General features: G+C 66.7%; 45 protein-coding genes (1 of these 45 only partly in view). 28 read left to right on the forward strand and 17 right to left on the reverse strand.

The features are described from left to right. Positions 1-261: the 3' portion of an RNA polymerase-binding protein DksA gene (dksA, locus tag DZC52_RS14820; RefSeq protein WP_116651928.1), read on the forward strand. Its footprint begins 165 nt before the window's first position; only the last 261 of its 426 coding nucleotides appear in the window; its start codon lies off the left edge, out of view; the stop codon is at positions 259-261. Positions 262-404: 143 nt separating this feature from the next. Here dksA and DZC52_RS14825 read toward each other — a convergent pair whose 3' ends face one another. Together DZC52_RS14825 and cysS are read right to left on the reverse strand one after the other, a co-directional pair. Next, positions 405-824: a SufE family protein gene (locus DZC52_RS14825; protein ID WP_116651929.1), complete on the reverse strand. Its 420-nt coding sequence runs from the start codon at positions 822-824 to the stop codon at positions 405-407. After that, complete coding sequence (gene cysS, locus DZC52_RS14830) at positions 821-2,194, reverse strand: cysteine--tRNA ligase (RefSeq protein WP_116651930.1); 1,374 nt, start codon at positions 2,192-2,194, stop codon at positions 821-823. The genes DZC52_RS14825 and cysS overlap by 4 nt, the downstream gene beginning before the upstream one ends. A gap of 71 nt (positions 2,195-2,265) precedes the next feature. On the opposite strand from cysS, the gene pepQ reads away from it, so the two are divergent. Further along, positions 2,266-3,591, forward strand: coding sequence for a Xaa-Pro dipeptidase (pepQ, locus tag DZC52_RS14835; protein ID WP_116651931.1), 1,326 nt, complete (start codon positions 2,266-2,268; stop codon positions 3,589-3,591). A gap of 34 nt (positions 3,592-3,625) precedes the next feature. Here the strand turns inward: pepQ and DZC52_RS14840 are convergent, their stop codons facing one another. Beyond that, positions 3,626-4,063 carry a nucleoside deaminase gene (locus DZC52_RS14840; RefSeq protein WP_116651932.1) on the reverse strand — a complete coding sequence of 146 codons (438 nt, stop codon included), beginning with the start codon at positions 4,061-4,063 and terminating at the stop codon, positions 3,626-3,628. A 190-nt stretch (positions 4,064-4,253) separates the two neighbouring features. On the opposite strand from DZC52_RS14840, the gene DZC52_RS14845 reads away from it, so the two are divergent. The 10 genes from DZC52_RS14845 to DZC52_RS14890 all read left to right on the forward strand — a co-directional run bounded on the left by DZC52_RS14845 (position 4,254) and on the right by DZC52_RS14890 (position 13,276). After that, positions 4,254-5,132 (forward strand): hypothetical protein, encoded by an 879-nt coding sequence (locus DZC52_RS14845; RefSeq protein ID WP_147307730.1) that lies wholly within the window; start codon positions 4,254-4,256, stop codon positions 5,130-5,132. Positions 5,133-5,153: 21 nt separating this feature from the next. Continuing rightward, complete coding sequence (locus tag DZC52_RS14850) at positions 5,154-5,708, forward strand: RNA polymerase sigma factor (protein WP_116651934.1); 555 nt, start codon at positions 5,154-5,156, stop codon at positions 5,706-5,708. Beyond that, on the forward strand, positions 5,705-6,100 hold the full coding sequence (locus DZC52_RS14855) for a hypothetical protein (protein WP_116651935.1): 396 nt from the start codon (positions 5,705-5,707) through the stop codon (positions 6,098-6,100). Before DZC52_RS14850 ends, DZC52_RS14855 begins: the two co-directional genes overlap by 4 nt. 5 nt (positions 6,101-6,105) lie before the next feature. Then, positions 6,106-6,777, forward strand: coding sequence for a class I SAM-dependent methyltransferase (locus DZC52_RS14860; protein WP_116651936.1), 672 nt, complete (start codon positions 6,106-6,108; stop codon positions 6,775-6,777). 91 nt (positions 6,778-6,868) lie between these two features. Then, the gene (locus tag DZC52_RS14865; RefSeq protein ID WP_116651937.1) at positions 6,869-8,824 is read left to right on the forward strand and encodes a S9 family peptidase; all 1,956 of its coding nucleotides are present in this window, start codon (positions 6,869-6,871) and stop codon (positions 8,822-8,824) included. Between the two features lie 109 nt (positions 8,825-8,933). Further along, positions 8,934-10,175, forward strand: a complete 1,242-nt coding sequence (gene proV, locus DZC52_RS14870; protein ID WP_116651938.1) for a glycine betaine/L-proline ABC transporter ATP-binding protein ProV — start codon at positions 8,934-8,936, stop codon at positions 10,173-10,175. Then, positions 10,168-11,013 carry an ABC transporter permease gene (locus DZC52_RS14875; RefSeq protein ID WP_116651939.1) on the forward strand — a complete coding sequence of 282 codons (846 nt, stop codon included), beginning with the start codon at positions 10,168-10,170 and terminating at the stop codon, positions 11,011-11,013. The genes proV and DZC52_RS14875 overlap by 8 nt, the downstream gene beginning before the upstream one ends. Positions 11,014-11,121: 108 nt before the next feature. Continuing rightward, positions 11,122-11,988 (forward strand): glycine betaine ABC transporter substrate-binding protein, encoded by an 867-nt coding sequence (locus tag DZC52_RS14880; RefSeq protein WP_116651940.1) that lies wholly within the window; start codon positions 11,122-11,124, stop codon positions 11,986-11,988. Between the two features lie 113 nt (positions 11,989-12,101). After that, positions 12,102-13,007: a cation diffusion facilitator family transporter gene (locus tag DZC52_RS14885; RefSeq protein WP_116651941.1), complete on the forward strand. Its 906-nt coding sequence runs from the start codon at positions 12,102-12,104 to the stop codon at positions 13,005-13,007. Beyond that, positions 13,007-13,276 (forward strand): DksA/TraR family C4-type zinc finger protein, encoded by a 270-nt coding sequence (locus DZC52_RS14890; RefSeq protein ID WP_116651978.1) that lies wholly within the window; start codon positions 13,007-13,009, stop codon positions 13,274-13,276. The genes DZC52_RS14885 and DZC52_RS14890 overlap by 1 nt, the downstream gene beginning before the upstream one ends. A gap of 57 nt (positions 13,277-13,333) precedes the next feature. Here the strand turns inward: DZC52_RS14890 and DZC52_RS14895 are convergent, their stop codons facing one another. After that, positions 13,334-14,491 carry a TRAP transporter substrate-binding protein gene (locus tag DZC52_RS14895; protein ID WP_116651942.1) on the reverse strand — a complete coding sequence of 386 codons (1,158 nt, stop codon included), beginning with the start codon at positions 14,489-14,491 and terminating at the stop codon, positions 13,334-13,336. A 103-nt stretch (positions 14,492-14,594) separates the two neighbouring features. On the opposite strand from DZC52_RS14895, the gene DZC52_RS14900 reads away from it, so the two are divergent. The 3 genes from DZC52_RS14900 to DZC52_RS14910 all read left to right on the forward strand — a co-directional run bounded on the left by DZC52_RS14900 (position 14,595) and on the right by DZC52_RS14910 (position 17,547). Next, positions 14,595-15,596 (forward strand): TRAP transporter small permease, encoded by a 1,002-nt coding sequence (locus DZC52_RS14900; protein WP_116651943.1) that lies wholly within the window; start codon positions 14,595-14,597, stop codon positions 15,594-15,596. Beyond that, positions 15,589-16,920: a TRAP transporter large permease gene (locus tag DZC52_RS14905; RefSeq protein ID WP_220338403.1), complete on the forward strand. Its 1,332-nt coding sequence runs from the start codon at positions 15,589-15,591 to the stop codon at positions 16,918-16,920. The genes DZC52_RS14900 and DZC52_RS14905 overlap by 8 nt, the downstream gene beginning before the upstream one ends. An 87-nt stretch (positions 16,921-17,007) precedes the next feature. Further along, positions 17,008-17,547, forward strand: coding sequence for a glutathione peroxidase (locus DZC52_RS14910; protein WP_220338404.1), 540 nt, complete (start codon positions 17,008-17,010; stop codon positions 17,545-17,547). 274 nt (positions 17,548-17,821) lie between these two features. On the opposite strand, the gene DZC52_RS14915 is transcribed toward DZC52_RS14910, so the two are convergent. Genes DZC52_RS14915 through DZC52_RS14925 form a run of 3 tightly spaced genes read right to left on the reverse strand, consistent with a single transcriptional unit; the run spans position 17,822 to position 25,468 of the window. After that, positions 17,822-19,489, reverse strand: a complete 1,668-nt coding sequence (locus DZC52_RS14915) for a mechanosensitive ion channel family protein (protein WP_116651944.1) — start codon at positions 19,487-19,489, stop codon at positions 17,822-17,824. A gap of 38 nt (positions 19,490-19,527) precedes the next feature. Beyond that, positions 19,528-22,848: a UvrD-helicase domain-containing protein gene (locus DZC52_RS14920; RefSeq protein WP_116651945.1), complete on the reverse strand. Its 3,321-nt coding sequence runs from the start codon at positions 22,846-22,848 to the stop codon at positions 19,528-19,530. Continuing rightward, positions 22,841-25,468, reverse strand: a complete 2,628-nt coding sequence (locus tag DZC52_RS14925) for a PD-(D/E)XK nuclease family protein (RefSeq protein WP_116651946.1) — start codon at positions 25,466-25,468, stop codon at positions 22,841-22,843. The genes DZC52_RS14920 and DZC52_RS14925 overlap by 8 nt, the downstream gene beginning before the upstream one ends. 247 nt (positions 25,469-25,715) lie before the next feature. On the opposite strand from DZC52_RS14925, the gene DZC52_RS14930 reads away from it, so the two are divergent. Further along, a complete protein-coding gene (locus tag DZC52_RS14930) occupies positions 25,716-26,381 on the forward strand; it encodes a hypothetical protein (protein WP_116651947.1) in 666 nt (221 codons plus the stop codon). Beyond that, a complete protein-coding gene (locus DZC52_RS14935; protein WP_116651948.1) occupies positions 26,353-27,705 on the forward strand; it encodes a phenylacetate--CoA ligase family protein in 1,353 nt (450 codons plus the stop codon). Before DZC52_RS14930 ends, DZC52_RS14935 begins: the two co-directional genes overlap by 29 nt. A gap of 21 nt (positions 27,706-27,726) precedes the next feature. Here the strand turns inward: DZC52_RS14935 and DZC52_RS14940 are convergent, their stop codons facing one another. Next, entirely contained in the window at positions 27,727-29,370 is a 1,644-nt protein-coding gene (locus DZC52_RS14940; RefSeq protein WP_116651949.1) for a choice-of-anchor Q domain-containing protein, read from the reverse strand. 109 nt (positions 29,371-29,479) lie between these two features. Here DZC52_RS14940 and DZC52_RS14945 point away from each other — a divergent pair, with 109 nt between their 5' ends. Beyond that, the gene (locus DZC52_RS14945) at positions 29,480-29,887 is read left to right on the forward strand and encodes a DUF423 domain-containing protein (protein WP_116651950.1); all 408 of its coding nucleotides are present in this window, start codon (positions 29,480-29,482) and stop codon (positions 29,885-29,887) included. 6 nt (positions 29,888-29,893) lie between these two features. Here DZC52_RS14945 and DZC52_RS14950 read toward each other — a convergent pair whose 3' ends face one another. The 3 genes from DZC52_RS14950 to DZC52_RS14960 all read right to left on the reverse strand — a co-directional run bounded on the left by DZC52_RS14950 (position 29,894) and on the right by DZC52_RS14960 (position 31,871). Further along, positions 29,894-30,328, reverse strand: coding sequence for a hypothetical protein (locus DZC52_RS14950; RefSeq protein ID WP_116651951.1), 435 nt, complete (start codon positions 30,326-30,328; stop codon positions 29,894-29,896). Positions 30,329-30,413: 85 nt separating this feature from the next. Then, positions 30,414-31,307 (reverse strand): lipid kinase, encoded by an 894-nt coding sequence (locus DZC52_RS14955; protein WP_181918978.1) that lies wholly within the window; start codon positions 31,305-31,307, stop codon positions 30,414-30,416. Between the two features lie 30 nt (positions 31,308-31,337). Next, complete coding sequence (locus tag DZC52_RS14960; protein ID WP_181918979.1) at positions 31,338-31,871, reverse strand: TlpA family protein disulfide reductase; 534 nt, start codon at positions 31,869-31,871, stop codon at positions 31,338-31,340. A 179-nt stretch (positions 31,872-32,050) separates the two neighbouring features. Here DZC52_RS14960 and DZC52_RS14965 point away from each other — a divergent pair, with 179 nt between their 5' ends. After that, the gene (locus DZC52_RS14965) at positions 32,051-32,476 is read left to right on the forward strand and encodes an OsmC family protein (protein WP_116651954.1); all 426 of its coding nucleotides are present in this window, start codon (positions 32,051-32,053) and stop codon (positions 32,474-32,476) included. Here the strand turns inward: DZC52_RS14965 and DZC52_RS14970 are convergent. Together DZC52_RS14970 and DZC52_RS14975 are read right to left on the reverse strand one after the other, a co-directional pair. Next, on the reverse strand, positions 32,469-34,844 hold the full coding sequence (locus DZC52_RS14970; protein ID WP_116651955.1) for a serine/threonine-protein kinase: 2,376 nt from the start codon (positions 34,842-34,844) through the stop codon (positions 32,469-32,471). The genes DZC52_RS14965 and DZC52_RS14970 overlap by 8 nt on opposite strands. After that, positions 34,841-35,425 carry an ECF-type sigma factor gene (locus DZC52_RS14975; RefSeq protein WP_116651956.1) on the reverse strand — a complete coding sequence of 195 codons (585 nt, stop codon included), beginning with the start codon at positions 35,423-35,425 and terminating at the stop codon, positions 34,841-34,843. Before DZC52_RS14975 ends, DZC52_RS14970 begins: the two co-directional genes overlap by 4 nt. Before the next feature lie 172 nt (positions 35,426-35,597). Here DZC52_RS14975 and DZC52_RS14980 point away from each other — a divergent pair, with 172 nt between their 5' ends. Both DZC52_RS14980 and DZC52_RS14985 read left to right on the forward strand, forming a co-directional pair. After that, complete coding sequence (locus DZC52_RS14980; RefSeq protein ID WP_181918980.1) at positions 35,598-36,956, forward strand: TolB-like translocation protein; 1,359 nt, start codon at positions 35,598-35,600, stop codon at positions 36,954-36,956. 28 nt (positions 36,957-36,984) lie between these two features. Further along, positions 36,985-41,757, forward strand: a complete 4,773-nt coding sequence (locus tag DZC52_RS14985) for a putative Ig domain-containing protein (protein ID WP_181918981.1) — start codon at positions 36,985-36,987, stop codon at positions 41,755-41,757. 12 nt (positions 41,758-41,769) lie between these two features. Here DZC52_RS14985 and DZC52_RS14990 read toward each other — a convergent pair whose 3' ends face one another. From DZC52_RS14990 to DZC52_RS15000, 3 genes are all read right to left on the reverse strand, one after another. Beyond that, complete coding sequence (locus tag DZC52_RS14990) at positions 41,770-42,981, reverse strand: serine hydrolase domain-containing protein (RefSeq protein WP_116651959.1); 1,212 nt, start codon at positions 42,979-42,981, stop codon at positions 41,770-41,772. Positions 42,982-43,077: 96 nt separating this feature from the next. Further along, on the reverse strand, positions 43,078-43,902 hold the full coding sequence (locus DZC52_RS14995) for a hypothetical protein (RefSeq protein WP_116651960.1): 825 nt from the start codon (positions 43,900-43,902) through the stop codon (positions 43,078-43,080). A 14-nt stretch (positions 43,903-43,916) separates the two neighbouring features. Next, positions 43,917-44,612 (reverse strand): right-handed parallel beta-helix repeat-containing protein, encoded by a 696-nt coding sequence (locus DZC52_RS15000; protein ID WP_116651961.1) that lies wholly within the window; start codon positions 44,610-44,612, stop codon positions 43,917-43,919. Positions 44,613-44,803: 191 nt separating this feature from the next. Between DZC52_RS15000 and DZC52_RS15005 the strand changes: the two genes are divergently transcribed. The 3 genes from DZC52_RS15005 to DZC52_RS15015 all read left to right on the forward strand — a co-directional run bounded on the left by DZC52_RS15005 (position 44,804) and on the right by DZC52_RS15015 (position 49,003). Beyond that, complete coding sequence (locus tag DZC52_RS15005; RefSeq protein WP_181918982.1) at positions 44,804-45,322, forward strand: ECF-type sigma factor; 519 nt, start codon at positions 44,804-44,806, stop codon at positions 45,320-45,322. Beyond that, positions 45,319-48,006 (forward strand): serine/threonine-protein kinase, encoded by a 2,688-nt coding sequence (locus tag DZC52_RS15010; protein ID WP_116651963.1) that lies wholly within the window; start codon positions 45,319-45,321, stop codon positions 48,004-48,006. The genes DZC52_RS15005 and DZC52_RS15010 overlap by 4 nt, the downstream gene beginning before the upstream one ends. A gap of 97 nt (positions 48,007-48,103) precedes the next feature. Then, positions 48,104-49,003 carry an MBL fold metallo-hydrolase gene (locus DZC52_RS15015; RefSeq protein WP_220338405.1) on the forward strand — a complete coding sequence of 300 codons (900 nt, stop codon included), beginning with the start codon at positions 48,104-48,106 and terminating at the stop codon, positions 49,001-49,003. An 18-nt stretch (positions 49,004-49,021) separates the two neighbouring features. On the opposite strand, the gene DZC52_RS15020 is transcribed toward DZC52_RS15015, so the two are convergent. Then, positions 49,022-49,702: a spermidine synthase gene (locus DZC52_RS15020; RefSeq protein WP_116651965.1), complete on the reverse strand. Its 681-nt coding sequence runs from the start codon at positions 49,700-49,702 to the stop codon at positions 49,022-49,024. A 207-nt stretch (positions 49,703-49,909) separates the two neighbouring features. On the opposite strand from DZC52_RS15020, the gene DZC52_RS15030 reads away from it, so the two are divergent. The 4 genes from DZC52_RS15030 (at position 49,910) to DZC52_RS15045 (ending at position 53,504) form a co-directional block, all read left to right on the forward strand. Further along, the gene (locus tag DZC52_RS15030) at positions 49,910-50,788 is read left to right on the forward strand and encodes a phosphatase PAP2 family protein (RefSeq protein WP_116651967.1); all 879 of its coding nucleotides are present in this window, start codon (positions 49,910-49,912) and stop codon (positions 50,786-50,788) included. Positions 50,789-50,841: 53 nt separating this feature from the next. Continuing rightward, complete coding sequence (locus DZC52_RS15035; RefSeq protein WP_116651968.1) at positions 50,842-51,246, forward strand: VOC family protein; 405 nt, start codon at positions 50,842-50,844, stop codon at positions 51,244-51,246. Positions 51,247-51,335: 89 nt separating this feature from the next. Continuing rightward, positions 51,336-52,484, forward strand: coding sequence for a pyridoxal phosphate-dependent aminotransferase (locus DZC52_RS15040; protein ID WP_116651969.1), 1,149 nt, complete (start codon positions 51,336-51,338; stop codon positions 52,482-52,484). Between the two features lie 474 nt (positions 52,485-52,958). Beyond that, the gene (locus DZC52_RS15045; RefSeq protein WP_116651970.1) at positions 52,959-53,504 is read left to right on the forward strand and encodes a hypothetical protein; all 546 of its coding nucleotides are present in this window, start codon (positions 52,959-52,961) and stop codon (positions 53,502-53,504) included. Positions 53,505-53,563 lie beyond the last annotated feature (59 nt).

Below are 53,563 nucleotides of genomic sequence, written 5' to 3' on the forward strand. Positions count from 1 at the left end.
CGCGACGTCGGAGACGAGGCCGAGCGAGCCAGCCGTGAGACGGAAAACAGCCTGGAACTGCGCACCCGCGACCGCTACCGCAAGCTGCTCAACAAGATCGACCAGGCGCTGGCCCGCGTTGACGATGGCGAGTACGGCTACTGCGAGGAAACCGGTGAGGAAATCGGCCTGGCCCGCCTCGAGGCCCGCCCGATCGCCACGCTGTGCCTGGACGCCCAGGAGCGGTGGGAACTCAAGCAGAAGCAGATGCGGGATCGCTGAGCCCCCGGGCGCCAGCCCCGCCAGCGCGTCTACGTGAAGAGGCCCCGCTGTGTCGGGGCTTTTTCGTTCGCGCGTTGTTTGGTTCTTTGGTTTTTTCGTGTTTTGGTTTTTTGGTACGGCGCGGCGGCGTCAGCCGCCGCCCGTCACGCCGCCTGCAGCGCCAGCTGCGCCTGCCGCCGGATCTCGGCGAGCATGGCGTTGAGCCCGTTGGCCCGGGTCGGCGAGAGGTGGTCGCTCAGGCCGATCTCGACGACGAAGTGGGGCTCGGAGTCGAGGATTTCCCTTGCGCTGCGTCCCGAGTAGACCTTGAGCAGCAGGGCGATCAGGCCCGAGACGATCGCCGCGTCCGAGTTGGCGCGGAAAACCATGCGTTCTGCATCACCCTCGGTGATCAGCCAGACCTGCGACTGGCAGCCGGCCAGCAGGTGGTCCTCGACCATGTCGGCCTCGTCGAGTTCGGGCAGTTTTCTGCCCAGGTCGATCAGATACTGGTAGCGGTCCATCCAGTCATCGAACAGGGCGAACTCTTCGACGATTTCGCGTTGTGCCGCCTCGATGCTCATGAGGTCACCTTCCAGCGCGTGCCCTCCGCTCCGTCCTCGAGTTCGATGCCGCGCGCGGCCAGTTCGTCGCGGATGCGGTCGGCGGTGGCGAAGTCGCGGTCCTTGCGCGCGGCGTTGCGTTGCGCGATCAGGTCCTCGATCTCGGCTTCGTCGATTTCGTTGCCGCCGGGGCGCTGCTTGAACCAGTCTTCGGGGTCGGCCTGCAGGAGGCCCAGGAGGCCGGCGGTGGCTCGCAGGCGTGCCGCCAGTTCGGCCTGCTCGCTCGGCTCGGCCGATGAGAGGCGGCGGGCCAGGGTGTTGAGCCCGGCCAGCGCGGTGGGCGTGTTGAGATCGTCCTCCAGGGCGGCTACGACTTCCGGTTCGGGTTCGGCCTCGGTATCCGCAGGCGGGTAGTCGCGCAGCAGGCCGTAGAGCCGGTCGAGGGTGTTGCGAGCCTGCTCCAGCGCGCCTTCGGACCAGTCCAGCGGCTGGCGGTAGTGGGCCGACAGCAGCAGGTAGCGCATCACTTCGCCGGGCCATTCCTCGAGCAGTTCGTGGACGATCAGCGTGTTGCCCAGGGACTTGGACATCTTGCGCTTCTCGACGGTCACGAAGCCGTTGTGCATCCAGTAGCGCGCGAAGCGCTCGGTGCCGTGGGCGCAGCGGCTCTGGGCGATCTCGTTTTCATGGTGCGGGAAGATCAGGTCCTGGCCGCCGCCGTGGATGTCGATGACTTCGCCCAGGTGGGCCGCGCTCATCGCCGAGCACTCGATGTGCCAGCCCGGACGGCCGCGGCCCCAGGGGCTGTCCCAGCCCGGCTGGGTTTCGTCGGAAGGTTTCCACAGCACAAAGTCGCCGGGGTGGCGCTTGTAGGGCGCGACTTCCACGCGTGCGCCGGCGACCATCTCGCGCATGTCGCGGCGCGAGAGTTCGCCGTAGTCGTCGGCGGCCTCGATGCTGAACAGCACGTGGCCCTCGGCTTCGTAGGCGCAGCCCTTGTCGATCAGGCGCTCGATCATGGCGACGATGGCGTCGATGTGATCGGTCGCGCGCGGTTCGATGGTGGGCTGGCCGACGCCGAGCGCGGCCATGTCCTCGTGGTAGATGTCGGCGAACTTCTTCGTGATCGTGTCGATCGGCACGCCCTGTTCGGTCGCGGCCTTGTTGATCTTGTCGTCGACGTCGGTGATGTTGCGCGCGTAGACGACCTTCGGGAATTGCCGCGAAAGCACGCGGTAGAGCAGGTCGAAGATCACCGCCGGTCGCGCGTTGCCGATATGCGCGTAGTTGTAGACCGTCGGCCCGCAGGCGTACATCGTCACTCGTTCGGGATCGAGCGGTACGAAATCCTCTTTCTGCCGGGTCAACGTGTTGTAGATCTGGATGGCCATCGTCAAAAGAATTGGCGCTTGCGCGCTAGAATGACAAGCGTTGAATTCTAACTGATCGAGGCCCTGGCCCCATGCCCAACCCTCAGGCACTGCTCTACGCCCGCCACATCGAACACCGGCGCGAGGAAATCGACGAGATCCTGACCGAGCTCGGTTATGACGGGCTGCTGATTCATTCCGGTCGGCCGGAAAACCGCCTTTTCGACGACAGCCATCCACCTTTTCGCGCGCATGGTCCGTTTGTGGCGATGGTGCCGATGCCCTTTGCGGCCGACAGCCTGCTGGAACTGCGCCCGGGCGAGAAACCGCGGCTGTGGCATTGCCAGCCCGACGATTTCTGGCATATGCCGCCCGAGCCGCCGGGCGACTGGCTGACCGACACCCTGGATGTCGAGATCGTGCGCTCGCCGGATGGCTGGCACGAGCAGTTCCGGCAGCAGCGGGCGCTGGCGGTCATCGGCGACGAGCGGGCGGTCGGCGGCCTGCTGGACGGCGCCGATCTCAACCCGCCCGAACTGATGTGGCGTCTCGACGAGATGCGCACCCGCAAGACGGCCTGGGAGCGCGACTGCATCGAGCGCGCCAACCACCTTGCCGTCTCCGGACACCTGGCGGCGGCCGAGGCGTTTCGGGCCGGCAAGAGCGAACTCGAAATCCACCTGGCCTACCTGGCGGCGATGGGCGAGGACCAGGACACCCTGCCCTACAACAGCATCGTCGCGCTCAACGACCACGGCGCGGTGCTCCACTACCAGTTCCGCTCGCCGGAGCGGCCGAATCCGGTGCGCAGCTTCCTGCTCGACGCCGGCGCCGACTGGCGCGGCTACGCGGCCGACATCACGCGCACCTGGACGCTCGATGAGCACCGCGAGTTCGGCGACCTGATCGAGGCGATGGACGCCGCGCAGCGGCGCCTGGTCGACCGGGTCCGGGCCGGCGAGCGCTTCGTCGACCTGCACCGCGAGGCGCACCGGGCGGTGGCCGCCGTGCTCGAGCAGGCCGGCATCGTACGCATGGCGCCCGAAGAGCAGGTCGAAACCGGCGTGACCACGCACTTCCTGCCGCACGGCCTCGGGCACTACATCGGCGCCCAGGTCCACGACGTGGCCGGGCTCAAGGACGAGCGCGGCATGGATGTGCCGCCGCCGGAGCGCTACCCGGCGCTGCGCCTGACCCGCACGCTCGAGCCGGGCAACGTGGTGACCGTCGAGCCGGGCCTGTACTTCATTCCAAGTTTCCTCGAGAAACTGCGCGCGAGCGACCACGCTTCGAAAGTGGACTGGCAGGCGGTCGAACGCCTGACGCCCTTCGGCGGTATCCGTATCGAGGACAACGTGCTGGTCAGCGAAGGCGAGCCGGTGAACTTCACCCGCCAGGCTTTTGTGGAGGCCGGTTAGTTCTCAGCGGCTTTTTTTGGGGGGCTGAGGGCTCTCAGGATCCAATGTCTTCGTTCCAGAGTTCCGGCGAGTCGTTGATGAACTGCCGCATCAGCGCCGCGCATTCGTCGCTGTCGATCACTTGGACTTCGACGCCGCGGGCGCGCAGGTGGTCTTCGTCGCCCATGAAAGTTCGGTTCTCGCCGACGACCACCTTCGGAATGCCGTAGAGCAGGATCGCCCCGGAGCACATGGGGCAGGGCGACAGGGTAGTGTAGAGCGTGCTCTCGCGGTAGACCTTCGCCGGCTGTCGGCCTGCATTCTCCAGCGCGTCCATCTCACCGTGCAGGACCACGCTGCCCGACTGCACGCGGCGGTTGTGTCCCCTTCCGACGATCCTTCCGGCGTGCACCAGCACCGAGCCGATCGGAATGCCGCCCTCGGCCAGTCCCTGCCGGGCTTCTTCAATGGCCGCTTCCATGAACTCGTCCATGACCTATGCCTCATGTGTTTTTCCCTGCCGGCCAGCATACTCGTCTCGGACTGTTCCCCGAACCGGGCTGCCCGATCAGGCCACCGCTTGTAACCGATTTGCGCCCGCGGCGCTAAGAAGGGTTAAGGAACCTCCGTGCAGGCTTGTTCAGAGGTTCCTAAACCATCAACACGAAATGCGAGGCAACACCATGATTCGATCCATTCTCCTGACCCTGCTGCTGCTGCCGCTGGCGGTCAGTGCCGCCGACAAGTCCCTGGGTGAAGACAGCCGCTGGTTCGTCCAGGTCAACCTGGCCGCCATTCGCGGCGCCTCCGACGACGGCGCCCTCTACGGCTGGCTGCAGCGCGAAGTCATCGAAGATCTCGAGGAAGAGTTCGGTGAGGGCAGCGTCGACGATTTCGACGCCATCACCGTGTTCGGCACCAGCGACAACGGCGATGGGCTGGGCATCGTGCTCGACGGCCGGATGGATGCGGACATGCGCGAGCGCGTGATCCGGCGCTCGGCCGCTACGCCGCTCGAAGACGTGGGCGACGGCAATGCCTACGTGCTCGGCGGCAACGAGGAACTGGCCGAAGAGTTCGACATCGAGTTCGACGGCGATCCGCTGTTCATGGCGTTCGGTGAGCGTTCGGGCGCATTCGTCACGACCAGTCGTGCCTTGCTCGAAGCCTTCCTCGACGGCGCGCGCTTCGAGCGGATCGCCGCCTCCGAACTGCTGATCATCCGCGCCGATCCGATGCTTTCCGGGGCCGTCGACACCGAGGCCATCGGCGAGGGCTACGGCAACTGGAACTCGAAGGTGATGCGCAACATCCGCCGCGCCGGATTCGCGCTGACCGACGCCGGCGGCGGCTACGACGTCAACGTTGAACTCATCGCCGTCGACGAAGCGCAGGCCCAGGCCCTGCAGAACATCGTGCAGGGCGTGATCGGGCTTCAGGCCCTGGCCGACGAAGAGCCGGAGCTGTCCTTCGTCTCCTCGCTGCAGACGCAGCGTGACGGCGAGCGCGTCAGCCTGTCGGTTCAGGTCAGCTCCGAAGAGCTGATGGACCTGCTCGACTGATTCCGGTTCCCGGATTTTCCCATGATCCCGGAAGTCGAACGCGACCTCATCAGGCGAGCCCGCTCGGGCTCGCTTGACGCGTTCGACGCGCTGATGCGCGCCCACCAGGATCGCCTCTACCGATTCGTGCTGGTGCGCGGCGCCAGCAGCGCGGACGCACAGGACATCGTCCAGGACACTTTCCTGGCTGCCTGGCGCTACCTCGACGGTTATCGCGAACGCTGGCGCTTTTCCACCTGGCTCTACACGATTGCACGCCGCCAGGCATCCGGGCGCCGCATGGATCACGCCGAACTGCCCGAGTCCCTGGTGGACCCGGGTGACGGGCCCGACCAGGCCGCGTCGGCCGGTCAGCGTCGCGAGAACATCTGGCCGGTGGCGCGCAAGCTGCTACCATCGGACTGGTTCGGCGTGCTCTGGCTTTACTACGCGGAGGATCGCAAGACCGGGGAGATCGCCCGCATCCTGGGCCGCTCCGCGGCCTGGGTGAAGGTCACCCTGCACCGTTCCCGCAAGCGCCTGGCAGAGCTTATCGATGCCGCGGACTGGCTGCCCGAGGAGGTCGTTTCGAAATGAACAGACAAGACCTTGAACACCGCCTGCATGCCGACGCCGAGCGTCTCGGTGCGTCCTGCCCGCCGCATCTCAGGCACCGCGTCGCCGAGCGCATCCGCCACGGCGAAGGCCGTCCTTCGCATCGCCGCATCGGAATCCCGGCCCTGGCCGGCGCCTTTGCGGCAACGGCCTTTGCATTCGTTTCGGTCTGGATGCTGTGGCAGCCTTCGGCCGTCGAGCGGCACGATGCGCGGACGGTGGACTTGAATGCGACGCCGGTCGTCGCCAAGTCGGATCGAATGCTGGCGTCCCGCGAAGCCGCCCTCGAGAACGAATGGCAGCTGTTCGAGCGGGACCTGCGCATCCTGCGTGACCACGTCACGGCCACTTTCGACAAGAACCCGAACAGCTGACCTTCATGTCCAACCAGTCCATCGGCCTGAGCGAAGAACTGCAGAACTACATCCTCGATCACTCGCTGCGGGAAGATCCCCTGCTGGCGCGATTGCGCGAAGAAACCGCCGAGCTGCCGCAGCGCAACATGCAGATCGCCCCGGAGCAGGGCCAGTTCATGGCGCTGCTGGCGCGGCTGATCGGCGCGAAGCGCTACATCGAGGTCGGCACCTTCACCGGCTACAGCGCGCTGGCCGTCACCATGGCCATGCCCGAAGACGGCAAGACGATCGCCTGCGACGTCAGCCGCGAGTGGACCGACATTGCCCGGCGCTACTGGCAGGAGGCCGGCGTGGACGAGCGCATCATGCTCGAACTGCGCCCGGCGCTGAAGACGCTCGACGAGTTGATCGTCTCGGGTCTCGAGGACACCTTCGACCTGGCCTTCATCGACGCCGACAAGACCGGCTACATCGACTACTTCGAGCGCTGCCACGACCTGCTGCGCCCCGGCGGGCTGGTCATGATCGACAACACGCTGTGGGACGGCAAGGTCGTCGATTCGAGCGACCGCGACGAGGACACCGAAGCCATTCGCGCCTTCAACGAGTACCTGCGCGATCGCGAGGAGATCGAAATCTCGATGGTGCCGATCGGTGACGGCCTGACCCTGGTGCGCAAGGCCGAGGGCCTGTAGCCGCTCGCGACGGCCGCTCACGTCGGCCTCTCACGTGGGCAATCCGGCCAGTCGATATACTGGCCGGATCATCAACTTGACGAGAGGTCCCATGCGACGCCTTTTCCTCACATCCATCCTGTTCCTGGCGGCGGCCAGCGCCGCCGCGGTGGCGGAGGTCGACCGCCGCACCGCCAATTCCGGTAACGTCGTCCTCGAGGGCGTGCCCGAAATCCCCGCCTCGATCAGCGAAGCGCTTACGCAATACCAGAACACGCGTTCGGCCGGGCTCATCGACTGGAGCCGCGACGGCGAGAGCATCTACATCACCACCCGTTTCGCCGAGGTCAGCCAGATCCACCGCGTCGACCAGCCCGGCGGCGCACGCCACCAGCTGACCTGGTACGACGAACCCGTCGGCGGCGCCGACCGCCGGCCGGGCAGCGACACGATGGCCTTCCTGATGGACAGCGGCGGCAGCGAGTTCGACCAGATCTACCTGTTCGATCCGGCCGACGGCAGCCGCGAGATGATCAGCGACGGCGAGTCTCGCAACGGGGCCCTGGAGTGGTCGGGTGACGGCCGTTACCTGGCCTTCCAGTCGACCCGCCGCAACGGCCGATCGAACGATATCTGGATGTTCGATTTCGACAACGGCCGCGAGGCCGAACTCGTGCTCGAAGCGCCGGACGGCAGCTGGTGGGGGCCGGTCGAGTTTTCCGCCGATAACGAGAAGCTGCTGATCGTGCAGTACGTCAGCGTCAACGACTCGCGCATTCATGTCCTGGATCTCGACTCGGGTGAGCTGACGCGCATCGCCGGCAGCGCCGAGGATCCCGCTCGCAACCTGCCCTTCGGTTTCGACGCCGAAGGCGAGGGCGTCTATTTCAGCACCGACGCCGAGGGCGAGTTCGCCCAGCTGGCCTGGCGCCCGCTCGATCCCGAGGGCGAGGCACGCGTGATCACCGGCGACATCCCCTGGTCGGTGCAGGGCCTGGAGCTCAACCACGCCGGTGATGCAGGCGTCTTCGTCACCAACGAGGGCGGCATCAGTCGCATGTACCGTTTCGATCCCGCCGACGAATCCTACGAGCGCATCGACAGCATCCCCGAGGGGCTGGTCTACGGCGCGTCGTTCAGCGAGGACGACGAGTCGCTGGCGGTGGTGGTCAACAACCCGCGCTCGCCCAGCGACGTCCACGTGATGGACTTCGACAGCGGTGAACTGACCCGCTGGACCTACAGCGAAGTCGGCGGCCTCGACACCGAGCAGTTCGTCATGCCCGAACTGGTTCACTACCCCACATTCGACCAGGTCGACGGCGAGCCCAGGAAGATCCCCGCTTTCGTCTACCGGCCCGAGGGCGAAGGTCCGCATCCGGTCATCATCCAGATTCACGGCGGCCCCGAGAGCCAGACCCGGCCCGGTTTCTCCAGCACATACCAGCTGTGGATCGACCACCTCGGCGCGGCCGTCATCCGGCCCAACGTGCGCGGCTCGTCCGGCTACGGCAAGAGCTACCTCAAGCTCGACAACGGCTTCAAGCGCGAGGACTCGGTCAAGGACATCGGTGCCTTGCTCGACTGGATTGCAACCCAGCCCGACCTCGACGGCGACCGCGTGGCCGTCTACGGCGGCAGCTACGGCGGCTACATGGTGCTTGCCAGCGCCGTGCACTACAGCGATCGCCTCAAGGCCGCCGTCGACATCGTCGGCATCAGCAATTTCGTGACCTTCCTGGAAAACACGGAGGACTATCGCCGCGACCTCCGTCGCGTCGAGTACGGCGACGAGCGCGACCCCGAGATGCGCGCCCACCTCGAAGCCATCAGCCCGCTCAACAACGTCGAGAAGATCGACGTGCCGATGTTCGTCGTGCAGGGCGAGAACGATCCGCGCGTGCCGGTCACCGAAGCCGAGCAGATCGTCGCCGCCCTGCGCGAACAGGGCAGCCCGGTCTGGTACATGAATGCCCTCAACGAAGGCCACGGCTACCGCCGCAAGGAAAACCGCGACCTCTACAGCGAGGCCGTGGTGCTGTTCTTCGAGCGCTTTCTGCTCGACTGATCTCCTCTCTTGGGCGGGCGCCGTGCCACCGCGGCGCCCGCCAGTTTCATTTGAAACTATCTCTTTTGGCCCTTAGGGTAGGGCACTCGTCATCGAGTCAAGGTCGCACATGAACGACGCCCCCATGATCGAGGTCTCGGGGCTGTACAAGATATTCGGGTCCAATCCCGATGCCGCCATGCCGCTGATCGAGGAGGGTCGCGGCAAGGACGAGATCTTCGACAAGACCGGCCAGACGGTCGGCGTGCACGACGCGGAACTGTCCATTCGCGAAGGCGAGATCTTCGTGGTCATGGGCCTGTCCGGCTCGGGCAAGTCCACCATGGTGCGGCTGCTCAATCGCCTGATCGAACCGACCAGCGGCAGCATCCGCATCAACGGCCGCGACGTGACTTCGATGAGCCACAAGGAGCTCATCGAACTGCGCCGCCGCGATCTCGCCATGGTGTTCCAGTCCTTCGCCCTGATGCCGCACCGCACGGTGCTCGACAACGCCGCGTTCGGGCTGGAGGTGGCCGGCGAAGACCGCGACAAGCGCCGCGAGCGCGCTATGGAGGCGCTCGAGCAGGTCGGCCTGGATGCCAACGCCAACAGCTACCCCGACGAACTGTCAGGCGGCATGCAGCAGCGCGTCGGCCTGGCCCGGGCGCTGGCGACCGACCCGTCGATCATGCTCATGGACGAGGCCTTCTCGGCCCTCGATCCGCTGATCCGCACCGAAATGCAGGACGAGTTGCTCGAACTGCAGCGCCGGCAGGCGCGCACCGTGGTGTTCATCTCGCACGACCTCGACGAGGCCATGCGCATTGGCGATCGCATCGCGATCATGCAGGACGGTCGCATCGTGCAGGTCGGCACGCCCGAGGAAATCGTCACGCAGCCGGCCAACGACTACGTGCGGTCCTTCTTCTATGGCGTGGACATTTCCCAGGTGTTCACGGCCGCCGACATCATGGACAAGCAGCATCTGACGGTCGTCGAGCGGCCCGGCATGGGCGTGCGCGCCGCCCTGGAGAGCCTGCGGCGCCACGACCGGGACTTCGCCGTGGTCGTCGGCTCGGACGGCCACTACGAAGGCATCGTTTCGGCGGATGCCCTGGCGCGGGTCCTCAACGAGTCCGACGAGCCGGGCTTCCGCGACGCCTTCGAATCGGTTGAACCCGTCCCCACCGACGGCCTGCTCGACGAGCTGATCGGCCGCTGCGCCGATACCGCGGCACCGATTCCAGTCGTCGACGGCGACGGCCGCTATCGGGGCGCGGTCTCGCGCAGCCGCCTGCTGCGCACGCTCGATCGCACCAGCGACGCTTCCTCCGAGGCCACCGAAAACGCTGGAGGTTCCCATGAGTGAATGGCTGGAGAACTTCCGCATCCCGATCGGCGACTGGGTCGAGTCCGTGGTGGCCTGGATCCAGGACAATCTCACCGGGCTGCTCGACGGCATCGCAGCGGTGATCGGGTTCCTGACCGATTCCTTCGAGGGCGCGCTCATGGCGCTGCCCGCCTGGCTGCTCGGCCTGGCCATCATCGCCCTGGGCTGGTGGCGCGTGGGCTGGAAGTTCGGCCTGTTCGCCGTCGCGGCCCTGGGCGTGATCCTGGGCATGGACCTGTGGGAGCAGACTGTCGAGACGCTCTCGCTGGTGCTGGCCGCCAGCACCGTCGCGCTGGCCGTAGGCCTGCCGATCGGCATTGCCATGGCCAGGAGCGACCTGGTCGAGTCGCTCATCCGGCCGGTGCTCGACTTCATGCAGACCATGCCGCCCTTCGTCTACCTGATTCCCGCGGCCATCTTCTTCGGCCTGGGTACGGTGCCCGGGGCCATCGCCACGGTGGTCTTCGCCATGCCGCCGGCGGTGCGCCTGACCAATCTGGGCATTCGCCAGGTCAACAAGGAGCAGATCGAGGCGGGGCTTGCATTCGGCTGCACCCGTCGCCAGCTCTTGACCAAGGTACAGCTTCCGCTGGCCATGCCATCGATCATGGCCGGCGTGAACCAGACCATCATGCTGGCGCTGTCGATGGTGGTGATCGCCTCCATGATCGGCGCCGGCGGTCTGGGCAACACGGTCCTGACGGGGATTCAGCGACTCAACGTCGGACTCGGGTTCGAAGGCGGCCTGGGCGTGGTCATCCTGGCCATCCTGCTCGACCGCATCACCCAGAGCTTCGCGCCGGGCCGGCGCGGCTGATTTTCTCCGGGACTGCTCGAAAGAGGCCTTCGCGAAGGCCTCGCCGTGTACCGCCTGACAACCGGGCACGGTGATTTCTCGCACCACGAAGAAGGAGGAGAAAGCACCATGCGAAACCACTTCACCAGAGTACTGACCACGCTGGCCCTGGCCCTGGCGCTCGCCGCGCCGGTGCAGGCGCAGGATGTCCGCATCGGCTGGACGGCCTGGTCGGATGCCGAATTCGTCACCAAGCTGGCCGCGCGTGTCATGGAAGAGCGCATGGATCAGGAAGTCGAACTGGTCCAGACCGACATCGCGCCCCAATACCAGGGCCTGGCCTCCGGCGACATCGACGCCATGATGATGTCCTGGCTGCCCGGCACGCATTCCGACTACATGGAAAACGTGGGTTCGGATGTCGTCGATCTGGGCATTCTCTACGGCTACGCCCGCCTGGGCTGGGTCGTGCCCGACTACATTCCCGAGAGCGAGTTGTCCTCGATCGAGGACCTCAAGAAGGACAGCGTTCGCGAGCAGCTCGACGGCACGATCACCGGCATCGATCCCGGCGCCGGCCTGACGCGCCTGTCCAAGAAGGCGATCGAGGAATACGGTCTCGACGGCTATGACCTGCAGATTTCCAGCGGCGCCGGCATGACCGCCGCACTGGAACGCGCCGTCAACCGAGAGGAATGGATCGTGGCAACCGGCTGGAGCCCGCACTGGAAGTTCGGCGCCTATGACCTGCGCTATCTCGAAGATCCGCAGGGCGTGCTGGGCAGCTATGAGCGCGTCCACGCGCTGGCCCGCGAGGGCTTCTACCAGGAGAACCCGGAAGCCGCGCTGTTCCTGGCACGGATGCACCTCGACATCGAGGAACTCCAGGCCGCCATGTTCCAGGCCCAGGAAACCTCCTACGAGGAAGCCGTCACGCAGTTCATCGAGGACAACCCGGAACTGATCGACTACTGGGTCACCGGCAAGATGGACTGATCGCCCCAAGCGATTGACCATCGCACTGAAAGAGCCCCGCTCCGGCGGGGCTTTTTCGTCGCAAAAGCACTCGGAATGTTATTACGCCGCCGTTTTGCGCTAAATTGCCGGCCATGAGTTCGCACGACCACCAACACCACCATCATGCGCCGTCGAGCCGCAGCGCCCTCATCGGCGCGTTGAGCCTGACCCTGGCGTTTGCCGGCGTCGAGTTCGTCGCCGGGCTGTGGGCCGGCTCGCTGGCGCTGGTCGCCGATGCCGGCCATATGCTCACCGATTCCTCGGCCCTGGGGCTGGCCGCATTCGCCGCCTGGATGGCGGGGCGTCCGCCCAGCAAGCGGCGCACCTGGGGCTACGGCCGCACCGAAGTCCTGGCCGCCCTGGTCAATGGCGCGATCATGCTGGCGCTCGTCGGCTCGATCGCCTGGCACGCCCTGGAACGCTTCCAGCAGCCGCGCGAAATCAGCGGCGCGACGGTGCTGGGGGTTGCCCTGATCGGCTTGGTCGTCAACCTGCTCGTCTTCTGGGTGCTCAGCCGCGGTGAGCGCAACCTCAACGTGCGTGGCGCGCTGCTGCATGTTCTCGGCGACCTGCTGGGCTCGGTGGCTGCGCTGGCTTCCGGCTTGGTCATCATGACCACCGGCTGGACGCCGATCGACCCGATTCTCTCGCTGCTCATCTGCGTGCTGATCCTGGTCGCCGCGGTGCGCCTGCTCATGGACAGCGCGCACGTCGTCATGGAGGGCGTGCCGCAAAACTTGGACATCGATCGAGTGCGATCGAGCATGGTCGCCGTCCCCGGCGTCCAGGGTATTCATGACCTGCACGTCTGGCAGGTCTCGAGCGATCGGGTCGCGTTGTCGGCCCATGTCGTCGTGGCCGACCTGGGCGAGTGGCCCGCCACCCTGGCGGCGCTCAACCATGCGCTGCTCGAGGCGCACGACATCGACCACCCCACGCTGCAACCCGAGTTGCCGGAACCCGGCAGCTGCCAACATCAGCCCGAGGCTTGCCGCTGATGGCCGGCGGCTGGGCAAGGGACGATGCCGTGCAAGACCAGATCGACAGCACGGTCGAGGACGGGCTCGAGCGCGTGCGCAGCCGGATTCCCAGGGGCGAGAGCCGGCGGGATTGCGAAGAGTGCGGGGAGCCCATTCCGGAGGCAAGGCGCAAGGCGCTGCCGGGCGTGAAGCTTTGCGTGGCCTGTCAGGAAGAACTGGACGAGGCCGAAAAGAAATCCTTCAGCGGTTACAACCGGCGCGGCAGCAAGGACAGCCAGTTGCGTTGAGCGGGGCAGCGCGATCCCGACCCGCGTGGCGGGCCGGGATCATTGTTGCCCGTTCGGTCAGCTTTCGCCCTGAGCTTCGTCTTCCATCACGGTGTCATCACCGGTAGCGGTGTCGGCCTCTGTTGAGCCGTCTTCCATCCCGGCTTCGGCCTGTTCGATGCGATCGAGGAGCGTGTTGAGGATTTCCTCTCCGGTCTCGCCGGACTGCTCGATGTAGGTATCGCGAACGCCCATGCTCGCCTCGCGGAAGGCCTGGCGCTCTTCTTCGGTCAGCTCGACGAACTCGGTGCCGCCCTCGTCCAGGATGGTCTGGAGACGTTCCTCGTTGTAGCGGATCTGCTCTTCGTCGATCCAGTCGACCAGCTCGTCGCGCACTTGGAGCACCAGCTCGCGGCGCTCTTCCGGCAGGCCCTCGAACCACTGCCGGCTGGCGGCCAGGGTGGAAATGAACTGCGCGTGGCGACCGGAGGTCAGCACGTCCTGCTCCTCGTAGAAGCTCATCTCCTCGATGGCGAAGATCGGGTTGACCTGCCCGTCGATCTGGCCCAGCTGCAGGCCGCTGTAGACCTCGGAGTAGGGCATCGGCGTCGGGTTGGCGCCGTAGGCCCGATACGACTCGACCAGGATGGGCGAGGTCATGGTGCGGATCTTGAAGTTCTCGAAGTCCTCGAGGGTGCGCAGGGGCTTGTCGGCGCTCCAGACCATCCAGCCCTCGGGGATGATGTCGAGCAGCTGCAGGTCCTGGCTGTTGTAGAGCGGCTGGAACAGCGAGTAGACCGCTTCGTCGGAAAGGACTTCCCGATTGACCTGGTTGTGCTCGGACAGCACGAAGTGCAGGGTGAATACCCCGACTTCCGGGATCAGGTCGGCGAGGTGCCCGGGTGAGGCGAAGGTCAGTTCGATGCCGCCGCTCTGCGCCATTTCGGTCAGCTGGGAGGAGGTGCCCAGCGCGCCGTAGGGGTAGACCTCGACATTGACCGTGCCGTCGGTCCGTTCCTCGATGCGGCGCTTGAATTCCTGGGCATAGGCGTCCTGCACGCTGCCCTCGACTTCCTCGAGCGCGAAACGCCAGGTGACCGTCTCGGCAGTTTCGGGTTCGGCCGGTTCCGTGCCGGCGGATTGTTCCGTCGGGGCCTGTCCGGACTCGCTGCAGGCGGCCAGCAGAAGGGCGGCCAGCAGGGTCAGGCCGGCATTGCGAATGCTTGCTCGATTCATGATTTGCTCCCGGAAATGAGACCGTCATTCAACATAACACGGTGTCGAGCCGCGGCAGGGCGCAAGGCCGGTTTCCGGGGATGCGTGCGGCGCCCCGTGTAGAATGAAAAGACATTCACGCAGCTACGAGGGAAGTGATCGTGAACACGGGCAGCGCGAAGGCATCGCGACCGCGCGCAGCGATGCAGGGGTCTGTCGCATGAGCGAGGCGCAGTCCAGGGCGCCCAGCCCGTGGCGGCGCGCGGTACGCCGGCCCTTCAGCTGGTTCGACGAGGGGCTGGACTGGTTCGAGCAGTTCGTGCTGGTCACCGGCATCGCCGCCATGGCGATCGTCAGCGTGATCAACGTCATCTCGCGCAACACGATCGGCTCGAGTCTGCAGTTCGCCACCGACGTCACCCAGCTGCTGCTGGTGATCGTGACCTTCATGGGCATCGGCATCGGTGCCCGCAATGCGCGGCATATCCGCGTCTCCGCCATCCACGACCTGCTGCCGGAACCGGCGCAGAAGGTGCTTCTCGTCATCGTCGGCTTCGGAACTTCGGCGCTGCTTTTCCTGCTGGCCGACTACGGCTGGGACTACGCGCAATCGGTGCAGCGAAGCTGCCGGGTGTTGCCGGAATCCATCGGCTCGACGCCGCTGTGGCTGGGTGTCGCGCTGACCCTCGTCGCCATGGTGCTCTCGGGGCACCTCATCCGGATTGTGGCGGCCGTCGGTCAACGGTTGGTCGGCGACATGACGCCAGCCAGGCGCAACCTCGCCATCCTGGCTGCGCTGGCGGTGGCATTCGTCGTGGGTGCATTCTTGTTCGGCCTGTTCATCGACCTGGTCGAGAATCGCAGCGGTCGTTGCCGCGTGACTTCCTCGACAGGATTCCCCGTCTACCTGATCTACATGGTCGTGCCGCTCGGTTTCTTCCTCGGCGCGGTGCAGTTCTTCCTGGCCGGACTGCGCAACCTGGTCAGCCGCGACAACTACCTGTCCTGGTACCACCGCGACGAGTACGAAAGCGAGGAGCAGGCCGCCGAGCAGACTTCTTTCGGCAACGTACCGGAGGAATCCGGATCATCCGGGGCATCCGGGCGGGGAGGTGACCATGGCTGAGTTCTTCGACCTGCTGGGGCTCGCCGCGCTGTCCGATGCCCAGGTGGCCCTGGTCGCGGCCGGTGTCATGGTCGTGTTGCTGCTGATGGGATTCCCGATGATGGTGCCCCTGATGGTCGGCGCGATGGTGCTGCTGTTTTCCAAATTCTCGATGCTCGAGCCCAGGATGCTCGTGCAGCAGATGATCGGCGGCGTCGAGCAGAGCGTGCTCGTGGCCGTGCCGATGTTCATCCTGGCCGCGGACATCATGATCAAGGGGCACACGGCCGATCGCCTGCTCGACCTGGTGAGCAAGTTCGTCGGCCATGTTCGCGGTGGCTTGCCGGTGACCACGGCCGTGTCCTGCACCCTGTTCGGCGCCGTGTCGGGCTCCACCCAGGCGACCGTGGTCGCGATGGGCAAGCCGCTGCGCCCGAAGCTGCTCGAGGCCGGCTACACCGATCGCTTCTCCATGGCGCTGATCATCAACGCCAGCGACATCGCGCTGCTGATTCCGCCTTCGATCGGAATGATCATCTACGGGGTGGCTTCCGGTACATCGGTGGGCGAATTGTTCATCGCCGGCATCGGGCCCGGCCTGATGATCCTGGTCCTCTTTGCCGTCTACTGCTACATCATTTCGGTGTGGAAGAAGATCCCGCCGCGCGAGGCTTCGAGCTGGGGCGAGCGATGGCTCGCCCTGCGCCGCGCTTCGCTGGCCTTCGGCTTTCCGGTCATCATCATCGGCGGGATCTACTCCGGCTATTTCAGTCCCACGGAGGCGGCCTCCATGTCGGTAGCCTACGCGCTGCTGCTCGAGATGGTGATCTACCGCGAGGTCAAGCTCTCCGACCTGCCGGGCGTGGCGCTGTCGACGGGCATGATCACGGCCGTTGTGTTCATCCTGGTCGCTGCCGGGATGGGTTTTTCCTGGATCGTGTCCTTCGCGCAGATTCCCGACCTGCTGCTCGGCGACGTGGTGGCCAATGCCGCCGACAATCCGCTGATGGTGCTCGGGCTGGTGGCCGTGGCCTACTTCGTCGGCTGCATGTTCGTCGATCCCATCGTGGTCATCCTGATTCTCACGCCGATCTTCGCGCCGGCGATCCAGTCGGCCGGTCTCGATCCGGTTCACGTCGGCACCATCGTCGTCCTGCAGGCGGCGATCGGCTCGGCCACGCCGCCGTTCGGCTGCGACATCTTCACCGCCGTGGCCATCTTCCGGCGACCTTACCTGGACGTCATCGCCGGCACGCCGCCGTTCGTGTTCATCCTGCTGCTGTCGACCGTGCTGCTGATCCTGTTTCCGCAGATCGCCTTGTTCCTGCCGCAGTTGATGGATTGAGCCTGGCCGTTCGCCTGTGGTTCCTTTCACCTTGAGCTTACGCGCAAGAGCGTTCAATGAGGCTCTTTAAGCGTTCGGAGCAATGACATGACAATTCGTGCACTGATGGCAGCAAGCCTCATCGGCATGGCCGGCACCGCCGGCGCCGAATGCGGCAACCTGCTGGACTACTCGCACCGCGGCCTGGCCACCTCGAAGGAAACCAACCTGTGCGAAGCCCATGGCGGACAGGTGATCCTGGTCGTCAACACGGCCAGCCAGTGCGGCTACACGCCGCAGTTTGAAGGGCTCGAAGCGCTCTACCAGAAATATCGCGGCGAGGGCTTCGTCGTGCTGGGCTTTCCCTCCGACGACTTCAGGCAGGAGCTCGACGACGAGGAGGCCACCGCCGATGTGTGCTACGTCAACTACGGCGTGAGCTTTCCGATGTTCGCGACCAGTTCGGTCAAGGGCGAGAGCGCCAATGCGCTGTTCCGCGCCCTCAATGCCGCAACGGACGAGCCGGGCTGGAACTTCACCAAGTACCTGGTCGATCGCAACGGCGAAGTCGTGGAGCGCTTTACTTCCTCCGTCGAGCCCATGAACAGCCGCCTGGAAAGTCGCGTCGCCGAACTGGTCGGGCGCTAGTGGGCCATGCGGCTAATTAGGTAACACTCAGAGCCACTGTGCTGTGTGCGAATCAAGGCGCGTTTCGCAGGGAATGGTTGTTCCCTTTCCAAGAAACGCAACGCCGAGTCGCGCCAGCACAGTGGCTCCCGAAGGGCCGCCGCACAAGCGCTGTGGGCTGCGTTCCGCTCGCTTGAATTGGCGATGGCCAGTCCTGCGCTCGCGCGCCTTGCCCACAACGCTTGTGCGACGGCTGAGTGTTACCTAATTAGCCGCATGGCCCACTAGTGCGCCACTAGTCCGCTTTCCTGTCCGGGCGGTCCAGCAGGATGCGATCGCTCGGCCACCATTCGGGATGGTAGCGGCGGACCCAGTCGGTCATGCCCTCGCGCAGGTCCATCTGCATCAACCAGGCGTCGGTCGGATTGCCTGCGGTCGCGTAGAAAGTCACCTCCTGGAAATCCTCGTTGACCTCGGAGACGGCGGTCATCAGGAACTCGTCTTCCAGGGCACGCTCATTCTTTGCGACCAGCTTTTCGAAGGCCTTGCGCAGCTTGTCGGGCTCGGCGCTGTGGTCGAGCCGCAGCGTGACGGTGCGCGTCACGCTGGCGTCGACCATCGACCAGTTCTCGAACGGGTAGGAAATGAAGTACTGCACCGGCACGATCAGGCGCCGGCCGTCCCATGTTCGAAGGACCAGGAAGGTGTAGTAGATCGATTCGACGTAGCCCCAGTAGTCCTCGTACTTGACCGCGTCGCCGATCCGGATCGGCTTGGCGATGGCGATCTGCAGGCTCGCCAGGATATTGCCCAGCACGGTCCGGCCGGCAATACCCAGCACGACGGTGATGACGCCGGCCGAGGCCAGCAGCGACATGCCGACGTTGTCGAACAGTCGCAGCTGCACCAGGAACACCATGCCGCTGATCAGGACGGCCGCCAGCAGCACGAAGCGGCGCAGGGCGTAGATCGAGGTGTAGATCTTGCGCCGGTCGCGGTCGCTGCTGTCGTCGATGTCGTCGACGAAGCGCTCGGTGACCTTCTCCAGGGTGGCGTCGATCGTGCGCAGTATCGCAAGCGTCAGGCCGACGATCGTCAGGCCGATCAGCAGCGGTGAGAGCACGGTGTAGAAGAAGCCGGAGAAACTGATGACCCAGCCGGTCAGGAACTGGCCCAGCAGGGCCATCAGGGCGACTGCCAGCGGCAGGCGCATGCGTCCGGCGGCCCGGTTGATCCAGTCGATGGGCACGGCGCGCCCGATCCAGCCGATCGCGCTGTGGGTCAGCCAGCCCAGCAGGACCAGCAGGCCCACGGTGATTGGCAGTGCCAGCCATTCCCAGATGCGGGTGCCTGCGAATGCGGGGCGCTGCAGGGTGTCGGGCAGGCGCTCTTCGAGCCAGCCCGGTCCGTAGCGGTCGTAGAGGGCGTCGATATCGTCCACGGTCTGTGTGGCGAAGACCCAGACCGCTTCACCCTCTGCGGGCTTGATGCGGTTGACGCGGATTTCTGCGGGCGCCGGCTGCAGCTCGAGGAAACTCAGCTCGATGCTGCGCCGGGCCTGCCCGGCCAGGGGCGCCTCGCTGCCCGATCGCTCGAGCAGCGCATCGGAGCGCGACGGCAATTCACCCCAGTCGATGACCATGGTGCGGTTGATGACTTCGGCGAGCTTGCGGGCCAGCTCCGGGCCGCGTTCGCCCTGCTCGTCTTCCGGCAGTTCGTTGAGGTTGAGCAGGTGGGCTGCCGTCTCGTAGTTGCCCTCGTCGGTCAGTACGAGCAGATGACTGACTGTCTGGCGCGGCGTGCTGCGCTCGAGTTCGGCCGGCGCCTCGCCCAGGCCGGCGTTGAGCGACTCGACTTCGAACCATCGTTCGGGCGGCGTGGTCTGGCCGACGACGAAGGTCGCAGCGAGCAGCAGGAGGCACGCGGCCAGCCGCGCTACCGGGATGAGGAAGGAAGTTGGCATGATGCCAACTCTACACCAGCCGCCCCGCCGGCCGCCCGTCAGCCGGCGACCACCAGCCGATCGTGCCGCGGCAGGTATAGGGCGGCCTTGATGTCGGTCTCGCCCATCTGTTCGAACAGCCTCCGGTAGATGTCGAGCTGGACGTTGTAGCGCTCGGCCTCCTCGCCGAGGAATCCTTCCAGGTCGCCGCCGGCGTGATAGCCCGACTTGTAGTCGATAATCCAGCGGGTGCCGTGTTCGTCGACGAAGGTCCGGTCGATGACCGCATTGACGAGTTTGTCGTCGATGATGCCGCTCAGGGGCAGTTCGCAGGCGGCTTCGCGATGTTCGCCGCTGAGGATCCAGCGGCCGGTTTCACTCTCGAGCGTGCGCTCGAAGGCTTCCCGGATGGGTTCGACGGCGGCGTCGAGATCATCGGGGCCGGTACCCATGGCCTTGAGCAGGCCGGGGATGCGTTCGCCCAGCGCGCGGCGCTGCACGTCGTCGAAGCGCTCGATGCCGACTTCGCCGACGCGTTCGAGCAGGCGGTGCAGCACCGTGCCGATGCGCCGCACCTGCACGCCGGCCCAGTTGAACTCGATCTCGACTTCGCGCTCGCGTGGCGGCAGCGCGGGGCGCCATTCCAGCCGCTCGCCCAGCGGCGGCGTCCAGCCGGCGACAACACGCCGCAGGCCCTGGTCCGGTCGCTCGTTGCCTTCGATGGCGCGCTCACCCGCCTCGGGCGCTTCGTCCAGGGCGCGGACGAAGTCTTCGCCGCAGGTCGGCCACAGGTCGGACAGCAGGCTGCCCGAGGCGGGTTGGATTGGCTGCTTTTCGGGGTCGAGCGAGGCCGACAGCACGAGTTGTTCGCGCGCCCTCGTGGCGGCCACGTAGAGCAGGCGCTGGTGCTCGTAGGCTTCGCGTTGCTTCTGCTGGGCGCGGATGAGCTTGATCAGGTCGGTGTTGTCGTCTTCCTCGGCTGATCGCAGCGGCGCGATCAGCACGCGTTCCTGGCCGGACTCGGGCGTGAACGGCAGCCAGTAGAGCAGTTCGCGGCTGTTGCCGCCGGTGCCGCGGTCCAGTCCAGGAAGCACGACCAGGTCCCATTCCAGGCCTTTGGCGCCGTGCATGGTCAGGATCTCGAGCTTGATGTCCTCGTCGGGCGGGTCGCCCTCGGTGAATTGCTCGTCGAGCAGCTCCATGAACGCGTTCCAGTCCTCGAACAGGTCCTGATCCTCGGCCGCCGAGAGCGTGTCCAGGTAGGCGGCGGCGTCGCGGCATTCCGAGTCGGGATCACGCAGGACATGCGGCCCGCCCAGGCGCCGCCAGGCCCCTTCCACCAGGTCTCGCACGGGGCGCTTGCGCCACAGCGCCTGCGCGCGGCCCAGGGTTTCGAGAACGCGCTCGGCTCGCGTGCGAGCCTCCTCGCCCAGGCCTTCGAGGGCGTCGCAGGCCGTCATCGACCGGCCTTCGCCGGCCAGGGCGTGCAAGTCGGCCAGGGTCAGCCCGCTGACCGGCGAGCGCAGCACCGCCAGCACCGCCGCCTTGTCGGCCGGGTTGGCGATGGCCCGCGTGATGGCCAGCAGGTCCTGGACCACCGGCCGGGTCAGCAGGGGGTCGAGTTTGACCGCCCGGTAACCCACGCCGTGGCGCTGCAGCGCCGGCAGGATGTCGGCCAGGTGCGAGCGCGCCCGCACGATGATGGCTGCGGAGAAATCCGGGTCTTGGCGATGTTCGTCGATGGCCCGGGCGACCCGCCGGGCCAACGCGTCGGCTTCCGTCGCGCGGTCGGACCGGGCCAGGATCTCGACGCCGCCGCCGGCCCCGTGGCCGGCCTCCGACGGTGCGTAGCTCACCGCCCCGGCGGAGATGTCCTCGTCGGCGGGAAAGATCGGCCCGAGCCGCTCGTTGACCCAATCGACGATCTCGGCCGCCGAACGGAAATTGCGCGTCAGGCGGCAGGATTCGACGACCTGCGCGCCGATGCCGTGTTCGCGGGTGCGCATGAACAGGCCGACTTCGGCCTCCCGGAAGCGATAGATCGACTGCATCGGATCGCCGACCAGGAACAGGCTGCGTTCCTCGCCCGGCTGCCAGCCGCCGACGAGCTTCTCGAGCAGGTGGTACTGGCCCCAGTTGGTGTCCTGGTACTCGTCGACCAGGATGTGGCGGAGGCGGCGGTCGAGGTAGAGCGCCAGGTCGGTGTAGCCGTTGTATTCATCGCCCAGGCCGCGCAGCGCCGCCGCGCCGATACCGGCGAAGTCGCTCTGCCCGGTTTCGGCGAAGACCAGTTCCAGTTCGGCGGCCGTGGCCTCGAGGACGCGGATCATGGCCGCGAGCACTTCCCATTCCTCGTCGCCGTAGCTCGGGTCGGGCAGGGAGCGGGCGCGGTCGATCCAGGCCGCCAGCGCCTCATCATCGCGCAGGCGATCGAGGAGGGGAACGAGACGTTCCTTGTGCTCGCTCTTGGGCGGAAAGCCCTGGTTCTTGTTGGGGCTGGCCCGCCAGCCGCCGCTGTTGGTCAGCAGGGCGAAGCCCAGTGCGCGCCAGGTCGCCCGGTCGGCCGGGTCGGCGCCGGGCAGGCGGGTGAGGTCGCAGCCGTCGAAGGCCGAGGCCTTGCCGTCGGCGGCCAGGCAGCCGGCGGCCTGGCGCAGGATGTCCAGCAGGTTTTCCGCGTCGATCGTCGCCCGGCCCAGGGCGGCGTCGAGCGCTTCGCGGGCCGAGGCGAGCTGGTCGACGACCACATCGCGCACGACGCGCTCGAAATCCGCCCTGTCGGGATGGCCGCTCATGCCCAGGGCGCGCAGCCATTGCTCGCGCTTGCCCAGCAGGGACACCAGCAGGTCCTCGATGTCCTGGCTTCGGTGGTCGCGCCAGAGCAGCAGGCGCCGGACGTCCTCGGCGAGCTCGTCGCGCCCGTCGGCGCGGGCCAGCACGCGGCGGGCGGCCTCGCGGTAGAGCGCGCGCGTATTCTCCGCCGGGGCGGGCACGGGGCCGAGCTGGCTGGCCACCGGCATCGTGCGCGCCAGGTAGTGATTGAAGCTGTCGATGGTGCGGATCAGCAGGCGCTGCGGATTGTCCAGCAGGCCCCATTCGGCAACCTTGTCGGCGACGGCCCGGGCCTTGGCCAGGGCGGCTTCCTCGTGCGGCCCAGAGGCGGCGTAGTCCGGTTCGAGGAACTGCAGGATGCGTTCGCGCATCTCCGCGGCCGCCTTGCGGGTAAAGGTGATCGCCAGGATTTCCTCCGGCGCTTCCACCGCGGCCAGCAGGCCCAGGTAGCGCTCGACCAGCAGGGTCGTCTTGCCCGATCCGGCCGGCGCCTGGACGATGACCGAACGCTGCGGTTCGACGGCCAGCTGCCGTTGCCTGGAATCACTCATCGTCGGCCTCCGGCAGGATCACGCGCTCGTTGATGCGGCACAGCGCGTGCAGATGACAGTACTTGCAGGTCTGGTTGTCGCGCGGATTCACTTCGGAGCGCCCGGCGCGAAAGTCCGAGGCCAGCAATTCGAGGTGATCGCGCCAGTCGTCGACCAGGGAAGGCCAGGATGCCGCGCCCTTGAACCGGGAATTGCCCTTGATCTCGCCGATGACCGACACACCGGGCATCTCTGCATCGACTTCCGCCAGGCCGTCGAAGCCCATGCTGTCGGGCCTCAGACGCGCGAAGGCGATCGCCGTCGGACGCGGCTCGAGACTGGCGGCGTAGGCGGGCAGCTGGACGTCGGCCAGGCGCGCCTCGATCGCCCAGCTGCTCTTGCCGCTGGCCCCGGTCTTGTAGTCGATCACGACCGAGCCGCCGCCCTCGAGTTCGTCGATCCGGTCGATCTTGCCGGTCAGTTCGAGTCCGGCGAAGTCCATCGCCACGCTCGTCTCGAGCGCGTCGATCGTGAAAGCGCCGCGCTCGCGCTCGATCTTCAGCCACTTGTCCAGGGAACGGTCGAGGCATTGCGCTTCGATGGCCAGCCCCGCCTCGCTCAGCGCCAGCGGGCTGCGCCGGGCGAATTCTTCCAGGGCCGCATTCCGGGCGTCCGCAATGCGTTCTTCCAGCGCGTCTTCGTCCAGGCCCTGAAGCGCCGCCAGGCCGTCCAGTCCATGCCAGAAGTGCTCCAGGGCCTTGTGCACCAGGCTGCCCCGGTCGCGGGCGTCGAGACCGGGCCGCGGCGGCGTGACATCGCCTGCGCCCAGGCGCGTCTCGGCAAAGGCCTTGAAGGGACAATCGGACTGGCGCTGCAGGACCGCGGTGCCGCCGCGGACCTCGCCGCCGGGATGCGCCGGCGCGACCGTGTCCTCGATGACATCGTCCATCGGCGCGGGTTCGAGCGCCGGGGCGTCACCAGCTTCCTCGACGGTCACGTCGCCCAGCAAGGGCGTGAGATGGCGCTGTTCGTCGTCGCTGCCGCGGCTGTAGCTGCCGGTGACAACGGCGCCGGCGCGCATCAGCCCGTCGAGCTCGGCTCGCGCGCGTTCCAGGGCGCCCTCGGCCGTGGCTGCGGGCACGGCCGCCTGCAGGCCGGCGGGAATGAAGGGGTCGCGGCGTGTCGGCGACGGCCAGGTCTGGTGGTCCAGGCCGCTGATGCGGATGGCGTCGAAGCGCGAGCCCAGTGCCTCTTCCACGCCCAGGATCTCGACCGGCGCGCCCGGGTTGCGTTCGCGGAAGGCCGCGGTGCCGGCGCGTTCGGCCAGGCGGCGAACGGCCTCGGCGCGCGGCAGCGGCCGTTCGATCACCAGGTCGAGCGCGCTGAAGTCCTCGAGCAGGTCGTGAAAGCGCTGCAGCACCTGGAACTCGCGGCTGTCCAGGCTCCTTCCCCGGCCGAAACCGACGGCCTTGAGTTCTTCCTGGAAACGCGCGACCCATTGCGAGGGCGTGGCCGCGTCGCGGTGCTCTCGCCGGAGCAGTTCCCACTCGCCGAGCCGACCGGCCAATCCTTTCGCGCCGCTGTCGCCGGCCTGCCAGGCGAGCTGCCCGGCGTGCAGCCACCAGGGGCGGCGCTGAACTACGGTCGCCAGCGCTTCGGCGCGCGCCTGCGTCTCGCCTTCCCAGCCGGCCAGGAAGGGCGAGCGCAACAGCGCGGCGGCCTGCGGCTGGCTGATGCGGTGCGGGTCGATCCTGAGCAGCGACAGGGCGTCGGCGACCAGCGGCCAGCGCGACAGGGCCGGGCCCAGGGAGACATGCCAGGGCTCGTCGCGGTTGCCCTCGAGAGCGAAGCCGGCCGCGTCGAACACCTGCCGGAAGGCGCGCTCGACCTTGCCCAGGCGTTCGCGCAGGCCGGGCACGACGACCGCGATGTTCTGCTCGGAATCCTCTTCCAGCCGGGCGCGGGCCCAGCGCGCGGCGGCGAACAGTTCGTCGTCTTCCTCCGAGTGCGCCGTCACGCTCGCGAGTGCAGCGGTCTCCGGCGGCGCCGATTCGTGCTCGACGCGGGTGCCCGCCGATTCCGCCGCCTCGAGGATGGCGCGCTGCAGGGGCGTCATCGGCAGCTCGAAGCCCGACAGGCGGATGAAGCCGGGCAGCGGGATCTCGCCGTTCTCGATCAGGTCGGGCAGGCGGCCGGCGAAGGTCCACTCGTCGATCAGTTCCCGCTGCTTGCACAGCTCGAGGAAACGCTCGGCCCAGTCGCGAAACTGCGTACTGTCCTGGCTCAACATCGCCTCGGACCAGCGCGAGGGCGGTTCGATGCGGTATTCGTGGACGAGGCGCCAGCTGGCCGCCACCAGCTCGGCCACGCGCGGCTCGCCGATGAACACGTCCCGATCGATCACCGACTGCCACAGCACGAGGGCCTGCGAGGCGCTGATCGGCACGCGCGGCGAATCGGCCACCAGGAACCAGTCGTCGCGCAACTGCCCGATCCAGCTTGAAAACGCCAGCACTTCGGGGGACCGCCAGGTTTGCCTCCCCTCGCCCCTGTGCGCCAACGCCCGACGCTGCTTTTCCGCGCGGGCCAGTCGGGCGGTGGGGGTGAGGATGGTTTCGTTCAGGATCTGCTCGCCATTCATGGCCCCGCATTATGCCGAAGGCGATTCTCAAAAGCCGAGAAGCTTCCCGCTTTTGGGTGCGCATCATGAAATCGGCCGCTCATCGCGAAGTGCATCACGAAAGGAAAAATCGCATGGCATTTCCTGCCCGGTTCCCTCGTAGGGGGTAGGTCGATGCCGTCGGCAGGAAGGGGAGCGATGGCGTCATTCCAGCAGGCGGGAGTCCGTTCCCGCCTTCCAAGTCAGACAAGAACCGAGGGAAAATCAGATGACGCAATATCCTGACGCACTCGTCGGCGCGTTCGAACGTATCGGACTCGACCCCGCCGACTATCCGCTCTACCACGACATGCTCGAGCAACTGTCGACGATGGACGAGATCGACAAGATCGACCATCTCACCTTCATCACTCCCCACACCCACACGGAACGCTTTCTCGACCACTGGCAATCGAAGGGCTTCGACTTGCACGGCGAATGGAACACCGTGCGCTATCCGGCGCGGCACATCGCCTTGATCCGTGGTGGGCGCGAGGGGCACCCCTGGGAAGACATGGTGGGGCTGTCCGTCTCGGATGAACATCGCTCGCCCATCGAGCGCTCTCTCGAAAACGTCGATCTCGACGATCGCGCCGTGACGCACACGCTGCAGCACGTCGCGCTGCACGTGAACAAGGACGCCGACATGGAAGCCGTTCGCCACAAGCTCGCCCGGCTCGAGGTGCCCTGGATGACCGAGGTGCTGTCCTACCGGGATCCCAACGGCGCGGTTCTCAGGCAGATGTTCACGCGCCCCACCGATCAGGGTTTCTTCGTCGAGTTCGCCCAGCGCAAGCCCAGCGCCGACGGCAAGCCTTACGGCGGCTTCGACCCGGACATCATCGACGATCTCTACGAGGCGCTCGATGATGCGCTTCCGGGCGGCCAGGCCTGAGATGGGTCAGCTGGTTCCGCGCGTTCTGGACGCGGCCGAGCGGCTCGACCGCGATGCCCTGCGGGCTCTCCAGGGCGAGCGCCTGGCCCAGACCGTGCAGCGGGCTCACAGGAGCCCGCTGTATCGGAAAGACTTGAGCGAATGGTTGGGGTTCGCGCCCTCCGAGGATGTCGCCGCGTATCGGCCCCTCGGCCTGGATGACCTCGACCGCTTGCCGATCACCACCAAAGCCGATCTGCGCGCCGCAAGCAATATCGAGGATGTCCTGGCCGTGCCGCTCGAGAATGTGCGTCGCTGGCACACGTCCTCGGGAACGACCGGGCGTCGAACGCCGATGGGCTACAGCGAGGCGGACATGGTCAACTGGGGGCGTCTTATCCAGCGTAATCTCGCCGCCACCGGCATCATGGCCGGCAGCCGGGTTCACAACGCTTACGGCTATGGGCTTTTCACCGGCGGGCTGGGTTTCGAGACCGGATTGGGGCCGATGGGCGCAACGGTTCTGCCCGCATCATCGGTGCCGGATGTGGAACAGCATCTTGAACTGATGCACCAGCATCGGGCGCAGGCTCTGCTTTCAACGCCGGGCCTGGCACTGGCCCTGGCCGAGGCGGTCGAGCGCAATCCGGCATTGCGCCCTCCCGAGTTGCAGGCCGGCATTTTTGGTGGGGATGGCTGGAGTCCCGCGCTTCGCCGTCATATCGAGGTTGTTCTCGGCATTCGGGCGCACGATACCTATGGACTCAGCGAAGTGCTCGGTCCCGGTGTTGCCCATGCCTGCGATCAGGGCGAGGGACTTCATCTGTACGAGGATGCGTTCCTGCCGGAGGTGCTCGACCCTGTCGATGGCGTGCCGCTCACCCCCGGTACGGACGGAGAACTGGTGCTGACGACCCTGCTCAACGAAGCGTCCCCGCGTCTGCGATACCGCACAGGCGACCGGGTTCGGATCGAAAGGGAGCGATGTCCCTGCGGACGGACTGCTGCGCGGCTGATCAATGTGGTTCGGGCCGATGACGTGCGCCTCTACGCCGGGCGTGCCCTGGCGCCCAACGACATTGAAGCGGCGCTGCTCCGGATGGATGCGGTCGCTCCCACTTTTCGTGTCGTGGCGCCGGGTCGCGAGCTCGACGTCCTGCGGCTGGAAGTCGAGCCGAAGGCATCGCCTCCGCAGGACTTCGAGCGGTCGGTTCGGCGCGGCATGGAAAGCGTGCTGGATGTGCCCGTCGAGATTCGGGTCCTTGCATCGGGCAGCCTCGAACGCAGCAGAGGCAAGCGCCTTCGCCTGGTCGATGAGCCCTGGCGGGCCGGCGGTTCAGCCTGAGCGGTGCCCTGGCTTTCCGGTTCAGGGTTCCTCGAAACGATCCCGGAATATCTCGACCGCCGACAACTCGAAAGCGCCGATGTCGCATACCGCCGTACCGTCGTCGTCGCCGTCGAAGGGGCGGGCGACGTTGCGCTGGTCCGATTCGCGACAAATCTCCGTCACGGCGCCCGATGCGTCGGGGTTGCCGGCGTCGATGGCCGGGCTGCCCATCTGCAGTCCCATGGTGCGCGACCGGCCGCCGTTGTCGGCCAGCGGCGCGAGGGCGGGATCGACCGCGGTCCCGCCGCCGGCCACATCACCGATGATGTCGCCGCTGCCCGGCGAGTAGCCGGGGCAGCCGGCGTTGGATCCGAGGAGGTTATGGCCGTAGGAGCCGGTCGAGCCGCGGCAATCCGGAGCGCCGCCTTCCGATGCGGTGTTGGCGGCCAGGATGGAGTTGGCCATGTTCACCACGGCGCCGCCGCCCTCGACATAGAGGCCGCCCCCTTCGGCGTCGGGGCCCGCGCTCACCGAGTTATCCGCCACCGTCGAGTTATTCATCAAGAGACCGGCCTCGTTGACGGCAATGCCGCCGCCGGCTGCGGAAGCCGAAACGCCGCCGCCCACGGAATTGCCGCTGACGGTGATGTTGAGCACGGTCAGGCCGCCGGGTGCGCCGATGTAGATGCCGCCGCCCGCGGAGATGCCGCCGGGTGCGATTGCGGTGTTGCCGGTGATTTCGGAGCGTTCGATCCCGGCCTGAAAGAAGAGACTGGGCAAGTCCTGGGCGAATAGCCCGCCGCCGATGGCCTCGCCGCCTTCGGCTTCATTGCCGCGGATGATCGTGTCCTGAACCAGCACCGGACCGCCACCGGGCGTGGCCAGGACGCCGCCGCCGCGGGCGGCGCCGGTCACGCTTTCCGCGCGGTTGCCCTCGAGGACGACCTGCCGCAGCAGCAGGTTGTTGTTGGCGGCCAGTCCGCCGCCCGCTGCGATCAGGCCGCCCGAGGCGCTGGCGAGGTTGCCGCTGATGCGACTGGCCGTGATGGCCGCGGGGCCCTCGGTCAGGACACCGCCGCCCAGCGCCGAGGTCGCGGCGCCCAGCGCGGTGTTGTTCTCGATGACGCAGTCTTCGATGAGCAGGGAGGTCGAAGCGCCCAGCGAGAGGATGCCGCCGCCGGGCGCTTCCACCGAGCCGTTGCGTAGCGTGATGCCCGCGAGCCGCAGGCTCATGGTCGTGAGAGCAGCCTCGTCGTCGCGCACTTCGATCACCCGGTCGATGCCGTCGGCATCGATGATCGTGCGGTCCGGGCCGTTGCCCTCGATCATCAGCAGGTCGGAGATGTCCAGGTCGCCCGTCGCGGCCTCGTTTTCGCCGGCTCCGGCGATTGAAAGGACGATCGGGTTGCCGTCGAGGGCGGGGCTGAAGGTGATCGTGTCGGAGATGCTGTCCGCCGGTCCGGTACCCGCCCGGCAGTCGCTGGAGCCCGACTGGTCGCCGGCATTCGCGTTGATGATCGCTTCGCGAAGGCTGCAGTGGCCGTCTTCGGCGGCCACGTCCAGGGAAGTGTCGACCGTGAGGGTGTCCGCAGTCGCCTGTGCCGCCGCAAGCGCAAGGCACAGGGCGGTCGAAACTGCGATTGCTCGGGCCGTGCTTGGCCCTTGCCCGATACCGTGGACCATGATGATCCCTCCGATCGTCTTTTCAGCTGAACACACTGATCCCAACGATTGCAAATCGAGAACCGTGCCGGCGGCATAATGACGCGCCCGGACGACAGGAGACTCGAGCATGCACGTATCCCTTTTCACAGGCGCGATTCTCGGCTTGCTGGCGGTCGTGGCGGGCGCCGCGACCGGCCACGGCCCGGTCGCCGGACTCGACGAGGAAAGCATGCGTTCGCTGATGACCGCGGTGCGCTACCACGAGTTCGGGGCCGTCATGATCGTCGCGACCGGCTTGGCCGCGGCCCTGGCCGATTCCGGGCGGGCGGCGTTTCGCCTGGGCCTGTCTTCATGGCTGTTCGTGGCCGGCACGCTGCTGTTCAGCTTCAGCATCTACGCGCGCCTGTTGCTCGGACTCGATTGGCTGAGTCCGGTCACGCCCCTGGGCGGGATGTGTCACATGGTCGGCTGGATCGCGCTTGGCTGGGCGGCCCTGTCAGGCATGACACGCGGGTCGAGTCCGCCGGAAGGGTGATGCGGATCAGTTCTCTTTGAGCGACGCCATCATCCGGCGGCCGGCGGTGTCGGCCGCCTCGATTTCGGAATCGTCGACGCTCGCTTCCCGGAGTAACTCGAGCCGGTCGATCAGTTCGGCCTCGCGGTCGGCGAGTGCGCGCTGGAGATGGGCGTGGCGTTCGTGATCGAGCCACTCGCGAAACCGGTCGGCCAGGCGGGCGAGGTCTTCGCGGTCGACATTGACGTCGTGGGGCAGGAGATCCTGGGCGCGAATGCGTTTCTCCAGTTCCTCGGACAGGGAAGCCAGTTCCTCGCGCCGGGCCTGGAGACGGTCCTTCAGGTCACCGTCATCGAGTAGGGCGTCGCAGGCGTGGCCGTAGCGTTGCGCCAGCGCGCAGGCGTGGGTGTGCGCCTCGATCAGCGCGGCCTGTTCGTCGGTGTAGACGGTCTGTTCGTTCATGGGCTCTGCTGGCCGTCGGGCCGGGCGATGGTCGCTGTCCGCAGTCTACCCGCCCCGCGGAGTGTTCGCACAGGGTCGTGCCGTCTCAGGCCGGGATCCGGTCGCTGGCGGGCAGGGCCGGAGCATAGACCGAAAGGCAGGACGGAAGAACCCGGCATTCCAGGGGCGTTTCGGTCAGGAACTCGCCGTCGGCCGTGACGTCCATCGTCTCGCTGGTCTCGATGCTCAATTCCTTGCAGCGCCAATGCGTCAGCGCATCGGCGGCACGGGTCAGGCCGGTCTTGAAGCGAAGGGCGTTGCCCAGCAGGCTCCAGTGGCTTTGCTTCGGCACGAGCAGCACGTCTAGGCGGCCATCGTCGAGCTTGGCGTCGTCGGCGATGGTCATGCCGCCGCCGTAGTGGATGCCGTTGGCGATGGTGATCTGCACGTACTCGCCTTCCCGGGTCCTGTCTTCGCTCTCGATTCGCGCCCGGAAAACCGGCTGGTGCTCCATCGCCTGGACGATGCCCTTGAGGTAGGCGAGGACGCCGAGCTTCGACTTGGATTCGGCATCCATCTCGCGCGTCATCTGCGGGCCCAGGCCGACGCCGATGGCGTTGATGAAGCTCACGTCGTTGACGCGCGCGGCGTCCAGGCGACGCAGGTGACCGGCAAGGATGACTTCCACGGCGCGGTCGAGCCGCTGCGGGATGTCCAGCGAGCGGGCCAGGTCGTTGGCCGTGCCGAGCGGCAGCAGGCCGAAGGGCTTTTCGGCTTCGATCAGGGCATCGAGCGCCAGATTGACCGTGCCGTCGCCGCCGCCCAGCACGATGCGGTCGAAGTCCCCGGCGTGCTTGCGGACGGCCTCGGGCAAGTCTCCGGGCCGGTCCGGGCGCACGATCTCGACGTCGCCCTGCTCACCGAGTCGTCGGGCGGCCTCTTGAATGTTGCCGTCGCCGGATCGGCTGCCGGGGTTGGTGACGAGCAGGGTGCTGGTCACGACGTGAACCCGGCAACCGGGTGCAGGCAGTCAGCCCTCGCGCCGATCCTTCGCTTGCTCGACGAGCAGGCCGTTGAGCTCCTCGATGATCTGGTCGAGCTTCGACTCGCCGTAGCCCTGGTGCACATATCGGATCTCGCCGTGGTGGTCGATCATCATCATCAGGGGGATCGATTCGATGTCGTACCGATCGACGATGATGTCGCGTCGGTCCTCAGTATAGAGCAGGTTCGGATCGTCCAGCCGCCGCAGCATCCGGCGCACGCGAACCGGGTTGCGCTCGTGCACGTTGACGGCGATCACGCGCAGGTCGGAATCCGGCACCTGTCCGGCCAGTTGCTCCATCACGTCGATCTCGGTCAGGCAGGGGCCGCACCAGCTCGCCCAGAAGGTCACGACCCGAACGCGGTCGGGAAAGTCGTCCAGGGTGACGTTCGTGCCGGATTGGTCCCGGCCGAGCATTTCGGGGGGTTCCCCTCCCGGCTGGAACGGCATTTCGGCGTGTGCGGCGCTCAAGAGGAACAGCGCGACGGCAAACGGCAATACGAACTGAAAACGAGACATGCCCCGATACCTCCTGTGATGCTTGTTGCGAACCACGTCCAGCGGCATCCCCCTCGATGCCGGCCAACCCGATTTATCCTAACTAAACCGGGCACGCGATGCGATTCCGCGCTTCGTGACAAAGGGGAAACGGCTGGCCCGTACAATGGAGACTCATTCAAGTAACGAGGAGTCGAAACATGACCGTACGGAAGGCCAATGCACGCTGGCAGGGCGATCTCAAGTCCGGCAAGGGTCACATGGCGTTCGGGAGTGGTGCCTGGGAAGGGCAGTACTCGTTCAGTTCGCGTTTCGAGTCCGGCACCGGCAGCAACCCGGAAGAGTTGATCGCCGCCGCGCACGCCGGCTGCTTCTCGATGGCGCTTTCCAATATCCTGGCCGAGGCCGGTCACACGCCCGATTCGGTCGAAACCGAGGCGAAGGTGCACCTGGAGATGGGCGACGACGGCCCCTCAATTCCGCGCATCGAGCTGGTGACCGAGGCCGTCGTGCCGGGCATCGGCCAAGACGAGTTCCACCAGCACGCCGAAGCAGCGAAGAAGGGCTGTCCGGTCTCGAAGGTGCTCGCCGGCGCCGAAATCTCCCTCAGCGCCACGCTCAAGTAGCGGGCGCGCTGCCGCCGGGGTCGGCCAACTCGGCGATCAACTCGTCGATGGCCTCGATCCAGGCCGGGTCGACACCGGCGGCGCCGGCATAGATGGTCCGCGCGGCGCGGGCGTGCTGCATGGCTTCATCGGCCCGTCCCGACCCTTGCAGGACGATCGCAAGCGCCTCGTGGGCCTTGCCGATCCTCGGGTGGCCTGCTGCGTAACCGTTCTCGGCGACCTGCAGGGCCAGCCGGGCGTTCTCCTCTGCCGCTTCGAGCTGGCCGTCCAGCGTCTGCAAGCGTGCCAGGTTGAAAAGCGCGGTGGCCGTCTGGGGGTGCGACTCACCCAGCGTTTCGCGACGGATGGCAACGGAGCGTTCCATTGCCGCCAGTGCTTCCTCGAGCCGGTCCATGCTGTAGTAGAGCAGCGCCAGGTTGTTGAGGACGATGGCGAAACTGGGGTGCATTTCCCCGGTGGCCTCGCGCTGGATGTCGAGCGTGACTTCGAACGCGGCCAACGCTTCCTCGCTGCGACCCAGCCCGTCGCGGGCGGTGGCCAGCGTCGACCAGATCGCCGCCCGGGTCTCCGGGCTGACGCCTTCGACCGGTTCGCTCAGCGACAGCGCCTGGTCGGCGAGCGTTTCGCTGTGCACGTTGTCGCCGGCGTCGATCAGCATGGCCGCCCAGTTGGCCAGGACGTTGACGCGCAGTATGTCGGCGCGCTCTCCGGATTCTCCTTCCAGCAGTGCGCGGGCGTGCTCGAAGTGCTCGGCGCCGCGATCGAAATCGCTTTCCCACCAGGCCACAATGGCCAGGCCGTCGTGCACCTCGGCCCGGTCCACGTCGTCGCCCACGCGTTCACGCAAGGTCAGCGCGCGCTCGAGCTGCTCGCGGGCCGGTTCCACTTCGCCCAGGTTCTGCAGTGCATAGCCGATGGCGTAGCGCATGTCCGCTTCCAGTGCGGGCTGGTCGGCGAAACGATTGCCGATATCGGCCACGGCCAGCTTCAACGCACCCGCCAACGATGGCGAGTCGGCGTTCTCGAACGGATCGGCGCGCTGGATCATCTCGGTGAGGAACTGCGTTGCCGCCTCGGCGCGTTCGGCTTCACTGCGCGCCCGGTCGCGCTGGAGTTCGACGACCACCAGCGCACCGGAGAGCAGTACGAAGACCGCGGCGGCCGCTGCAACCCCCAATCGGTGGCGCGACACGAACCGGCCTGCGCGGTAGAGCTTGGAGGCGCCGCGTGCGCGAACCGCCTTGCCCGAGAGATGGCGCTCGATATCCTCGGCCAGCGCCCCGGCCGACGGGTACCGATCGCCGGCTTCCAGGCGCATGGCCGTCATGATGATGCGGTCGATATCGCCACGTAGCTGTCGCTTCAGACGACCGGCTGGTCGCAGGCCTTCGGGCGGCGGGGACTTGCGGCGTGCGATCAGGGTGCTCGGGTCGAGCGGGATCGTGCTGCACACCGTGCGTTCCATCTCCGCAGGCGAAAGCCCGGCCACCTGGTGCGGTCGCGTGCCGGTGACCAGCTCGTAGAGCAGCACGCCGAGCGAGTACACATCGCTGCTCGTCGAGACGGACTCGCCGCGCAGGTGTTCCGGGCTGGCGTACTCGGGCGTCAGCATCTGCGCCCCGGCGCGAGTGCGGGGCAGGTCGAGCGGCTCGAGTCCGGCGTGTTCGAGAATCTTGGCAATGCCGAAATCGATCAGCCTCGGCTGTCCGGCCTCGTCGATCAGGACGTTGCCGGCCTTGATGTCGCGGTGAACGATGCCGCGCCGATGCGCGACTTCGAGCGCATCGCAGACGGACTGAATCAACTGCAGCCGACCGGGAAGACTGACGCCATGGCGCTCGCAGTAGCGGTTGATCGGTTCGCCCCGCACATATTCCATCACCACGAAGGGCGTGCCGTCCTCTGTCTCGCCGCCGTCGATGACGCGTGCGATGCCTGGATGGTCCAGTGCCGCCAGTATGCGGCGTTCGGCGGCGAAGCGGCCGGCGGCGTCGCGGTCGAGGTGGGCGGCGTCGAACAGCTTGACAGCCGCAACCTGGTCATAGGCGCCGTCGGCGCGCTGCGACCGGTAGACGCGGCTCATGCCGCCGATGGCGATTTCCTCGTCCAGCCGCCAGGGGCCGAGACGTTCGCCCCGGCGGTCGGGCCCGATCGTGACGACCGGCCCCTCTTCCAGAAAGTTCACGCTTTCGCGCTCGGCGGCCAGCAGTTCGACAACGCGGGACCGTACGTCGGGACGATCGGGGCAGCGGCGGGACAGCCAGCGCTCGCGCTCGCCTTCGGGCTGGGCGAGACAGTCGGGCAGGAGACGCAGCGCGGCAGCCTCGGGGTCGGCCGGCAGCGGGTTGTTCTCCGGCGTGTCGTTCACGCGCCGGACTCCGGCTCGGCCCGCGCGCCCAGTTCGAGGTAGAGCCAGGACCGCGCCGCGCGCCAGCAGCGGTTGATCGTCGCGGTGGACACATCCATGACCTGGGCGATCTCGTCGGTCGTCAGCCCGCCAAAGTATCTCAGTTCGACCACGCGAGCCTGACGCTCGTCCAGAGCTTCGAGGCGTTCAAGGGCCTGGTCGAGTGCCATCAAGTCGACGCTCTGGTCCGCCTGGCCGGCGGCCTGCAGCAGCAGCGTGGGTGTATCGGGCATCTGCCGCTTGGAGGCGCGTTGCCGCCGGCCGTTGTCGATGATGATCTGGCGCATGGCGCGCGCCGCCACGGCGATGAAGTGAACGCGGTCCTGCCAGGGCACGGCCTCGCCCTGCACGATCTTGAGCCAGGCTTCGTGGACCAGGGCGGTGGGTTGCAGGGTGTGATCGGGGCGCTCGCCGGACAGCCGGATCTGTGCGATCTGTCGCAGCTGGGCGTAGACCCGGTTCATCAACTCGTCGCCGGCCGTGCGGTCGCCCTGCGACCAGCGCTTGAGAACCTGCGTGATGTCACCGGCTTGTGCGGCCACGATTTCCAGGCCTGCGGCCTGCCCCTCGAGTGGACGATGCCGGCCAGTCTAGCCTGCCGCCGCAGGGCCCACAAGCACGGCCGTGGCGGTGTTCACCGCCATGCCTTGACACGAAACGCTTCGCGTTTGCGCTTCTGTCACCGGAATCCAAGAATCAAGGGGAATGCAAGCGGTGAAGCTTCGAATCGACTTTCCCAAGTGTGTCTGGCCCGCCAAGGCACTTGCCGTTGGGCTCCTGCTGGCGATGACTTCGCCGATCCACGCCCAGCTCGAGCGCGTCAGCGTGGCCGGCGAAGGCTCCCAGGCCAACGCCGACAGTTACCAGGCCGCGATATCCGACGATGGCAGCGTCATTGCGTTCCGGTCCAACGCATCGAACCTGGTCGCCGGCGACACGAACCAGTGGTCCGATATCTTCGTTCGAGATCTCGGCGCCGGAACGACCGTCATTGCCAGCCGGCAGCCCGACGGCTCGGAATCGGTGAATTTCAGCCAGCGTCCATCGCTGTCGGGCGATGGGCGCTACGTGGTGTTCGAGACCCCGTACGAAAACCAGACCATTCTGTCGACCGGACTCTACGACCGCGAGCTGGACAGCAATAGCTACCTGCTCTTTCTTCAGAATTCCGCCGGCAATCCGTCCTATCCAAGGCAGGCCCGGCTCGAGCCGGTACTGTCCGGCGACGGCGCAATCCTCGCGCTGCGCTCGCGGGGCGAGTTCCAGAGCGTGTCCCCGCCGGCTGCCGCCCCGCCCGACGACGACAACAACTTCGCCCACGATGTCTTCGTCTACGCCTGGGCCGCCTCGCCGGTCGAGTCGATGCGTCGCGTCAGCCGACTGACGACCGGTGACGAGCTCGACGCCGACAGCCGGCGCCCGGCATTGAGTCACGACGGCTCCCGGGTTGCGTTCATGACCTACTCCGACCTGCTTGCCAGCGACACGAACAGCCGCCCGGACGTCGTGGTGAAGAACACCGTGAGCGGTGTGCTGGAGCTCGTCAGCGTCACGCCCGCAGGCTTCGCCGGCAACGGCGGGAGCTTCAACCCCGCGGTCTCGGCCGACGCCGTGATCGTCGCGTTCCGCTCGGAAGCCAGCGACCTGGTCGCCGGCGACGACAACGGGCGCTGGGACATCTTCGTGCGCGATCGGACGGCGGCCACGACGATTCGTGTGAGCGTCGCCTCCGACGGAACGCAGGCGGACCACCACAGCAGCGAAGCGTCGATCTCCGACGACGGGCGATTCGTCGCCTTCCGCTCGCTGGCCGCCAACCTGGTACCCGGCGACACCAATGGCCGGGCCGATATCTTCGTCCACGATCGCGTGACCGGGCAGACGGTGCGCGTCGGCCAGCCCGCTGTCGGCGAGTCCGACGGACACAGCGCCGCACCGGCCATCTCCGGCAACGGCGCCTGGATCGTGTTCGAGTCGGACGCGAGCAATCTGGTCCCCGGCGATACGAATCGGGCGCGCGACATCTTCCGCGCCGCCAATCCCCTGGCCGCGGGCATTCGGGAGGGCCGCTGAGATGCGCACCCGGACACGAACCGCCTTTATGCTTGCCCTGGGCCTTCTCTTCGCAGCGCCTTCCTGGGCCCAGATCGAGCAGCGCTGCGTGCTGATGGTCGACCGCTTCCAGGACCCGGCCGAGCTGCCGCAGTTCCACCCGGTCTTCGACCAGGCGCTGACGGTCGACAACCTGCTGAGTTTCGACATCGACACCAGCACACCGGTGTCCCAGGCCGGGCTCGAGTTCAGGCTGCTGAAGGGGCCGCCGGGCATGACCATCGACCCGGCGACCGGCGTGGTCACCTGGGCGCCGAACGAACTCCAGGTCGGGACCATCTCGGCGACCGTGCTGGTCACCGACACCGATCAGCGGCGCAATCGCCATACCTTCTGCGTGTCGGTGATCGACCCCAACGCGGCGCCGCTGATCGCCGCGCTGGCCGACCGCACGGTGCTCGCCGACGAGCCGGTGTCGTTCATCGTCGACGCGAGCGACCCGGACCCCGGCGACCAGCTGAGCTTCTCGCTCGATGCAGCGCCCGCGGGCATGAGCATCCAGGCCGGCAGCGGGCTGGTCGAGTGGCTGCCCCAGGCCGGCGATATCGGTTCGGCGGCCGTCACCGTTCGAGCCACCGATGACGGGGGGCGGTTCGACACGGAGTCGTTGACGATCACGGTCGTTGCCGGGAATGCGCCGCCGGTGCTGGCCTCCATCGACGACCGTGGCGCAAGGCCCGGCGTGGCGCTGCAGGTGCAGCCTGTCGCCAGCGATCCCGACGACCCCGTCCTGGCCTGGCGCCTGCTCGCCGCCCCCGCCGGCATGACCATCGACGCCGTCAGCGGCCGGATCGACTGGACACCGGCGCTGCCGCAGCTCGGCGCGCACGCGGTGTCGGTCGAAGTGGCCGACCCGCTCGGGTTTGCCGACACGGCCGATTTCGAAGTCCTGGTCGATCTCAACCGGGCGCCGATCGCGGTCGACGATTCCGGGTTCCGGGTCGAGCGGGGCGACACGCTCGAAGTTGCCGCGCCGGGGCTGCTTGGCAACGATGACGATCCGAACTCCGACCCCCTTTCCGCACTGCTGGTCGATTCGCCCCTGCGCGGTACGCTGACGCTCTCCGCCGACGGCGGGTTCGACTACACGCCCGACGTGCCGGTGGGCACGATCGGCCTGGTCGAGACCCTGTCCTACGAGCGAGGCAACGGGTCGTCTACCTGGACCCCGCTGATCGGCAATCTCGACGACGACCCGCAGTCCGAACTGATCATCGCCGACGGCAGCGGATGCTGTACCGGCTTCCTGATCGCGATCGACGGCATCACGGGACTCGAGGAGTGGGTGGTGACCCTGCCCGGCAGGCAGCTCGACCGGACCAGCAAGCCGGCGCTGGCTGACATCGACCTCGACGGCCGCCCCGAAATCCTGGTCATCGGTGGCGAGGCCGATGCTTCGCCGACCTCTGCGCTGCGGATCTACGCCTTCGAGCACGACGGCCAGCTCAAATGGATCAGCGAGGATCTGCCGGGGATTTTCTACCTGGACGGGGCGTGGCGGAGCAACCGCGAGCTGACCAGCGCCGCGATCACCGTCGCGGATATCGACCAGGACGGCCTGCCGGAGATTCTCGTCGCCCCCGATTTCGGCCCCGCGGGCTACCACGTCTTCGACCACGAGGGCCTGACGCTTGAGGTCGTCCACGAACCCGGCACCACGGTCGCCGACGCCGCGCCGACCCGTGTCACCGTCGTCGACCTGGATCTCGACGGCGACCCGGAGATCGTGGTCGGCAACGTTGCCTGGTCCCACGACGGCGAAATGCTGTGGAAGCGTGTCGACAACTTCGGGCACGCCTGGGCGACCACCTTCCCGCTGGTCGCCAACCTCGACGACGACCCCTATCCCGAGCTGGTGCGAACACGCGGCGGCCCGTCGAGTCCCGGCAACATCGTTGCGTGGAACCACGACGGGACGGATCTGATGACATCCGCGGGAGTTCCTTGGGAGGTCGCGCGACCTTATGGTTTCAATACCGCGCCGATCTCGATCGCCGACGTCGATGCCGACGGGTACGCCGACGTGCTGCATCCCTTGCCCCATGACGTCAACGAATTCGAGGTCCTCGATGGCCGCGACGGGGCGGTCAAGTGGAGCAAGTCGGTGACCACGGTCTCCATGGGTGCGACGGTCTTCGACATGGACCGCGACGGCTTCGTCGAGGTCCTGTTCATCGACGAGTCGTCCAACCTCTACGTCTGGGACGGTCGAGACGGCACCGAGAAGCTGCAGCTGCCGATGAACAATCCCCGGCCCGGTGATCACACTATCCCGGTATTTGCCGATATCGACGCCGACGGAGCCTCGGAGCTGGTGGTGCCCGGCGGGTTCTCGTTCGGCTTCGACACCGCGCTGAGCATTTGGGAGAGCCCGACCGACGACTGGGCGCCGATGCGATCGATCTGGAACGAACACCGCTACCACGTCACCAACGTCAACGACGACCTGACCATCCCGGCACAAGAGCCGCCGCACTGGCTGCTGCCGGGCCTGAACCAGGCCATGATCAATCAACGCCTGCCCGAAGATCGGATCGAGTCGACCGACGCGTTCACCTACCGCGCCAACGACGGCGAGCTGGACTCGAACGTGGCCGAGGTCACCATCGAGGTTCTGCCTCCGAACAGTCCGCCGCGCATACTCTCGACCCCGCCACGGCTGGCGTCGCCCGGCTTCGAATACGTCTATCCGGTCCTCGCGGTCGACGCCGACCCCGGCGAACTGCTGCAGTTCGCGATCGCGGCGGGGCCGCCGGCGATGAGCGTCGACGGCAACGGCCGCGTGACCTGGATCCCCGGCACGGGCGACATCGGGCCCCACCCGGTGGTGATTTCTGTGACCGACACGCTCGGAACACCGGCCTACCAGAACTTCGTCATCGACGTCGTCGAGCCCGTCACGGTGCCGGTGCTGACCGGCCTCTCCGAGGCCGCGGCGCTCGCGGCGCTCGAGTCGGTCTCGCTGCGTGCCGACCCGCTCCGTGACGTGTTCAGCGACACGGTGGCGATCGGCGAGGTGGCGGCCCAGTCGCCGCCGGCCGGCACCTCGACTGCCGCCGGCGCCGGCGTGACCGTGGAGGTCTCGCGCGGCCCGGTACCCGTCAGCGTTCCGCGGCTGGTCGGCCTGGATATCGGCGACGCCCAGGCCCGGCTGTTCGACGCCGGCCTGGACGCCTTTCCTTTGGAATGGGTCAATGATCCGCGGGTGCCGCGCGGCGTCGTGAAGCAGCAGGATCCGCCGCCCAACGCCCGGGTGTCACCGGGTTCCGACGTGGCGATCGTCGTCTCGGGCGGCCCGCGTGCGGTCATCGACGTCGACCCGCCGCTGATCGTCTCCGGCGGCAGCGCTGGGGTCAGCGTCGAGGTGCGCGACGTCGACGGCACGCCGCTCGATCCGCAGCCGGCGGTCACCCTGAGCCTGGACTTCGAATCCGATGAACTGCTGGGCACGCCGCCGAGCCTGTCCGGCAGCAGCGTCGAGACGTCTGCCGACAGCCGCGGCGCGTTCGTCGTGCAGGCCGCCTTCGATCTCGGCCAGCCCGAGACGGTCAGCGCCGCGGCGGCCGTGCTGCCGCCGGTCAGCGACGGTCCGGGCGGCGGGGTCTATTCCGATTTCACGCGACAGCAGGCGGCCTTCGCGCAGTTGATGACTGCGCTGATCGAGGCGGTGGAAGCTGCCGACCAGGGCGCGGTGGTGTCGCTCGATGCGCAGCTGGGCGCTCTGGAATCCGCCATCGACCTTCGCCGCCTGCGCACCATGACCGCCATCGCGCCCGAAGGCGGTATGCCGCCCACGCCCGCTCAGGCCATTTCCGGCGGGCTCGCGCCATCGATCCATGACAATGCCTACGCCGCCGCAAGCCTTGAGCTGGTCGAGCAACTCCAGGTGATCGACGAGGTCATGCGAGCGGGCAATGTGCCCGATGCGGTGCTCGAGGAGCTCAATCAGGAATTGCTGGCCGCTGCCGGTGCGCGAGCGGCGTTGTCCCCTTCGGTCGTCGGCGTGCTGCGCGCCTCGCCCTCGATCACGGCACTGCTCGGCACCTTCGCCCCGCGCGTCCTGGTCGCCGACATCCGGGCCGTGCGGCAGTCGCTGCGTGACGAGGGCTGGATCGGGGCGGGGGCGGCCTCGCGCTTCACGCTGCCCAGCCTGATGAGCGCGGTGCGGATCCGCACCGACATCATGAAAGACACCTACCTGCCTTACCTGGGCGAGGTGGCCTGGGCCATGGGCACGGTCATCGCCGCCGACCTGCTCCAGGAGTACGCCAACGCCGGCGCCATCGCCGGCATCATCAGCGGCGCCAGCCAGAGCTTCCACGCCTTCCACATTCCAAACTCGGTCATCGAGGGTTTCGGTTTCGACCCGACGCTCAGCCCCAACAACGCCGTGACCATGATCGGCCCCAGCCTGTTCGACGCCGCGGCCGGCGCCGCTTCGGGCTTGTCCAGCGCGGGCAGCATCAAGGACGTCAACACCGCGATCGACGCCATCCAGACGCAGCTCGACAACGCCAGCGCGCTGGAGGCGGCCTGGGACGACGCCAACTCGATCCCGATGGGCGTGACCAGCGGTTGCATCCTCGTGACCACGCCGGGCTGCCGGCAGCTCAACTACCCCGAAGGCTTCGCCAGCGTCTATGACGCGGAAGGGCTGCTCAACCTGCCCGCGTCGATCCTGATCATCGTGCGCAACCTCGAATCCGGGGGAACCGCCGTGTTCGTGGCCACCTTCGTGGCCTACGAAGGGGAAGAAGACTGACGGGTGAGCTCGTCAGTCGGGGCTGACGACGGCTGCGGTCTTCGCGGCCGTCGTCCTGTTGTCGCTGCTGCGTGCCGTTGATTGATCCCTGAAGTGAGGCGGCCGTGTCATGATCTGCTCCCAGAAATGAATCGACAGGTCGTTGATGGCGCCGCTTTCGGCGTTGAGGAGCAGGGCCAGGCCCGTGTCGTGTTCGCGCGAGTAGCCGATCTGGGCCACGAAGCCGCGCACCCAGCCGCTGTGGGTGACGAGGTCGTGTCCGTCGATGCTGTAAATGCGCCAGCCGAGGCCGTAGTGGGCGGCGTTCAGCAGGTCGCGCCAACCCTTTCGCCGCATTTCGCGGGCCGTGTAGACGCGCTTTCGCGTCAGGTCGCGGACCAGTTCCGGGTGCACGACATCCGGGCGGTAGCCCATATTCGCGATCAGCCACTGACCCAGGTCCAGCGCGCTGGCATTGACTCCGGCGGCCGGGGCCACGCGGTAGTAGTTCTCGTTGACTTCGGTCGGCACCCAACGCCAGCGGTTGACCTTGACGTGCGGTGCGGCGCGATTGTCGCTGGCCATGAATTCGTCGAAGCCGACCGAGGCCTGCTGCATTTGAAGGGGTTGAAAGACGCGCTCGCGCAGCAGTTCGGGGTAGCTGCGGCCGGTGCTGGCCTCGATGGCGGGTTCGACCAATGAGAAGAGCACGTTCTGGTAGGTGTAGCACTCGCCCGGCGGGCACATCGGTTCGACGCGCCCGAACTGCGGCAGGATCTGGTCGAGGCTCCTACCGGCATTGAGCAGGTTGTCGTAGGCGTTGGGCACGATGCCGGCCGACTGGCCGAGCAGGTGTTCCAGGGTCAGCCTTTGCGCGTGCTCCGGGCGGGCCAGGGTGAACTCCGGCACGTAGCGTCTGACGGGGTCGTTCCAGTGCAATGCGCCCTCGGACACGAGCTGGCCGGTGAGCTGTGCCGCGAAGGTCTTGGAAACCGAGGCGACGCGAAACGCGGTCTCGGGCGTGACCGCGCGCTGGTCGTCGAGCGATCGCACTCCATGGCCTGCAGCGTGCACGATCCGCCCTTCGCGCACGATTGCCCAGGCCGCACCCGGCACGCGCCTGGCCTCGAGCATGGTTCGGAATTGCCGGTCCATTTCGGCGAAATCCGGGCTGGCCGGGGCGGGATTCGCGGCGTGGGCTGACGCTGTCGCCAGCGTCAGCAGGACGAATAGGGTACGCAACATGCTCGGAAAGTGACGGCCGAATGAAGGTTCAATTATACGGCCGGCCTGGAGCGGGCGTGAACGGCCGGGAGCGGCGACCGCTCCCGGCTGGACGGCTCACTCCTCGAAACGATCGGCGAACAGGGCGTCTCCGCCTTCGATCGCGGCAAGCGCGTCGAAGCCTGCCTGGATCCAGTCGGGATGTTCGTTGAGATCGACCGCGGTCGCGACGAACCAGCCGTTGTCCGGATCGTACTCCACGACTTCGTCGTCGCGGACGTACAAGGGCCCGCCCTGGCCGGGCACGGTGATGCCGCTTTCGAAGGTCATCAGGATGCCGCCCGAGTTCAGGACGTGGGCGCCGTTGATGTCGGCGGCGTCCGGCAGCCCGTCGCCCTGGAAGAAGTGCTGGAAGCTCACGCCGTTCCAGCGCACCAGGTCGCTTTTCCGGAACAGGGCGCCCGCGGCGAAGCTGCGATCGAAAGAAAGCACCAGGTCGCCGCTGTCCGGGTCGAGGGAAACTGCGTCGATCCGGACGCCGTCGGGCACGCCGTTGGCGCGACCGTCGAAGACGATGGTCGGATCGGACAGAAAGCTCGTCACCGCAGCGACATCGCCGGGGCGGACCAGCACGCCGTCGATGTTGCGGGCGGTGTCGAGCACGTAGCGGCGCGGTTCCCGGTGATAGCCCGTCACGTCGGTCGCATCCATGGTCGGGTTGTTGAAGAAGCCCGATTCCTGGTCGTTTTCGCCCGAGGCGTTCCAGATGAAGACGTGCTTGTCGGTGCCCGCCCACATCCCGGTTTGGGTTTCGTCCTTGTAAGTCCGGGCATACACATCGGCGGAGACGTAGACGGTTTTCAGGGGCGTTTGCGCCTGGAGCGGGCTCCAAGCAAGCATAAGCAGCGTGATCGGAATCGCGAGGGTCAGGTATGAGCGCATGTCCGATTCCACCCTCAGTCGCAGTCGGTGGCGGTGTCGCAGCGGTTCGGGGCGATTGCCACGCAGCTGTTGCCGCCGTCGTTGCCGCCCATCAGGACGTTGCCGCAGTAGCCGCCGAACACACCCTGGCCGCCGTTGTTGTAGACGGTGCTGTCGGTCAGGTAGCTGGTGCCGAAGCCCAGCGAGATGCCGTTGCCGCCGTTCTCTCTTGCCGCAATGTTCGTGAGCCGGGCGCCCGGACACTGCGCATCGATGCCGCGGTCGCCGTTCTCGGCCGCGATCAGGTCGGCCAGGCGTGCGCCGCGGCAGACACGAATGCCGTCGTTGCCCACGCCGCGGACCGTGCCGTTGCGAATGGTGATGTTCTCGCGGCCGTTGGCGTCGATGCCGTAGCCGCTGCCGCTCGCCGAGCAGCTCACGCTGGATCCCGAGCACGTGACCGGTCCGGCCACGGAGAAGCCGTTGAGATCGATCGAGACCGAGTCGGCGGTGACCTGGACGAGCGTGGTGTTCACGCTGCCGGTCGTCAGGTCGGAGGTCAGGCGATAGCTGCCCGAAGCGGTAATGGTGATCGGATAGCCGGGGTCGTCTCCGGTGAAGCAGCCGAAGGCGGCGCAGTCGTCGTTCATTTCGATGACGCCGTCGATCGCGACGGCCGGGAACGAAACGGCCATCAGGCAGAGCGTTGGCAGGAGAATCCACTTGTTCATGATGCGAGTCCTTTGAAATCAGTTGGTTAGCCAGACCGCGCCCGAATTCGAGCCGGGTTCGGGATTTCTAACGACCCGGGTTTGCTTTCCGTGCCAAATCGGCAGAGAATCCTGTGAACAAGAGCACAGTCGGCCGATCCTGGCCGGTTCATTCGGACATGGACATGGCGAACGCGGAGCGGGAAACTCGAGTGGAGTCTTCGACGGCCCGGGCCCGGGACGAGTACTTCGTCCAGGTCTACCGCCAGTTGCGCCAGGCCGCGCGCAACGCCCGGTCGGCCAATCCACAGCAGACCATGAACACGACGGCCCTGGTCAACGAAGCCTGGCTCAAGCTCGAGCAGACCAATGCTGCTGCCAACGACCGAATGCATTACCTCAAGACCGCGGCGCTGGCCATGCGGCAACTGCTGGTCGACTACGCCCGTTACCGCGGGGCTGAAAAGCGCGACCGTGCCATGGAACTACCCCTGTTCGAAGAACTTCTGCCGGGCACGGATCACGGAGCGGCCGACGACGTGCTCGCGCTCGAGGACGCCCTGGGTGAACTCGAGGCGCTGGACCCTCGCGGCGCCGAGATCGTGGTGCTGCGCTTCTTCGGCGGCGCCACGCTTGAGGAGGCCGCCGAACTCATGGATACCTCCCGCCGCAGCGCCGCGCGCGACTGGGCGCGGGCGCGGGCCTTCCTGCGTACCCGCCTCGCATCGTGACGGAACGCCAGGCAGTCTGGGCGCAAGCCGCCAGTCTTTTCGACGAGCTCGCCGAGCGCACGGCCGACGAACGTGAAAGGATCATGGCGCGTCGCACCATCCCGGAGCCCGTGCGCCGCTGGCTCGACGAGCTGCTCGAAGCCCACGACGCCGACCGCTCCATGATCATCGACCGTCGGGTCGACGACTTGGCGCGCGGCCTGGCCGGCACCGGCGGTACACCCGGCCTGGAAGAAATGTCCGGACAGCAGTTCGGGCCCTGGCGTGCACGAAGGATGGTGGGCCGCGGCGGCATGGGCGTGGTGCTCGAAGGTGAGCGCGCGGACGGTCGGTTCGATATGCGCGTGGCCATCAAAGTGCTCGCCCCGGAGGCGGTCGGCGCTACCGCCCAGGCGCTGATCGAACAGGAGGTCCGCACGCTTGCAGGGCTCGAGCACCCGGGCATTGCCCGACTAGTCGACGGCGGTGTTCGCGACGACGGCGTGGCCTGGCTGGCGATGGAATTCGTCGAAGGCGAGCCCCTCGACGCCTGGTGCGATGGGCATCGCCCGTCGCTCGATATGCGTCTCGACTTGTTTCGGCAGGTGGCCGAGGCCGTTTCTCACTGCCATCGGGCCCTGGTGGCCCATGGCGACATCAAGCCGGCCAATGTCCTCGTGGACGAACACGGGCGGGCCCGACTCCTCGATTTCGGCATCGCCTCCCGTATGGCCGATTCGGCGAAAGACCCGGGCGCCGGTTCGGCCGGCCGCTGGTGTTCGCCGGGTTACGCCTCGCCGGAGCGCCTGGGCGGCCAGGCGCCGTCGATTCCCGACGACGTTTTCGCGCTGGGAGCGCTGCTTTTTCGCCTGCTCAACGGGCGTGGGATCCGTTCGGCGCCGGAGCAGACACGCCTGCTCAGCGGTCGCGAGCAGGTGGAGGCAGGCGACGCGGCAGCTCGGTCCAGCAAATCGGGCGATGCCGATCTTGATGCCGTCGTCGACCGCGCCCTGGCCCCGGATCCCGACGAGCGCTACCGCAGCGTCGAGGCCCTGCTGGACGACCTCGATCGCTGGTCCCAGGGCTTCCCGGTCATCGCCCGCCGCGGTGGCGCTGCTTACCGCTTCGGCCGCTGGATCGGTCGCCATCGCTCCCTGGCAACGGCCGGGCTGCTGGCCGCTGTCGCTTTGCTCAGCGGCACCGGCCTGGCGTTGTGGCAGGCCGACAAGGCGCGCCAGGCCGCCGAGCTGGCCGAGCGCAATGCGCAATCCGCGCAGGCAGCCCAGGCGCGGGCGGAATCCGTCAATCGCTTCCTGCTCGACCTGTTCGAGGCCGAAATTCCCGACCTGCCGCCCGACCGGATGCCGACCACCCGCCAACTGGTCGACCGCGGCATCGAACGCGCCCGCCATCCCGCCAGCGGCTCGCCCGAACTGCGCGCCGACCTGCTGCTGACCCTGGCCGGTATCCTCATCGCCAGGAAGCAGCTCGACGAGGCCGATGGCCTGATCGCTGAAGCGCGCGGCCTGGTCGATTTCGAAACGCACCCCGAGCTGGCCATCCGCCTGGCCATGCTGGATGTCGACCGGAACCGGGAGCGCAATCGCTTCGAGGACATGGAATCTTCGCTGGAGCGCGCCACGGCGCTGCTCGAGCGACACGACCCGCAGGCCATCGAACGCCTGGAAATGCAGCGTGACCTGGGCCGGCTTTATATGCGTCGCGAGCAACTCGATCGCGCAGAGGCCGTTCTGACCGAAGTTCAGCACGCCGCCCGCCAGCGCGACGACGCCGACGACCTGCAGCTTCGCCTGGCCGGCGACCTGGCGGTCGTCGCCGGACGAAACGGTCGGCCCGAGCGCGCCGTCGAGCGCTTCGAAGAGGTGCTGCGGCTCAAGCGGGCCCAGTCCGAGCCCAGCCCGCTGTCGCTGGCGACCACCCTGGTCAACCTGGCCGGGCTCCATGCCCGCCTCGGAGACTACACTCGCGCCGAGGAGCGCTACCGCGAAGTGCTGGCACTGCTCGAGCCATTCGAGGACCTGCCGCAGGGCACGCGCGCGACCAGTCTGACCGGCCTGGCCGACCTGCGGCGCTGGCAGGGGCGTTTCGACGAGGCCGAAACCCTGATTGTGCAAAGCGCCGAGGAGTGGCGCCGCGTGCTCGATCTCGAATCGGTCGACGAGGACTTCTTCATCCACTACTACCTGGCCGAGCTCTACGGCGACGCCCAGCGTTTCAAGGGCGCCGAAGAGCGCATCGAAACCGCCATCGAGCGGATGAGCACCGGCCAGGAAGCGCCGCCTGGGCGGATCGCCGAAGCGCGCGCCGACCTCGCGCGCTACCGCTGTGAGGCGGGTCGCCGTGAAGCGGCCCGCCAGCCGCTCGAGCAAGCCCGGGAAGTGCTGGAGGCGGGCGAATCCGTATCGCTGGCGGAAGCCGAAGCCGCATGTGCCGACGAGCCGCGAGGCGCAGGGATCAGCCAGGCCTTGATCGAGCGTGCGCGCAGCGGCCGAGGGGACCTCTCGCGGGTTGCTCGGCTCGAGCTCGCCCGGGCCGAGCAACTGGCTGCCGGTGACCCTGCGGCGGCGCGGGGGCTGGTCGAAACGTCGCTTGCACGCCTCGACGCCGTCGGCGCGGTTGCGGACCATCCGTTGCTGGTTCGGGCCCGGGCGCTACGCGAAAAGCTCCGTCAAGACGGGGGATGAAGCTGTTCGTGGTCCGCTCGCACGGCTCGTCCGGTCGACGGTCGGGTCACAGGGGCTTGCTATGCTCCAGTTCAAGTTTTTTGAGGAGAGTGATTCCATGTTCAGAAATGTCATGAACGGCGGCCTTTGCGCTGCCATGCTCCTGGCCGCGAACTCGGTCTTTGCCCAGTCGATGGAAGACGTCGAGATCGGCGTCGAATCGCTCGGAAGTGATGTGCACATGCTGACCGGCCGAGGCGGCAACATCGGCCTGGTGGTGACCGAAGACGGCGCTTTCCTGATCGACGACCAGTACGCACCCCTGACCGACAAGATCCTAGAGGCGGTGCGTTCGGTGACCGACCAGCCCGTGAAGTTCGTGCTCAACACGCACTGGCACGGCGATCACACCGGCGGCAACGAGAACATGGCCGGCGAGGGCGCCCTGGTCGTCGCCCACGAGAACGTGCGCGAGCGCATGTCGAGCGAACAGGTCAACGAATTCTTCGGCCGCACCACGCCGGCCTCGCCCGATGGCGCGTTGCCCGTGGTGACCTTCAACGACTCGATCTCCTTTCACCTCGGCGAGCACGAGATTCGCAGCTTCCACGTGCCGCATGCCCATACCGACGGAGATTCGGTGGTTCACCTGCCGGATGCCAACGTCATCCACGCCGGCGATACCGTCTTCTACGGCCTGTATCCCTTCGTCGACGTCGATTCCGGCGGCAGCCTGGCGGGCACGATTTCGGCCGTCGAGCGGATCGCCGAACTGGCCGACGGCGAAACCGTCATCATCCCGGGCCACGGTCCGCTGATCGATCGCGAAAAGTTGCTCGCCTATCACGACATGCTCACGACGGTGGAAGATCGGCTCGAAGAGGCCATCGACGAAGGCATGACCCTGGAAGAAATCCAGGAGGCCGGCATCACCGCCGAGTACGACGAGCAGTGGGGCGGCGGTTTCATTCCCGCGGATCGCTGGATCGAACTGCTCCACCGGAGCATGACCCGGTGAAGAGTGGTGCGAAACGCTCTAAGAGTGTTTCGTCCCGAACCAGATGAAGTGGCGTGCCCCCTTGCCCTTGCGGTGGGGGCGCACGACCCGTTCGTCGACGCGGAAGCCGGCTTCCTTCATGCGCTTGACGAACAATCGGTCGGGGCCGGCCGACCACACCGACAGCACGCCGCCGGGTCGCAGTGACTTCGCGATGGCCGACAGGCCGGCGGCCGAATAGATCCAGTCGTTCTCGCGACGGATGAGCGCCTCGGGCCCGTTGTCGACGTCCATCATGATGGCGTCGAAGCCGCTCTCCGGTTTCTTGATCAGGTCGCTGACGTCGCCGATGTAGACGGTCGTGCGCTCGTCCGACAACGGATGCCCGGCCGGTTCCCCCATGAAGTCGCGATTCCAGTCGACCACCTCCGGCACCAGCTCGGCGACCACCACTTCCGCATCGGGCCCGCTTGCTTCCAGCGCCGAGGCCAGCGTGAAGCCCATGCCCAGCCCGCCGATCAGCAGGCGCGCGTTCTTGCGGCCCTTGATGCGCTCGCAGGTCAGCTCGGCCAGCGCCTTCTCCGAGCCGTTGACGCGGCTGTTCATCAGCTCGCCCCGGCCGGGAATGGTGATCGAGAACTTCACCTCGTGCTGGTAAAGCATCATCTGCTTGTTGGTGTCGGGAATGGTGGCGGTGCCGAGCAGGATCGAGGGTTTCATGGCGGTCTTTTCGGGTGTGGTCGCGGCATGCGGTGGCCAGGCGGCCGGCCTGGCTCACCAGCGGTCGGCGGAGTATAGTCGAGGCGAGGGAAAGCTGTCGATTCCGTGTCTGGAAGGGAGGGAAAGCATGGCGATCCGAATCCTCAAGGCCGTTCTCGTCGTCTGCGTGGCGCTGCAGGCTTCGTTCCGTGATCGCGGGAGTTCGGCTTGCTCATAGACCTGCTTTTCCTGGCCGCGTTGCTTGTCGTTGTGTTCATCGGCCGCTGGCTGGCCTGGTTGTCGTTCAGGAGCACGAGCCACTTGGTTGCCAGGGCGGGCAAGGCCGCGACTTCGGGAAACCTGGGTAAACGCTTGGGTTCGGCCCGGGCAAGCCTGGCCCGCAACTTTCCACGCGCAGCCGCCTTCATCGAAGCGCGCCTGAACCCGCGGGAATTCACCGGGCTGGCGCTCACGCTGATCGTTCTGGCCGCCGTCTATCTGGCCGCCCTGCTGGGCGGCCTGGTCGACGAGCTGCTCGAGTCCGACGAGTTGGTCATGATCGACGGCATGATCAACAGCGCCCTGGACCCTATCCGAACGGACCGGCTCGTGGAGGTGTTCGCCTTCATTACCCACTGGGCCGATGCAGCCACGATTGTCGCCGTGGCGGCCGTCACCACCGGCCTGCTCTGGGCGCTTCGCCACGGCTACCTGGTGATGCCGCTCTGGGTGGTCGTGCTGGGCTCGCAGTTGACGACCTACGCCGGCAAGTACGCCCTCGATCGATCGCGGCCCGAGTTCCTGACCGAGGTCGTGGCCGCCACGCCGTCGTTTCCCAGCGGCCATGCCACCAGCGCGATTGCCGTCTACGGCTTTGTCGCCTACGTGCTCTCGCGCGAGGCGGTCACCGCCCGGCGGCGCTTCGAAATCGTGTTCTGGTCGGCGTTCCTGATCGTGCTCATCGGCTTCAGCCGCATGTTCCTGAGCGTGCACTATGCCAGCGACGTGGCGGCCGGTATCCTGGTCGGCGGCTTCTGGCTGCTGGTCGGCTTCGCCATCGCCGAACTGCTGCGATCCCGGCATCACCCTGCCGCCGGGGCGGACTGAAGCCGGACTTTGCTTTCGGCAGCGGACTCAATGAATCAACGGGAGGTTTTTGAATGGCAAAGGTGACCGGAATCGGCGGAGTCTTCTTCAAGAGCGCGACGGACAGCAAGGCGCTGGCCGCCTGGTACGAGAAACACCTGGGAATGAAACTGGAGGAATGGGGCGGCGCGATTCTCGATTGGCGCAACGATCGCGCCGACGACGGCGGGCTGACCGTCTGGTGCCTGGCGGCCCCGGACAGCGACTGGTTCAGTCCCAGCCAATCGCCCCTGATGATCAACTACCGGGTGGACGACCTCGACGAGATGCTCGAGCAACTGCGGGCGGCCGGGGTGGAGATCGTCGGTGGTCCCGAGACGCACGAAAACGGCAAGTTCGCCTGGATCATGGACCCGGACAACAACAAGGTGGAGCTCTGGGAGCCCATGGCGTGGGATGATTCGAACAAGGGCGCCTGAAAGGCTTCCCGAGCGAGAACCGACGGGGGTCGTATGGCGCAGCAGGTAGCGTGTAACCTGTAGATCGGTTTCAATCGCGATCGACGAACATGCCCCGATTTCCCAGAATCGCCGAGTCCGCGCAAGGCGTCAAAGGCTCGGTCTATTCCGGCCTCAAGAAAAAGCCCGCCTCCGGCAAGCCCCCCGTGCCGCTGCACATCGGCGACACCTGGATGGAGCCGGCCGAAGGCTGCCGGATGCAGGATCTCACCGTCGAGGACCACCCGGGCATGCACCGCTACTCGCCCGTGCCGGGTTATCCGCAGCTACGCGATCGCATCGCCGAAGTCCACGGCGAGCGCACGGGCATCGAGACCGAGCGCGGGCAGGTCGTCGTCACCGGCGGTGCCACGGCCGGCCTGGCCGCCGTCGTCGGCGCGCTGGTCTCGCCCGGCGAGGAAGTGCTGCTGGTCGCGCCCTACTGGCCGCTGATCGCCGGCAGCGTGCGCGCTTTCGGCGCCACGCCGGTCGACGTGCCGATGATGACCGAGGTCGAGACGGCCGAAGCCGCCGTCGAGCGACTGGAACAATACCGAACCGACAAGACCGTCGCCGTCTACTGGAACACCCCGCACAACCCCACCGGCCGACTACTGCCGCGCGACTGGCTCGAGGCCATGAGCCAGTGGGCCAGAAAAAACGACCTGTGGATCTTCTCCGACGACGTCTACGAAGACTACGTCTACGAGGGCGAGCACGCCTACACGCGCACCGTCTCGCCGGACAACACCATCTCGGTCCACAGCTTCTCGAAAGCCTACGGCATGGCCGGCAACCGCTGCGGCTACCTGGCCGGCCCCAACGAGGCCATCGATGCCGTCAAGCGCATCATGACCAACATCAACTACTCTGCCTGCTCGGCCTCGCAACTCGCAGCACTCAACGCCCTCAACGGCGCCGCCGACGAGTGGGTGGCCAACGCACGAGAGAAGTACGCCCAACTCGGCCGCGAAGCCGCCGAAGCGCTCGGTCTTCCAGGACCGAAAGGCAGCACCTTCCTGTTCCCGGACGTATCCCACGCACTTGACGAGCGCGGCCTGGACGGCTTCCTCGGCGACCTCGCCGAAGCCGGCGTCCTGGTTGCCCCGGGACCGAGCTTCGGGCCCTATAATCAGCACGTGCGGATGTGCTTCACCGCAGCGCCGCCTGATGAAATCCGACGCGGCGTCGACATCCTGGCATCCAAGATCCAGCGCTAAACAAAGCGTCGTCCCGGCCTTGAGCCGGGACCTTCCCTCCAAAGCCTCCGACGCCCGAATACGAAGAACCCACGCTAGCGCCACCCAATAAACTTGTGCTAGCCTCAAATCTCTTCCGGCCCTACTTGGGAAGGGGCAGGGTCGGAAGTTGGATTGAAAGAGGAGGGCGATCGTGGGCAGTCACGATCCGTTATACACCCATGGCGTTGGCGGCACCATCCGTCCAGATATTGTCGTTTTCTCTCGGCCCAGTACCCGAGTCAGATGGCGCGCTGCGTCATGTTCCGCCATGTCATCTGATGCTACCCGACTGTTTCGCCGCATGGCATGCAACGCCGCAAGCGGAAATCGAGGGAAGAATCAGGATGATAGGCCTGGTGATCAGCACGGCGCGCAGATTAAGGGGCGAAATTGCCGTAATAGTCGCTATGACCCACTTTCGCCATTCTATAGCCCAAACAAGACGGAGAAAATATGGGATTCGAGAGGGGAGTTCGAAGAGGTCGGATTTGGGATGACGCAAACCTTCTGCACAAGCAGATTATGCGATTTCCATTTGCGACTACAGGTAACACGGAAAACGCGTTTGAGCGTGGTTTTGCGACAACGTTGATGGCAACGGAGGAGCAGTATAACGAGGAAGTCGTGACTCAGATTAAAAAGGGAGTATCCGTTCAGAGTGTTTATGCGTTCGGAAAGAAGCACCGGCCGGATATGACTCTTGGAGAGAATGGCATTGCCGTCGAAATGAAGTTCATTCGTTACGGTGGTCTTAAAGATGCTATTGGTCAGGGCTATTTGTATCGGCTGAAGTATAAGTTCGTGTTTCTAGTCCTAATTCTTAGCGAAAGCAGAAAGGAGGTATATGACTCTATTGAGAACGGAGAGGAAAAGGATCTCGATGACGTTCTCCACCAACTTGCCGAGGACTTGAACATATTTACGTACCTAGTGCCCGCGTTCCAGATCAAGAAGCCGGGCATGAGAAAGGCTATCTCTTATTTTGAGCCACGGCTATAACAAGTCGTATATGGACTCCTCCCGCAACCCGAGACTGATTGGTTCATGAGGTTGGAATC

The organism is Wenzhouxiangella sediminis, assembly GCF_003410055.1.
Taxonomy (GTDB): domain Bacteria; phylum Pseudomonadota; class Gammaproteobacteria; order Xanthomonadales; family Wenzhouxiangellaceae; genus Wenzhouxiangella; species Wenzhouxiangella sediminis.

Coding starts and splice junctions, on each gene's coding strand:
- DZC52_RS14885 (WP_116651941.1), top strand. CDS start 12,102: ATGAGTTCGCACGACCACCAACACCACCATCATGCGCCGTCGAGCCGC.
- DZC52_RS14840 (WP_116651932.1), bottom strand. CDS start 4,063: ATGGACGAGTTCATGGAAGCGGCCATTGAAGAAGCCCGGCAGGGACTG.
- DZC52_RS14940 (WP_116651949.1), bottom strand. CDS start 29,370: ATGGTCCACGGTATCGGGCAAGGGCCAAGCACGGCCCGAGCAATCGCA.
- DZC52_RS14865 (WP_116651937.1), top strand. CDS start 6,869: ATGCGACGCCTTTTCCTCACATCCATCCTGTTCCTGGCGGCGGCCAGC.
- DZC52_RS14895 (WP_116651942.1), bottom strand. CDS start 14,491: ATGAATCGAGCAAGCATTCGCAATGCCGGCCTGACCCTGCTGGCCGCC.
- DZC52_RS14960 (WP_181918979.1), bottom strand. CDS start 31,871: ATGTCTCGTTTTCAGTTCGTATTGCCGTTTGCCGTCGCGCTGTTCCTC.
- proV (WP_116651938.1), top strand. CDS start 8,934: ATGAACGACGCCCCCATGATCGAGGTCTCGGGGCTGTACAAGATATTC.
- DZC52_RS15020 (WP_116651965.1), bottom strand. CDS start 49,702: ATGAAACCCTCGATCCTGCTCGGCACCGCCACCATTCCCGACACCAAC.
- DZC52_RS14880 (WP_116651940.1), top strand. CDS start 11,122: ATGCGAAACCACTTCACCAGAGTACTGACCACGCTGGCCCTGGCCCTG.
- DZC52_RS14990 (WP_116651959.1), bottom strand. CDS start 42,981: ATGTTGCGTACCCTATTCGTCCTGCTGACGCTGGCGACAGCGTCAGCC.
- DZC52_RS14845 (WP_147307730.1), top strand. CDS start 4,254: ATGATTCGATCCATTCTCCTGACCCTGCTGCTGCTGCCGCTGGCGGTC.
- DZC52_RS15045 (WP_116651970.1), top strand. CDS start 52,959: ATGGGATTCGAGAGGGGAGTTCGAAGAGGTCGGATTTGGGATGACGCA.
- DZC52_RS14855 (WP_116651935.1), top strand. CDS start 5,705: ATGAACAGACAAGACCTTGAACACCGCCTGCATGCCGACGCCGAGCGT.
- DZC52_RS15035 (WP_116651968.1), top strand. CDS start 50,842: ATGGCAAAGGTGACCGGAATCGGCGGAGTCTTCTTCAAGAGCGCGACG.
- pepQ (WP_116651931.1), top strand. CDS start 2,266: ATGCCCAACCCTCAGGCACTGCTCTACGCCCGCCACATCGAACACCGG.
- DZC52_RS14890 (WP_116651978.1), top strand. CDS start 13,007: ATGGCCGGCGGCTGGGCAAGGGACGATGCCGTGCAAGACCAGATCGAC.
- DZC52_RS14915 (WP_116651944.1), bottom strand. CDS start 19,489: ATGCCAACTTCCTTCCTCATCCCGGTAGCGCGGCTGGCCGCGTGCCTC.
- cysS (WP_116651930.1), bottom strand. CDS start 2,194: ATGGCCATCCAGATCTACAACACGTTGACCCGGCAGAAAGAGGATTTC.
- DZC52_RS14900 (WP_116651943.1), top strand. CDS start 14,595: ATGAAAAGACATTCACGCAGCTACGAGGGAAGTGATCGTGAACACGGG.
- DZC52_RS14920 (WP_116651945.1), bottom strand. CDS start 22,848: ATGAGTGATTCCAGGCAACGGCAGCTGGCCGTCGAACCGCAGCGTTCG.
- DZC52_RS14985 (WP_181918981.1), top strand. CDS start 36,985: ATGCTTGCCCTGGGCCTTCTCTTCGCAGCGCCTTCCTGGGCCCAGATC.
- DZC52_RS14850 (WP_116651934.1), top strand. CDS start 5,154: ATGATCCCGGAAGTCGAACGCGACCTCATCAGGCGAGCCCGCTCGGGC.
- DZC52_RS14995 (WP_116651960.1), bottom strand. CDS start 43,902: ATGCGCTCATACCTGACCCTCGCGATTCCGATCACGCTGCTTATGCTT.
- DZC52_RS14860 (WP_116651936.1), top strand. CDS start 6,106: ATGTCCAACCAGTCCATCGGCCTGAGCGAAGAACTGCAGAACTACATC.
- DZC52_RS15040 (WP_116651969.1), top strand. CDS start 51,336: ATGCCCCGATTTCCCAGAATCGCCGAGTCCGCGCAAGGCGTCAAAGGC.
- DZC52_RS15015 (WP_220338405.1), top strand. CDS start 48,104: ATGTTCAGAAATGTCATGAACGGCGGCCTTTGCGCTGCCATGCTCCTG.
- DZC52_RS14965 (WP_116651954.1), top strand. CDS start 32,051: ATGACCGTACGGAAGGCCAATGCACGCTGGCAGGGCGATCTCAAGTCC.
- DZC52_RS14925 (WP_116651946.1), bottom strand. CDS start 25,468: ATGAATGGCGAGCAGATCCTGAACGAAACCATCCTCACCCCCACCGCC.
- DZC52_RS14945 (WP_116651950.1), top strand. CDS start 29,480: ATGCACGTATCCCTTTTCACAGGCGCGATTCTCGGCTTGCTGGCGGTC.
- DZC52_RS14935 (WP_116651948.1), top strand. CDS start 26,353: ATGATGCGCTTCCGGGCGGCCAGGCCTGAGATGGGTCAGCTGGTTCCG.
- DZC52_RS14905 (WP_220338403.1), top strand. CDS start 15,589: ATGGCTGAGTTCTTCGACCTGCTGGGGCTCGCCGCGCTGTCCGATGCC.
- DZC52_RS14825 (WP_116651929.1), bottom strand. CDS start 824: ATGAGCATCGAGGCGGCACAACGCGAAATCGTCGAAGAGTTCGCCCTG.
- DZC52_RS14930 (WP_116651947.1), top strand. CDS start 25,716: ATGACGCAATATCCTGACGCACTCGTCGGCGCGTTCGAACGTATCGGA.
- DZC52_RS14875 (WP_116651939.1), top strand. CDS start 10,168: ATGAGTGAATGGCTGGAGAACTTCCGCATCCCGATCGGCGACTGGGTC.
- DZC52_RS14910 (WP_220338404.1), top strand. CDS start 17,008: ATGACAATTCGTGCACTGATGGCAGCAAGCCTCATCGGCATGGCCGGC.
- DZC52_RS14950 (WP_116651951.1), bottom strand. CDS start 30,328: ATGAACGAACAGACCGTCTACACCGACGAACAGGCCGCGCTGATCGAG.
- DZC52_RS15000 (WP_116651961.1), bottom strand. CDS start 44,612: ATGAACAAGTGGATTCTCCTGCCAACGCTCTGCCTGATGGCCGTTTCG.